This window comes from Halopelagius longus, from assembly GCF_900100875.1.
GTDB lineage: Archaea > Halobacteriota > Halobacteria > Halobacteriales > Haloferacaceae > Halopelagius > Halopelagius longus.
In genome coordinates this window covers 781,433-837,642 of sequence record NZ_FNKQ01000002.1, presented here as the reverse complement: position 1 = coordinate 837,642, position 56,210 = coordinate 781,433, and the positions used below count along the sequence as shown (strand labels likewise).

Sequence of the window (56,210 nt, the reverse complement as noted above, 5' to 3'; positions counted from 1 at the left end):
TGAGGCGGTCGGTTCGCTCTCCCAACTCGCCCACGTCTAACACGCGGAGGTTGTCCTTCTGGGTCAGAACGTCGAGTGCGGCGTCGGTGTACCCCGGCGCGACGACGACTTCCTTGAACGAGTCGACTATCTGTTCGGCCGTCTCGGCGTCGCACTCGCGGTTGAGGGCGACGATGCCGCCGAACGCGCTCATCGGGTCAGTCGAGAGGGCGCGGTCGTACGCCTCCGCGAGGGTGTCGGCGGTGGCGCACCCGGCGGGGTTGGTGTGCTTGATGACCGCCGCGGCGGGGTCGTCGAACTCCTTTATCAGGTTCAACGCGCCGTCGGCGTCGTTGTAGTTGTTGTACGAGAGGGCCTTCGCGCCCTCGTTGAGTTGCTCCGCGCGGACGACGCTGGCCTCCTCGCAGGCGTCGTCGGCGTAGACGGCGGCGTCCTGATGGGGGTTCTCGCCGTAGCGCAGTTCGGAGGCGCGGTCGTTCGAGACGACGCGGCGTTCGGGGAAGTCGCCGCCGTCGTCGCCCTCCACGACGACGCCGTCGTCCGTGACTTCGGCCCGGCCCTCGGCGAACCACCGCACCGCGCGCGGGTAGGCGACGAACTCGCCCTCGCGGAGCACTCGCCGTTTCAGCGACGCCTCGTCGTCGTCCTGATAGACGGGGACGGCCTCTTGGGTGACGATCGGCCCCCCGTCCACCTCCTCGGTGACGACGTGGACCGTACACCCCGTCGTGCGGACGCCCGCCTCCAACACCTGTTCGTGGGCGTCCATCCCGGGGAACGACGGGAGGAGCGAGGGGTGGACGTTCAGCGTCGTCGGCGCGTTGTCGATGAACTCGTCGGTGAGGACGCGCATGTAGCCGTCGAGACAGACCAAATCGAAGTCGTACGCGGACAGGCGGCCGAGGATGCGCTTCTCGTGGGACTCGCGGGACTCGCCGTCCTCGCGCGCGACGACTTCGGTCGGAATGCCGCGTTCGGAGGCGGCGTCGAGAACCGGCGCGCCCTCCTCGTTCGAGAGGACGACGGCCAGTTCCGCGCCGCCCGGCGCGCGTTCGTCGATGTGAAGCAGGTTCCGTCCGCGGTTGCTCGCCAAGCCCGCAATCTTGGTCATGGTGGTACGCCCACCCGCCGGGAGAAAAACAGTTGCGATGTTCGAGGGAGAAGTATGCTCGTCCGTGGATACATTTCGCGATCACAGGGTGTTCGGCGCGGGTATTTATACACGGTAGTGGAGAGATCCATCGACACGCTTTAGGTCGGGCCGGGGGCATCCTCGCCCATGGACGACCTTCCGCGGGCGGACCCCCTCTCGGCCGTCTCCCCACTCGACGGTCGCTACGCGGGCCGAACAGAACCGCTCGTCCCGTACGCCAGCGAAGCGGCGCTCATCCGGGCGCGCGTCAGAGTCGAAGCCGAGTATCTGCTCGCCCTCGCCGAGTTGGACGCCACGCCGTTGTCGCTCTCTCCGGCCGAACGCGAGACGCTCCGGTCGCTGTACGAGGAGTTCGACGCCGAGGACGCCCGCCTCGTGAAGCGACTGGAGACGGAGGGCGCGGCGGGGTACTCGGCGACGAACCACGACGTGAAGGCGGTCGAGTACTTCCTGCGGACGGAGACGCCCGAACGCGTCCACCCGTGGATTCACTTCGGCCTCACGAGCGAGGACGTGAACAACCTCGCGCACCGCCTGTTGGCGAAACCGGCCGCCGAGGAGGTCCTCGTCCCCGCCGCGACGGAGGTGCGCGACGAACTCGTCGAACTCGCGCGGGAGTACCGCGACACGCCGATGCTCGCGCGAACGCACGGCCAACCCGCGACGCCGACGACGTTCGGCAAGGAGATGGCCGTCTACGCCGCCCGACTCGGCCGGCAACTCGGACGCGTCCGAGAGGCGGCGGCGAGCCTCTCGGGGAAACTCGCGGGGGCGTCGGGTACCTACGCGGCACACGTCGCCGCCTACCCCGACGTGGACTGGCGGGCGTTCTCCCGGGAGTTCGTGACGGGACTCGGCCTCGAACACACCGCGTTGACGACGCAGGTGAACCCCTGCGACGACCTCGCGGCCCTGTTCGACGCCCTCCGCGGCGTCAACAACGTCCTCCTGGATTTGGACCTCGACGTGTGGCTCTACGTCTCCGACCGCTACCTCGGACAGGAGGCGGCGGCGGGCGAAACCGGCTCCTCGACGATGCCGCACAAGGTCAATCCGATAGACTTCGAGAACAGCGAGGGGAACCTCTCGAAGGCGAACTCCGACCTCACGTTCCTCGCGGACTACGTGACGAACTCCCGCCTCCAACGGGACCTGTCCGATTCGACGGTCAAACGGAACGTCGGCGCGGCGTTCGGTCACTGTCTCATCGGCTACGGGAAGGCCGCGACGGGCCTCCGAAAGGTCGTCCCGAACGAGCAGGTGATGCGCGAGGAACTCGACGCCCACCCCGAACTCGTCGGCGAGGCGGTCCAGACCATCCTCCGACGCGAGGGCGACACCGAGGCGTACGAACGCGTCAAGGACCTCACCCGCGGGCGCGACGTGACTATCGAGGACTTCCGCGACCTGTTCGAGGAGTTGGACGTGAGCGAGTCCGTCCGCGAGGAACTCCGCGCCCTGTCGCCTTCGACGTACGTCGGCCTCGGCGACGAACTCGTGGACGAACTCGACGACGCCTGAGGGCGCACCCGGTTCGGGGTTCGCCGCCGCGGGCGTCGGCCGGATTCCAGTCTCTCAGAAGTACTATCACAATTTAGATACTATCGGGATATTTTACTAGACGGCGACTCACGCGTTCGATTCACCGCCTAACGCGAGTTATCGTGTTTGTTGGCGAGATTAATCACTCGCTGACGCCCCGATGTTTAATATCTTCATCGGTGTGGTGTAGGATAGTGTCGCGAATCAGCCAGAAGCGCGTCGGGCAGGCGTTGTTCGTCACGAGCGTCGTCGCAGTCGCCCTCTTCTTCGCGGTCACCGCGTTGACGACCCCGTCGGTGTCCACTGAGACCGACAGCGAGTTCCGGACCATCGTCGGGGTGCAGGGGTCGCCCGACGGCCGCGTCGCCGTCATCGACAGTTCCGGCGACGTCCTTTGGGAGGACCGGAACGCCACGAATTACCACGACGTGACGGTCCTCGACAACGGGAACATACTCACGGCGTTCCTCGTGAAGGAAGAGACGGAGTGTGGGCGGTTCGAGAGCCCGTGTCCGCGGACCGGCGTTCGAATCATCGACCCCGACACCCGGGAGGTGACGTGGAACTACACGTTCCCGGTCCGGTCGCACCTCAACAGCGAAGTCCACGACGCGGAGGTCCTCCCGTCGAACGAAGTCGTCGTCGCCGACATGGAGTACGAACGGGTGTTCACCGTCGACCGCAACGGCACGATAACGTGGCAGTGGAACGCGAGTTCGTACTACGAGGCGCCCGCCGATCCTACAGAGACGGACTGGCTCCACATCAACGACGTCGACCACCTCGGCGACGGTCGATTCCTCGTTAGCGTCCGGAACGCGCACCAACTCCTGATAATCGAACGAGGGGAGGGCGTGGTGGACGTGATAAACGAGGACCGCGACCCCTCTATGCTGTACTACCAGCACAATCCGCAGTGGTTGGGCGACGGCGCGGTCCTCGTCGCCGACTCCGAGAACGACCGAATCGTCGAACTCCACGAGAACCAATCGACGGGCGAGTGGGAGGCGGCATGGTCCGTCTCGTCCGCGGGCGGCGTCGCCTTCGACTGGCCGCGGGACGCAGACCGGCTCCCGAACGGCAACACGCTCGTCACGGACAGTCGGAACAACCGCGTCGTTGAGGTGAACGAGTCAGGCGGCGTCGTCTGGAGCCAACGGGTCGCCGGAATGCCGTACGAAGCCGACCGACTGCCCGTCGGCGAACAGGTCGGCGCACAACGGTACGGCGACAACGGTGCCGTCTCTGCCTCGACGGCGACGCCCGCCGCCGAGACCAGCGAGCCGAGTAATGCGTCCATCCCGATGTTCAGCCGGGCCTATGCCGCCCTGACCCACGTGTACGTCACTCCCTACTGGGTGACGCCGTGGCACCTCGTGGTCGCCACCGTCGGTCTGGTCGGCGCCCTCGTCGGCGCCGTCCTCTGGTGGCGAGGGTAACGGACCGTCCGACGACGCGGCGAGTCTCTCTCCAATCGAATTACCGTTCGACGCCGTCGGTCCAACCCCTCGAATCTACTGACTGTCTCCGATTCGGCATGAACCATTTTTCCGCCGGGCGAGAAAACGCCGTCCCATGGCAGTCGGAGTCGAGGCCGAGTTGCTCGACCTCATCGGCGTTCTCCTGTTGGGCGGCGTCGTCGGCGTCGTCGTCGCACGAATCGGCCGCTTTCCCTACACCATCGCGCTCCTACTCGCGGGGTTGGCGGCGTCGGTTCTCGGTATCGAGTTCGGCATCGAACTCTCTCACGACATCATCCTCTTGGTCCTGCTTCCGCCGTTGCTGTTCGAGGGCGCGGCGACGACGGACTTAGAGGAGTTCCGGACGAACCTGCCGGTCATCCTCACCTTGGCCGTCCCGGGACTCATCCTCTCGGTGACGGTGTTGGGCTTTCTCGGCAGCTACGCGTTCGGCTTTCCGCTCCTCGTCGCCATGCTGTTCGCGGCGATGATTCTCCCCACCGACCCCGTCTCCGTGCTGGCGCTGTTCGACGAGGTGGGCGCGCCGGAGCGACTCTCGACGCTCGTGGAGGGCGAGAGCCTCATCAACGACGGCGTGGGCGTCGTCGTCTTCTCGTCGCTTCTCGGACTCGTCACCTCCGGCGTCGACTCGAACGCGCTGTTCGACCCCGCGACGCTGGGGGACGTCGTCTTGGAGTTCCTCGTCTCCAGCGCCGGAGGCGTCCTCGTCGGACTCGCGGCGGGGTACGCCGTCTACCGCGTGATGGTCAACTTAGACGAGCACATGACCGAAATCGTCCTGACCGCCATCCTCGCGTACGGGAGCTTCCTGCTCGCGGAACACTACCTCCACGTCAGCGGCGTCATCGCCACCGTCGTCGCGGGGTTGTTCATCGGGAACCGCGGCGCGGAGTACGCGATGAGCCCACAGACGAAGATTTCCATCTTCAACACGTGGGAGACGGCCGCGTTCATCGTCAACACGTTCATCTTCGTCGCCATCGGCGTCCAGACGCCCGTGGACCGGCTGCTCGCGCACGGCCGCCTCATCCTCATCGCCATCGTCCTCGTCATCCTCGCGCGGGCCGTCGCCGTCTACCCGATGTCGGCGCTGGCGAACCGGTTCATCCACACGGAGGTGTCGTTCGACTACCAGCACGTGATGGTGTGGGGCGGCCTCCACGCCTCGATACCCATCGCGCTCGTCCTCGGGTTGCCGCAGACGGTGCAGGGCGGCGCACCGTTCCCGTTCCGCGAGGAACTGCGCGCGATGGTGTTCGGCGTCGCCGCGTTCAGCCTCGTCGTGCAGGGCTTCTCCATCGGGTGGTTGCTCGACAAACTCGACGTGGTGACCCGCTCGCACGCCGGCGAACTGTACGAACTGCTCGTCGGACGCGTCCGGGCCGTGGACGCGGGCCTCGAAGCGGCCGACGAACTCCGCGAAAAGCGACAGATTTCGCCGTCCGTTTACGAGGATTTCACGGAAGAGTACGAACGCGAACGGGAGGACCTCAACGAGGCGATACAAGAACTGCACGCGACGCACCCCGAGATACGCCGGAAGGAACTGCTCACGGGCGAACGGCAACTGCTCCAACGGGAGAAGAGCGCCGTCATGGACGCGGTGCGAACCGGAACCGTCTCCGACGAAGTCGGCGAGCAACTGCTGGAGGAGGTGAACATCAAACTCGACCGGGTGTCCTCCGGCGAGAGCACCGTCGGCGGGCGCGAGGAGGAGGCCTACGAGGAGTTCTGGCGGCACCGCGCCGCGGAGTTCGACGTCCACTCCGCCGAACTCGACGAGACGAAGCAGGACTAGCGTCGCGGACGGACCGTCCCGGCTACCGGTCGAGTTCGATGAACCGGCGGACGATGTGCACGTACTTCTCGTCGCGTTCGAGGTTGCAGGCGTGGCCGGCGCCCTCGACGACGGCGATGCTCGCGTCCCCGGCGGCGGCGTGGGCTTTCTCCCCACTACGCATCAGCACGTCCCACTGGCCGTTGAGGACGAGTTTCGGCCCGTCGTAGTCGGCGAACGACGAGCGGAAGTCCGTCCCGGCGATTTCGCGCCCCGCCTCCCCGAACGGCCGGAGGTCGAACCCGGCGTCGACGATTTCGGACTTCTGTTCCGACGGCAGGTCGCGGCTCCGAACCCACTGGGCGGCGAGGCGGTCCACCGCCTTCTCGACCAGTTCGATTTCGGAGAGGCGGAGCGTCACGCGACCCGCCGCGTCGCTCATCGTTCCGAGCAGTCCGACGGGGTTGGCGCTACTCCCCGAGATTACGAGGTCCGCCACGCTCTCGGGGTGCCGGTGCGCGAACTCCGTCGCCACGTACCCGCCGAGCGAGAGCCCCACGAGGTGGACGGGGTCGTCGCTGAACTGCTCGACCGCCTGCCTGACCGTCTCGACGCCCGCCTCCAGCGTGAACGACTCGTCCCTGCGGCCGCCGTGTCCCGGCAGGTCGGGCACGATGACGCGGTACTCCTCGGAGAGCGCCTCCCGTTGGGGGGCCCACATCGTCCGGTTGAACACCGTTCCGTGAACGAACACGATGGGCGGCGCGTCCGGCGGGCCGACCACGTCGACGTGATCGAGTTTACTCTCGGCTACTGGTTGGCTCATATCGAAGTAACTCGCGCGGGAATTCCTTAAACAGACTCCCTGTGCGTCGGTTTTCCGGTGTTTCAGGGGAACGAACGTGAGCCGCCGGTGGAGAGACGAGAGAGCGCAGCCACCGAGAAGCCGGTGACCGAAAAGTGGCACAGATCCGGTGAGCGAGACACGGGTGGGCTGGACGGATACCGCGTCTGCGACGCGTCCGGGCTGAGGTGACGCGGAACGCTCACCGTAGAAAATGCTTTACTCGAAATAGAATAAATCTTTTGGTGGGGTAGATAGTAAGGGACGTACATGAGAGCTATCGCAGTCAAGCGGGGGGAGAACAAGCCGTCGCTCGTAGAGAAACCGCGGCCGTCGCCGGGGCCGGGCGAGGCGCTCGTTCGGACGCTCCGAGTCGGGGTGGACGGGACGGACCACGAAGTCATCTCGGGCGGCCACGGCGGCCACCCGGAGGGGGAGGACCACCTCGTGTTGGGCCACGAAGCCGTCGGCGTCGTCGAGGACCCGAACGGGACGGCGTTCGAACGCGGCGATATCGTCGTTCCGACGGTCCGACGGCCGCCCGACGGCGACAACGAGTACTTCGAGCGAGGCGAACCCGACATGGCCCCGTCCGGCGAGTACCACGAACGCGGCATCGTCGGCGCGCACGGGTTCATGGTCGAGTACTTCACGAGTCCCGAGGAGTACCTCGTCGAAATCCCCGACTCCTTGGCGTCGCTCGGCTTCCTCGTGGAACCGCTCTCCATCTCCGAGAAGGCCGTCGAACTCGCCTACGCCTCCCGGTCGAGTTTCACCTGGGAGCCCGAATCGACCATCGTGCTGGGGAACGGCAGTCTCGGCCTGCTTACGGTCGCGCTCCTCCGCGAAGACTTCGACCGCCTCTACTGTCTCGGGCGGCGCGAACGCCCGGACCCGACCATCGAGATAATCGAGGAACTGGGCGCGACGTACGTCAACTCCCGGAAGACGCCCGTCTCGGAGGTGGCGGAGGTGCACGAACCGATGGACTTCGTCTACGAGGCGACGGGGTACGCGAAACACGCCTTCGAGAGCGTCGACGCCCTCGCGCCGAACGGCGTCGCCGCCCTCCTCGGCGTCCCCGGTCCGTGGGAGTTCGAGGTTGACGGCGGGTCGCTCCACCGGGAGATGGTCCTCCACAACAAGGCGTTGGTCGGCAGCGTCAACTCCCACGTCAAGCACTTCGAGGCGGCGACGGACACGCTGGCGGAACTGCCGTCGTGGTTCGTCGACTCGTTGGTCACCGGGATTCACGGACTCGACGATTTCGAGGCGGCGTTCGTCGACGACGATACCACTATAAAAACCGCCGTCCAATTCAGCGAACATGAAGAACGTTGACGACCTAATTTCGAGCGCAGCGGAACTCGCAGACCGGGGCCTCTCGAAGGGCGAAATCGCCGACGAACTCAACGTCTCCCGGGAGACGGCGAGTTGGCTCGTGGAGCGAAGCGGCGTTTCGAGCCCCGAGACGACGCCCGCGGAGGAACCGCAGGCCGGCGGCCCGCAGGACATCCACGTCGATTGGAGCGCCATCGGCCGGGACTCCCGCCGCATGACGAACGTCGCGCGGGCGATGGCGGACCTCCTCGCGTCGGAGGGCGACGAGGTAGACCTCACCATCGGCATCGAGAAGGCGGGCGCGCCCCTCGCTACCGTCGTCGCGCAGGAACTCGACACCGACCTCGGGTCGTACGCGCCCGCGAAGCACCAGTGGGAGGAGGGCGACATCGAGGACCTCGGCGGGTCGTTCTCGCGGAACTTCGCGCAGATTCGCAACCGCGAGTGCTACGTGGTAGACGACACCGTCACCTCGGGGACGACGATGCGCGAGACCATCGACGCCATCCGCGACGAGGGCGGCCGCCCGGTGGCCTGCGTCGTCATCGTGGACAAGCAGGGCATCGACTACGTGGACGACGTTCCGGTGTACTCGCTCATCGACGTGGTCGGCGTCGGACACGAGTAACCCTCGTCGCCGCGTATTCGGCCGACGCAACTCCTTTCACCTCCCGTCGCGTACCGTCAGGCATGACTTTCGAACCCGGAAGCGAACTGTCCGACGAGGACGTGAAGGCGCGCGTCGACGACACCATCGAGAACAACGACGTGGTGCTGTTCATGAAGGGGAACCGCCTCATGCCGCAGTGCGGCTACTCCGCGAAGGCGCTCGAACTCATCTCCCAACACGTCGAGGAGTTCGAGACGGTGGACGTCCTCCCCGCCTTAGACGAGTACCGGGTGGCGCTCTCCTCGCACAGCGACTGGGAGACGATTCCGCAGACGTTCGTCGACGGGGAGTTCGTGGGCGGGAGCGACATCCTCGCGGAACTCGACGAGCGCGGCGAACTCGAAGAGACGCTGAAAGCGTAAGTTGTCAGTCAGCGGAGAGTCCGACTTCGTGTCACGCTTCGAGACGCGAACCAAAGAGTAGGCCATATAAGCCCGCAACCCGTAGTTTCACGTAGGTATCGACGTCGCGCCGATCGCGCTCCGAACCCAAACCACTCATCCAACAATGTCAGGCCGCGTATATCGACTCCATTCGACACTTGAACTGCCCTTGGAAGACGTCGAGGAATACTTCGACAACTCCCCAGACCTTCCGCCGGAAATCGAGAACGTCGAAGTCACTCGGCGGAACAACACGCTCATCCTCAAAGCTGTCGCCGCCGACGACAATCTGAGCAAGTACACGCCGACCGCGCAGTTGAAAGCAAGCGTCACCGAGAACCGCGTCTACGAGGAGGAACCGCCGCGCGCCGGCGGTCCGCGGTGGGGCGACGAGGAGGAAGAGGAGATTCCCTCCGAACTCGTCGAGTTCGCCTGCTTCAAGGGCGACCGAGAGACGGTCCTCCAGAACACCGCGTTGCAGTACCCCATGTTCCTCGTCCTGCGCGAAATCGCGCTCATCGCCGAGAAGGGGACGCTCACGGCCATCACGGAGACGGACGGCGACCTCGACGCGACGCGCATCGTCGAGGGCGAAAAGCGCCCCGCCTCCATCGAAGTCGTCGAGAACCCCAGCCAGAACAGCCAGAACGGCGGCGGCGTCAACTGGCGGGACAACAAGTTCATCTCGTAAGTTCGGAGCATCCTCCGGGCACCGCTCGAAAACTAGTATCCGGCGCTCTTCGTCTCGCTTTTCGACTCGACGCGCCGGGCTCTCGTCTCCTCTCTTCGCGTTCCTCCCCTCACTTGCTCTCCCGTCTCATCCACCCGAGGACGGCACTTTCCAGTCCGTCGAGCGCCACCGCCGCGTCGAGCGCTTCGGTGTCTATCTCCAAATCCGCCCTCGGCGGTTCGAACCGCGCGTGAATCGCCCGCAGTCCCTCCTCGGGAATCGAGTCCGCGCGGTTGCGGTTCCGCTCCAGACACGTCGAGAGCGACGCCCGCACCCACACTTCGTAGGTGGTGCCGAGTCGGTAGAACCGGTTCCGCCACCGTCGCTCGAAGAAGGTGCCGTCCAAAAGTACGTCGACCGTCGCGTCCGCCCCGGCGCGTTCGTATCGCTCTGCGACGTCACCGGACTGCGTCCGGTTTGCGGACGCGACGCCGAGCGTCGCGGCCACCTCCTCGTACATGCGCTCGTACGTCCGACGGTCGTAGTCGTCGGAGTGAAACGACTCGACCGCGTGGCCCCGGTCCGAGAGGCGGCGTCGAAGTCCCCTCACAAGCGTCGTCTTTCCGGACGCCGGGAGGCCGCAGACGATGACAATCACGGCGGACGTACGGGCGACGGACGGAAATCCGTTCGCGTCGCCTCTCTCCGCCGTTCGACTCCCGACGCGCCCCGACCAGTCTCCGCCGAACACTGTGTCTATTTCCGACTCGTTGGCATCCGTTCTCACCGTTTGCGGAGGTCAAAAGACACTTTACGGTGGTAATTATATCTCATTACACGATGCCGGAAGGCTTCCCCGACTACCTCGACGTCGACTACACAGACGGCGAAGGCGAATCGCCCGAAGACTATCCGACCATCCAGGACAAGATAGAGAAGGCTATCGAAGTCACGAAGACGGGTCTCGAAGAGTACGAGAACCCGGCCGTGATGTGGACCGGCGGCAAGGACTCCACGCTCACGCTCTACTTCATCAAAGAGGTCGCCGAGAGGTACGACCTCGAAACGCCGCCCGCGGTGTTCATCGACCACTACCAGCACTTCGACGAGATTCACGACTTCGTCGACCACTGGGCCGAGAAGTGGGACCTCGACGTCATCTACGCCCGCAACGAGGACGTCGGGCAGTACGTCGAGGAGAACGACCTCGAACCCGGCGACGACATCCCCGTCTCGGAACTCTCCGAGCACAACCAGCACCACGTCCGCGACCTGCTGGAGTACGAGGAGGACACGTTCCCGTTCCTGCTCGACACGTACGTCGGCAACCACCTCCTGAAGACGGTGGCGCTGAACGACACCCTCGAAGAGCACGACGTCGACGGCGTCATCTCCGGCGTCCGCTGGGACGAACAGGAGGCGCGCGCCGACGAGACGTTCTTCTCGCCGCGTCACGACCCGGACATCTACCCGCCCCACGACCGCATTCAACCCATCCTCCAGTTCGACGAGGCGGCCGTCTGGGAGGCCTTCTGGAACTTCGTCGTTCCGGACACCGTCGAAGGGTTCCCCGAGGAGGGCTACGTCCCCGAGTCGGGCGACGACCTGCCGAACGGTCTCACGCAGGACGACATCCCCGTCTCGCCGAAGTACTTCGCGGGCTTCCGCTCTCTCGGCAGCGAAGTCTCGACGGACAAGACCACGGACGAACCGGCGTGGCTGCAGGACATGGAGAACACGACCGAACGCGCGGGTCGCGCCCAGGACAAAGAGGACCTGATGGAGCGTCTGCGCGATCTCGGTTACATGTAGACGCGGTCGGACGACACTCACTCTGACGGTCGGTTTCGACGGGTCGGTCGCCGACCCGCGTTTTCTCTTTCGGAAGTCCGTAAACAGCGCCGCGTCCGCGCAGAAAAGTAGATACGGGTCTCGCGCGTACGACGCTCGTGTCTCAGACGTTCCCGTCGTACCTCTCGGTCGACTACGACGACGGCCGCGGGCGGTCCGCCGCCGACTACCCCTCCCTCGACGACAAGATGGCGAAGGCGGCGGCCGTCGTCGCCGAGGCTCTGACCCAGTACCGCCGCCCCGCCGTGACGTGGACCGGCGGCAAAGACTCCACGCTCGTCCTCGCCGTCGCGATGGACGTCGCCGCGGACCTCGGCGACGAGACGCCGCCCGTCGTCTTCATCGACCACTACCAACATTTCTCCGAGACGGTCGCGTTCGTCGAACGCTGGGCCGAGACGTGGAACCTCGAACTCGTCGTCGCCCGGAACGAAGGCGCGGCCCGACTCGGCGCGACCCCCGGCGACGAGATTCCGGTCGCGGAACTCGGCGACCGGAACCGGCGCGAACTCGAACGCCTCGGCTACGACGACGAGACGTTCGTCCTCGATGCGGACTCCTTCGAGGGGAACCACCTCCTGAAGACCGTCGCCCTCAGCGAGGTCATCGAGGAACGCGGGTTCGACGGCGTCCTCTCGGGCGTCCGGTGGGACGAACAGGAGTCGCGGGCGGCGGAGACGTTCTTCTCGCCGCGGCACGACGCCGAGACGTACCCGCCGCACGACCGGGTTCACCCCGTCCTCCAGTTCGCGGAGGCCGACGTGTGGGCGGCGTTCTGGAACGTCGTCGTGCCGGACGCCGTCCCCGGATACCCCGCGGGTCACGTTCCCGACTCCGCCGAAGACCTGCCCGACGGCGTCTCGCCCGCCGACCTCCCCGTCTCGCCGAAGTACTTCGAGGGGTTCCGCTCTCTCGGCACCGAATCGGGGTCCGCGAAGGCCGACGACCGACCGGCGTGGGCGCAGGACATGGAGAACACGACCGAACGGTCCGGACGCGCGCAGGACAAAGAGAACCTCATGGGCCGACTCCGCGATTTGGGCTACATGTGAACTACCGGCTTCGGGAGTCGGCGGGGTCCGGCGCGAAGAAGTAGAAGAACGCAAAGAGGAGGACCGCCCCGGCGACGACTGCGACGAGGGGATTGTCGAGGTTGAAGGCGACCAACGCGAGGACGGCCAGCGCGTTTCCGAGGACGAACCAGAACTTGAGCCACCCGCCGAGCGCACTCATCGGCCGTACGTCTCAGTTGACACGTATGTCCTTTCGGAGGTGCGACGGCGACCGCGTACGGCCGAGGACCCGCCGAACCGCAGGGGGTTAGTACCCCTCCGACCTACCGCCACCAATGACCGCATCCGGCGACTGGGTGAGCCTCTTCTCCGGCGGCAAGGACTCCGCGTGGGCCCTGTACCGCGCCCTCGAAGAGGGACTGAACGTGACGCGCCTGCTGACGGTCCACCCGAGCGAGGACTCCTTCATGTACCACGTCCCGGCGACGCACCTCACCTCCTTGGCCGCCGAGAGCGTCGGCATCGAACACGTCGAGGTGTACCCCGACGACTTCGACGCGCCGAACGCCGAGGACGCCACCGCGCAGGGCGACGCCGAACTCGAACCCCTCGAAGCCGCCCTCGAAGAACTCGCGTCGGACCTCGATTTGGCGGGCGTCACCGCGGGCGCGATAGAGAGCGAGTACCAGACGAGCCGGATACAGGGGATGTGCGACAGGCTCGGTATCGACCTCTTTGCGCCCCTCTGGCGGGAGGACCCCCGCGAACTCGGCGAGGCGATGCTCGACGCCGGGTTCGAGATAACGATCCTGCAGGTGGCCGCCGGCGGACTCGACGAGTCGTGGCTCGGCCGGACGCTCGACGCGGCGGCGCTCGACGAACTGGCCGAACTCAACGAGGAGTACGGCGTCCACGTCCTCGGCGAGGGCGGCGAGTTCGAGACGTTCGTCACCGACGGCCCGCACATGTCCCGCCCGGTCGAACTGGAGTACGAGACGGTGTGGGAGGGGACGCGCGGCTACCTCGAAATCACGGACGCGTCCCTCGGGTGACCGGGGTCGGGGCCTCGAAAAGAGCCGCTCACGTTCGGCGGTTCGGGACGGGCGAGACGGCGCGTCAGTGCTGCAGTCGCGAGTGCGCGCCGATGAGGGCGTTCGACAGGTCGAGATTCTCGATGTGAGTGTCCTCGTCGACGATGGTGTTTCGGATGTCGGCGTCGCGGATGTCGGAGTCGCTGAACACCACCGTGCGGTCGAGCGAGGAGTTTTCGACCGTGGTTCCGGCCATCACGTGAACGTTCTCTCCGAGGTCGGAGTTCTCGACCGTCGCGGAGTCGTGGATGTAGTTCTCGCCGTTGAGGTACCACGACACCGCGTCGAGGTAGCTCTCGGCGGTTCCGATGTCGAACCACGCGCCGTCGAAGGTGAACGCGTGGACGTCGCCCCGTTCCTGTAGCCACTGGAGGAACCAGCCGGGTTCGTCGGGGTTGTTGCCGCCGGTGAGGTACTCGTCGAACTTCGGGAGCGTCTCCGCCGGGAAGGCGTAGCAGGCGATGGAGACGAGCGTGCTGTTGGGGTCGTCGGGCTTCTCTTGGAAGTTCGTCACCCGGTCGCCGTCGAGTTCGACCAGCCCGTACGACTTGGCGCGTTCCCTCGAACCCACGTCGTACGCCGCGAGGCAGGGCGTCTCCTTCTCCTCGAAGAAGTCCACGAACTCGGCGACGTCGAACGACAGGAGGTTGTCGCCCGCGATGACGACGAGGTCCTCCTCGACGTTCTCGCGGTCGATGAGTTGTTCGAGTGCGCCGACGACGCCGAACTTCTCGTCCTCCTCGACCGTCTCCTCGACGGAGAGCGTCGGCTTCTCGTAGCCGGTGTCGTCGAGGTACTCCTCGAACGTCTCGGCGAACCGTTCGTTCGTACTGACGAACACCTCGGAGATGCGGTCGTCGTCCTCCAAGTCGTCGAAGATGATGTCGATGACCGTCCCGTCACCCACCGGGAGGAACATCTTCGGCCGGTGTTTCGTGATTGGCCACAGTCGCGTCGCGTACCCGCCGGCAAGAACCACGGCTTTCATGCTCGTTCAGACTGTCGCTGCTATCAAGTTCTTTTCTCATATTTACGGATACGTTCGGAATGAAATCGAAAGACGCCGCCGATGCCGACTCGCCGCCGCGGAACGACGGGGAAGGCATACGTCCCTCCGGAACGAACCGGACCGTATGCCCGAGTCGGACGGCGACGAGACGACCAGAACGAAGATAGCCGACGCCCTTCGGTCGGAGCCTCACACCGCGACGGACATCTCAGAGGAGATAGGCATCCCGCGGTCGGCGGCGTACGACCACCTCGAACACGTCTCCCGGTCCGTCGATTCCAACGACGCCGACGAGCAGTTCCTCGTCGCGCCGCCGGAGTGCCGCGAGTGCGGCTTCTCGGCGTTCGACGACCTGATAAACTACCCCTCGCGCTGTCCGGAGTGCCGGAGCGAACGCATCGAGGAACCGGCGTTCGTGATACAGTAACGAGCCGAAACCGTCGAATCGATATCGAGAACGTCGCCGAAGTACGTTACTCGGCGACCGCTCCGAGTTCCAGTTCCTCCAGCAACGCCTCGGCGGCGGCGGTGGAGGACTCGGGGCCGCGAGCCGTCACCAAGTCGCCGTCGACGGTGACGCTCGCGTCCGCGTCGAGTTCGGCGTCCCACTCGCCTCCGGCGGCCTTCACCTCGTCTTCGACCCAGTAGGGGAGTTTCCGACCGTCGGGCATCAGGTCGTTGTCGTCGACGATGCCCTCCTCCCACTCGTTCGGGAAGCCCGTCACCTCGCGGCCCTCGACGAGGAAACTCCCGTCGGCTTCGCGAGTGAACGCGAGGATGCCGACGGCGTGGCAGACGACGAGCGCTTTGCCCTCGTCGCCGGCGACGGCGTTCAGGAGGGCCTGCCGCGCGTGGCGGTCCTGATTTACGTCCCACGCGGTACCGTGACCGCCGGGGAACACCACCGCGTCGTACTCCTCGGCGTCGACGGTGGCGAGGGGTTCGGGGTTCGCCAGTCGGTCGTCGCTCTCGATGACCTCCTTGACGTACTCGGCCGTCTCCTCGCCCACGTTCTCGGGGTCGGTCGAGCGTTCGTCCACCACCGGTTCCGACCCCGACGGCGTCGCGACGGTGATATCGACGCCCGCGTCGGTGAGCGTCGTCAGCGGTTCGATGCACTCCTCGGCCCAGTACCCCTCTTCGCTCACGATGAATAACGCAGTGGCTTCGTCGGTCATACGGCGAACCGTACGGGCGGGAGCCGAAAAAGGGACGCGGACTCGGAAACTTGCGGTGGGTAGCGTCAGTCGGCGTCCGAGTGCGACGACGACGCCCCGTCCGTCCCAGAATCCGTCTCTCCGTCGGCGGACTCGACGAGGTGACACGCCGCCCGGCCTCCCGCGGGCGTGCGGCGGAGTTCCGGCGCGTCCGTCTCGCACACCGTCTCGAACGCCTCGGCGAGAGTGTCGCGCGCCGCCGCACCGTCCCCCGCCGCGAGCGTTTCCAGCGCGTTCGAGAGGACGCGTTCGGCCCGGTCGTCCGAGAGTCGGTCCGGGATGTCGAACTCGCGGCGAACCGCCGCGGCCACCGCCTCCGAATCGTCCGCCGGCGTTTCGTCGCCGCCGAGTTCGCGGACGCCGTCCGCGTCGAACTCGGACCGCTCGAGGCGCACGCGGAGGTCCATCACCGCGCGCCACGCCGACGCTTCGACGTCGTACTCGTCGGGCGGAATCACCTCCGGACACCGAGTGTGGAAGCGACACCCGTCGGGCGGGTTCTCCGGACTGGGCACGCCGCCGGTGAGTTCGACGCCGCCGCCGCGTTTCGTCGGGTCGGGCGTCGGAATCGAGGAGAGCAACGCCCGCGTGTAGGGGTGCCGGGGGTTCTCGAACAGTTCGTCCGTCTCCGCGAGTTCGACTATCTCGCCGAGGTACATCACCGCGACTCGGTCGCACACCTCCCGGACCACGGCGAGATCGTGGCTGATGAACAGCATCCCGAGGCCGAACTCGTCCTGTAGGTCGCCCATCAGCGACAGAATCTCGGCCTGAATCGACACGTCCAGCGCGGAGACCGGTTCGTCGGCGACGAGGAGGCTCGGGTTCAACACGAGGGCGCGGGCGAGTGCGAGACGCTGTTTCTGCCCGCCGGAGAACTCGTGGGGGTAGCGGTCCGCGTCGGCGGCGGAGAGTCCGACCCGTTCGAGGAGGTCGGCGACGATTCGCCGCCGTCGCGTCCGGTCGCGCATGCCGTGGATGCGCAACGGTTCGGCCACCGACTCGCCGACGGACATCCGCGGGTCGAAACTGGAGGTGGGGTCCTGAAACACCATCTGCGCCTCCCGACGGAACCGCTTCAGTTCCCGGTCGTCGAACGCCGTGACGTCCCGCCCCTCGAACAGCACTCGCCCGTCGGTCGGTTCGTCGAGGCGGAGGAGCGTCGTCGCCGCGGTGGACTTTCCGCACCCCGACTCGCCGACGAGGCCGACCGTCTCGCCGCGTTCGACGGTGAAGCTGATGCCGTCGACCGCCCGGATTCGGCCGACTTCGCGCTTGAGGATCCCCTCCGTGACGGGGTAGTGTTTGGTGAGGTTCCGAACGTCGAGGAGGGGGGCGTCGTCGCTCACCGCGTCTCACCTCCGCAGTTCACGTCGTTCGCGTCGCCTCTCGTCTCCCCGTCGCCGTTGCTCCCGCGGACGACCGACGGGTCGCCGCCGGGGCCGAAGTGGACGCAGGAGACGCGGTGGCCTCCCTCTCCCTCGCTCTCGCCCTCGCCGACCGGGTTCATCGGCGGTTGGTCGCCCGCGCGACACTCGGCGACGGCGTGGGGACACCGAGGGTGGAATCGGCACCCCGCCGGCGGGTCCGTCGGCGAGGGCGACGACCCGCCGATGGTCGTCGCCCCGTCGCCGCGTCCGGGGAGGCAGTCCAAGAGCGCGCGGGTGTAGGGGTGAGCGGGGTCGTCGAACATCTCGAACACGTCGCCCGCCTCCATGACCTTCCCGGCGTACACGACGACCACGCGGTCCGCGACTTCCGCGACGACCCCGAGGTCGTGCGTGATGAGGAGGATTCCCGTCCCGAACTCCTCTTGCACCCGATCGAGGAGGCGGAGTATCTGCGCTTGGATGGTCACGTCGAGGGCCGTGGTCGGTTCGTCGGCGACGATGAGGTCCGGGTTGGGGGCCAACGCCATCGCCACGACGACTCGCTGTTTCATCCCGCCGGAGAACTCGTGGGGGTAGTCGTCGACGCGCCGCGCCGCGTCCGGGATGCCGACGCGGTCCAACAGGTCGACGGCCCGTTCGCGCGCCGCCGCGTCGCTCACGTCCTCGTGGAGTTGAATCGCCTCCCGAATCTGCCACCCCACGGTGTACACCGGGTTGAGCGCGCTCTGGGGGTTCTGGAAGACGTGTCCCACGCGGCCGCCCCGGAGCGACCGGAGTTCGCGGTCGCTCATCTCCGAGACGTCCCGCCCGTCGAACCGCACCTCGCCGCCGACGATTTCCCCCGGCGGTTCGGAGACGAGTCGCGTGATGGACTCGGCGGCGACCGTCTTGCCCGACCCGCTCTCGCCGACCACGCAGACCGTCTCGCCGCGGTTCACGTCGAAGCTGACGCCGTCCACCGCGCGGACGGTCCCCTCGTCGGTTCGGAAGTGGGTCTTCAGGTCCCGCACGGATAGCAACGGGTCGCTCATCGCTCACCCTCCGTTCGCGGGTCTAACGCGTCCCGCAACGCGTCGCCGACGAAGTTCAAAGCCAGGACGGTGGTAAAGAGGAAGACGCCGGGAACGGTGGACACCCACCACGCCGTGTCGATGTCGCTCCGCCCCGCGGCGATGACCTGCCCCCACGAGGGGACCGTCGGGTCGCCCAGTCCGAGGAAGGAGAACGCCGCCTCGAACAGGATGAAACTCGGCACGAGAAGCGTGGCGTTCGTGACGACGGTGGTGGAGACGTTCGGGACGATGTGCTCGCGGATTATCCACCACTCGTCCGCGCCGGCGTTCTCCGCCGCGCGGACGTACCCCTCCTCACGGCGTTGGAGTGCTTCCGACCGGACGATTCGGGCGGTCGAACCCCAACTCGTGAGGCCGAAGATGACGACGAGCAGAAACAGCGTCCCGCCGTACAGGTACAACAGGAGCAGGTAGAGGAAGAACGTCGGGAACGTCATCTGGATATCGACGTACCGCATCAGAAGTTCGTCCGTGACGCCGCCGGAGTACGCCGCGACGGTGCCGACGGCGGTGCCGACGGCGACGACGAGGAGGGGCGTCACGAGTCCGACGGCGAGGCTCACCCGCATGCCGTAGACGACGCTGGCGAGGATGCCCTTCCCCTGACCGGTCGTCCCGAGGGGGTAGCGCCACGTCCCGCGGCACGCCCCGTCTACCACCGGCCCGACGCAGGCTCCGACGGTCGATTCCGTCGCCGAGAGGAACACCGGGGGCTGGTACTGCGCCAGCACGTTCAGTTCCGGTTTCGCGACGAACGCCGGGCCGACGAGTCCCAGTCCGAAGACGACGGCGAGGTAGGCGGCGCCGACGACGGCCGCGCGGTTCGTCCGGAACTCGCGCCAGTAGCGCCGACTCCGCCGGGGGTTCGAGAGCAGGGGGGCGACGCCGTAGCACGCGACGGCCGACAGCGCAACCAAAAGCAGCCAGTCGAGTTGGCTCGCCTCCCAGACGAACGGCGTCGAGAGCGTCGGGTCGCCGTCGGGGACGAGGGCGAAGTCGTACGCGAACGCCGCCGCGACGGCGGCGACGCAGAGTCCGAAGCCGACCGTCCGCCGGGAGAGGGCGGCGACGCCCGCGCGTTCGAGCGTCTCCCACTCGACGTCCTCGAACCGGCCTTCGGCGTCGGCGTCGGGGACGGCGCTCTCTTTCCCCGTCATCGCCGCTCACCGTAGTCGATTCGAGGGTCCAGCGCCGTGTACGCGATATCCTGACAGAGGTTTCCGACGATGGCGACGAACGTCGGGACGAGAACCGTGCCGAGGACGAGGGCCACGTCCTGTTGCAGTATCGCCCGATAGCTCAACTGCCCAAGCCCCGGGATGCCGAAGACGACTTCCACGAGGTAAGAACTCACGAGGACGATGTTCAAGATATCGCCGACGAGGATGGTCGAGAGGGGGACGAGCGCCGGGCGGAAGACGTGCCGGGTGACGCGGCGCCACCCGCCCGCGCCCTTCGCCTTCGCCGCCTTCACGAACTCCGCGTTGACGTATTCGAGCGCCGTCGCGCGGGAGAACCGCATCTCGCCGGCCAGAGAGGAGAGCGCGACGACGAGCGTCGGTGCGACGAGTTGCCGCGCGTTTTCGAGCGAGAACCACGGCACGTCGGCGCGGAAGTAGACGGGTATCCACCCCAACCACGACCCGAAGACGAGTATCAGGAGAATCCCGAACCAGAAGTCCGGGATGCTGACGCCGAAGAAGGCGAACGACGACGCCGCGTAGTCCCGCAGGGAGTTGCGGTTGACCGCCGAGTAGAGGCCGAGTGCGACGCCGAACACCGTCGCGAACAGCACCGCTGGCGTCGCGTACATCACGGAGTACGGTAACGCCTCCGCGATGGCGGCCGTCACCGGTTGCGAACGCGTCTCCGACCACCCCCAATCGAGCGTGAGCATCCCAACCATGTACTCTCTGTACTGCACCCACAGCGGTCTGTCCCGCCCGCGCGCCGTCTCGTAGGTGTCGCGCGCGTCCTGAAAGTCGCCGCCGGACTGCACCTGTTGGGCGACGTACGCCGACGCCTGCGGGTCGGGCGACGCCGCCATCAGACCGAACGTGAGCGACAGGACGAGAAACGTCGCGACGACTGCCCACGCGAGTCGGCGGGCGACGTACCACTTCATCGGTTCGCTCCGTGAGTCATGGGGGCTAAATTGCAGGTCGTTCGGGGGTGTCGTTCGGACGGGCGGACGCTACCGGTCGGAGCGGTGCCACGTGACTTCGTCCCACTCGTCGAGGTAGCCGTACTCGCCCTTCTCGGGCATGCCGACGTACTCTTTCAGGTACGCGTTCTTGTACGCGTCGAAGTGCAGGAAGTTGGCGGGCTGTTCCGCGTTGAGCGCGCCGAATATCTCGGCGAACGTCTCCGCGCGGGCGGCGTCGTCCGTCTCCCGCCGGGCGTCGGCGTACAGGTCCGCGAGCGGTGCCTCGGGTTCGTACCCGGAGAAGTTGAACTCCCCGTCCGCGTTCCAGATGACGCTCGTCGCGTCCGGGTTGATGGGGTAGGTGTTTATCGTGACGCCGTAGAGGAGGTCCCACGGCCGTTCGGAGGTGGCGTCCGGCCCCGCGTTGAAGCTCGTCGCCCCGTCGCCCGCCTCGTTCAGCATGTACTTACCTTGGAGGGTGTTGAACGGGCCGCCGTTCGTCGGCGCGACGGCGATGCCCACCTTCGAAAGCTCCTGTGCGACGAACTCCGCCGTCGTCCGGTACGCCTCCCGCCCGTCGCGGTAGACGAGCGTGAGTTCGACCTGTTCGCCCCGCCCGTCCACGAGTTCGTCGCCGTCGTACCCGTACTCGGTGTCGGAGAGCGCCTCCGAGAGCATCCGTCTGGCCGTCTCCGTGCCGTACCCCTCGCCGACGCCGAACGGTTCGATTCTGTCCGCGGAGTACCACGGCGACCACTCGGGTTGGAACGTCTGGGCGACGGACGGATAGCCCCGATAGACGTTCTCCGCGACGACTCGCTTCGAGACGGCCGTCGATAGCGCGCGGCGGACGGCCGTCCGTCGGAGCATCTCCCACCCGTTCGAACGCTGGTTGTAGTACACCGAAGAGCAGAGCGGGTTCGGCGGGAAGCGGAACTTCAGGTGCTCCATCTTCCGGTACCGCTCGACTTTCTGGGCGGGGACGTTGTCGTAGAAGGTGAGTTCGCCCTCTCGAAGCGCCGAGAGTCGGGTAGACTCCTCGGGGAGAATGCGGAGTTCGTACCGCTCGAAGTACGGCGCGTCGGCGAATCGCTCGGGGATGTCGCCGGTTCCCGCCACGTCGCGGACGTAGTACTCCTCCGCGCGCGTGGCGACGAACCGGGACTCGCGCTTCCACTCCTCGAAGTCGTAGGGGCCGAGGTTGCCCGTGTACGAGAGGGTGTTGAGTTCCTCGTCGCGTTTCAATCCCTCGGCGTCTCTATCCTCGACGTACCCCTCGATGAGACCCTTCGGGAGGCACCGCCCGCCCCAGAACGCGGTGGAGGCGAGGAACGCGGGTTCCGGCGACGGGAGGGTGACTCTCAGCGTCCGCTTGCCGAGTTTCTCCACGGTGAGGTCCTTCCAGTCTGCGTACTGCACCGCGCCCGCCCAGTTCTCCTTCGTCTCGGATTCGCCCGGCGCCTTCGCCCCGTAGACGTTCTGTGCCGTGTAGACCCAGTCTTCGGCGGTCAGGTCGCCGTAGGGGTCGCTCCAGCGGAGTCCGTCCCGGAGGGTGAACGTCCACTCGCGCTTCTCCGTCTCCGAGTAGGATTCGACCCACAGGGGGACGATTTCGTCCGCGCTTCTGAAGTCGTACGCGGTGTCCATCGTCGCCTCGACGAACTTCGCGGACGCGCCGTCGCTCTGAAAGAGGACGTTGAGCGACTTCGCGTCCGTCGAGAGGGCTTCGCGGTACGTCCCGCCGACGGAACGCCCGGCGGACGCGTCGGGGTCCGTCCCCGTCCCGTCGGGGGCGTCGCCCCCCTCCTCACCGGCGCAACCGGCCAGACTCGCGATGCCGCCGACGCCCAGCATCTTGAGCCAGTGTCTCCGGTTGCTCGTCGCGTCCGCGTTGCCGGGTGGCATAGCACGGCAAAGTGACTATCTCCACAAATACTCTTCGATTAGCAAAACCCGTTAACGGACGGAACAACGGTCCGAAATCCGGTTTCTCGCCGACGGGGCCGCGCGTCGAGACGGCGAGGCGAGTCCCTCAGTCGTCGCCTTCGTCGTCCACGATGACGACTTCGCCGTCCTCGACGCGGACGTTGATGAGCGTCTTGACGTGGTGGTCCGTGTCGTCGAGTTTGTTCGGCCCGGCCTTCTTGATGACGGCGACGGTGTCTACCACGTCCGCGCCGATGCCTTCGAGGGCGTCGAGGACGGCGCACATCGTCCCGCCCGTCGAGAGGACGTCGTCGAGGACGAGCACCCGGTCGCCCTCGGTCACGTCGTTGATGAACATCTCGCTCTCGGAGTAGCCGGTCTCCTGACTGAGTTCGACTTCGCCGGCGAGTCCGTACTGCCGCTTTCGGATGACGACGAGGGGGATGTCGGTCATCAGAGAGACCGCAGTCGAGATGTGGATGCCCATCGCGGCGGGCGTGACTATCTTGTCGACGTCTTCCAGATCGACCTTCCGGATGATCTTGATGACGATTTCGCGGAGGAGTTCGGGTTTGAGCATCGGAACCCCGTCGCTGATGGGGTGGACGAAGTACTCGTAGTCTCCCTTCTCGATTATCGGCGCTTCGAGGAGCGACTGCCGCAACTGGTCCATGTCGTCGGTTCACCGGTTCGGAAATAAAAGGTGGCGGTTCGCCGGTTCCGTACGGGTGCTCCTCACGGTTCGTGGGAGCGTGTGTCTCACCGAGGGCGGTCGAACGGACCGGCCTCGCCTCGACGCGTCCGCCTCAGACGCTCAACAGTCCCATCGCCGTTCTGACGAGGGGTTCCTCGGGTTCGTCGGGACTGACGAACAGGAGCATTCCGCGGCCGCCACAGTACACCTGCAGCAGTTTTCTTCCGTCCACCTCTCGGGTCTTGTACTCGACGCGTTCGTGCGTCGGTCGAAGCCCCGAGAAGAGGCCGTGCTGTACGAAGTCTCGTCGCGTCTCTTCGGCGAGACTCGTGAGGCGACCGATCAGGTCTTCGCGGTCGTCGAACGAGTCCGATAACTCGTCTCCGACGTGAAAGAGGTCGAACGACGTCGCACCGTAGACGGCGACGAGGTCGAGTGACCCTTCCACCGCGTCCCCCAACGACTGGAGGACGACGCCCCTATCCGGACCCGGCCAGTTCGCGCTGTTCATTCGTGCGGGGTTGTGAATCATCTACAACCCTCCGTGTTCCGACGCGGGAGTGTCCCGTCCCCCGAATCCACGTCTGGAACTGTCATGCAACTCCCGATTGTCAGAGTATTATATAAATCCTAAGGTGAGATTTCAAATATAGAAAAAGTGCGGCAGACAGTCACGAATATCGGCGCGAGAGCGCTCGAATCCTCTCTTCGCGTTCTACCCCGAGTAGAATACCGTCGCGGCGTGTGCGAGCGGCGAAACTGCGCGTTCGCGCGCGTACCCCGGTTCGAGGGCCGTTTCAGCCGTCTCCCGAATCTGCGTCCACCGGTTCGGCGCACGTCCCGTCCCCGCCGAGGTGAACCCCGTACTCGCCGTCGTCCAAATCGACGACCGCCCGCCGAAACGACGCCTCGTACACCTTGTAGTGGGCGCCGTCATCCGTGACGAACATCTGCGAGGAGACGAGTCCGTTGTCTATCAGAAGATCGAGACGACGGTAGACCGTCGGCAACGACAGGTCGTGTTCCGTCGCGAGGTCCTTGGCGGACCGCGGCCGTTCGTTCACCGATGCGAGTAGTCGTCTCGCCTCTTCGTCACCCAACGCGTCGAGGATTCCCACGTCCCCGCTCTCCTCACCCATGAGTGTACGGGGAGACGGGGGGCATAAATCAATTTCTCTGACTGTCAAAGAAGAGACTGGTACGCGCGCCGAGCGATGGCAGTTCGCCGAGGTATCGGGCCGGCGTCGCGACTCGGAGGGCGCGGAGACGCCCGCCACCCGCGACGTCGTGTCGCCCGGTAACCGCAAACGAGTTACGCGGGCGTACCCACGCACCGACAAGCGGCGATGTTCGACGACGACGCGTCCGACGACCCGGACAATCCGTACCCGCCCGGAACCGAGGGGCCGAGAGTCGAGATTCCGTCCGTGGAGGCGCCCTCCGTGGACGCGCCGTCTCTGGACTCCGCCGCCGGCGACGCGACCGACTCGGAGCTCGCGTCGCTGTTTCTCTTGCACGTGATTCTGTGGAACGCGGTCCTGTTGCTTCTCAGCCTCGGTGCCATGTTGATATACTTCCGCACGAACTGGGGGACCGGCGGCAAGTTGGTCGCCGCCGGTGTCATGTTGGCGGTGTACGGCGTCTACCGTCTTCCCGACGGAGAGTCCGAGTGAACGACCGCCGAACGCGTCGATTCGAGGCGGTGCGCGGCGACTCTCGGCCCCGACGCGGCGGACGCGTTCGACGGACGACGGAGGAGCGTCGAACGGGGCGTACATCGCTTTAAAACGGCAGATATCGGTTCTCCGGAGTCTCACCGAATAGCGGAAAACGTTTTGCTCGGCCTCGGTAACCTCAACGTAATCATGAGGAGAGAGGACGACCGAAGAGTGGCGGTACCGAGGGGGGGTGGGGGCGGCTGATGTCCGACGCCAGTCCCCGAATCCTCGTTCCGGCCGGCGAGTCGATGACGTTCCGCAACACCGTCGCCTACGCCGTCCGCGAGGCTCGTTCCGTCGCGGAGGAGACCGGGGAGCAGGCGACCGTTCACTTCGTCTACCCGGCGCGCTGGCAACTCATCGACCAAGAGGAGCCGTCGGCCGCGAGAGCCGAGGAGCTCCTCGACCGCGCCCGCGTGTGGGCCGAGACGGACCTCGACTACGACGAGGACGGCCGACCGGACGAGGACGTGCCCGTCCTCGTCGAGACGGCCGTCGTCGGGCAGGACCGCTACCTGTTCAGCCCCGGCGACTTCGCGGACGTACTCGTCGAGTACGCTCACGAGAACGGCCTCGACCGCGTCATCGTCGACCCCGAGTACCAACCGGGCGGGAGCGCGCCGATGCTTCAGCCGTTCGAGACCGAACTCGCGCGGACCGACCTCGCCGTCGAAGAGGCGCCGGTCGAACGCCGGACCCGGCGCGGACGGCTTCTCGCACGCGCATCGCTGTCGAAGGCCGCCGCCACGTTCGGCGCGGCGTACGTCTTCTACCTCCTCGTCGGGGGGACGTTCGCGTCGTTCGACCTCCTGACGGGGGCGCTGACGGCCGCCCTCGCCGCCCTGTTCTTCTCTCGCGTCGCGCTCGTGGAGTCGCCGACGCTCCGCAAGACGCCGGTGAGACTGGCTCGAGCGTGCCTCTACGTTCCGTACCTGTTGTGGGAGATAGCGAAGGCGAACCTGTCGGTCGCGTACCTCATCCTCCACCCGAGTCTCCCCATCGACCCCGGGATGTCCCGCTTCCGGGCGGCCGTCTCGGGGGACCTCCCGGTGACGACGCTGGCCAACAGCATCACCCTCACGCCGGGGACGCTCACCGTGGACGTCGGCCGCGACGGTCTCCTCGTCCACTCGCTCGACGCCGGGTCCCGAGACGACCTCGCGGAGGGGGCGTTAGAGCGCGCCGTGCGCTTCCTCTTCTACGGGCGAGGCGCCGCGCGCATCCCGACGCCGACGGAGCGCGGAAGCATCGCAGACGAGGACGAACGGGGTGAGTCGTCCGACTGATGGTGCAGTCTCTCCCGGTCGACGCCGTGTTGCTCGGCGTCGCCGCCGCCTTCGTCGCGCTGGCGTTGGTGCTTCTGTACCGCGTGGTTCGCGGCCCGACGATGCAGGACCGCGTCATCGCGGTCAACGCCATCGGCACGAACACGGTGGTCGTGTTGGCCCTCGTCGCCGCCGCGCTCGACCGACCCGGCTACCTCGACATCGCGCTCGTCTACGCGCTGTTGAACTTCCTGATGAGCATCGCCATCTCGAAGTTCACCGTCGAACGCGGGGGTGTCATCTGAGATGGCGCTCGTCGATTACGCCGTCGTGGCCTTCGTCGCCGCGGGGCTGTTCTTCGGGTTCGTCGCCGCGGTGGGCATCATCCGACTGCCCGACCTCTACACCCGCGCGCACGCGACATCGAAGAGCGACACGCTCGGGTCGATGCTCACCCTCGGCGGAGTCGCGCTCGTCTTCGGAGCCGACTTCACCGCGGTCAAGACCGTGTTCCTGCTGCTTTTCATGTTCATCACGAACCCGACGGCCGCCCACGCCATCGCTCGGGCGGCCCACGACCAAGGTATCGAACCGTGGACGCCCGAGGAGGGGGAGAACTGACCGTGCAACTCCCTATCTACGCCGCGTTGCTCACGTTCGTCGTCGCCGCCGCGCTCGCGGCGACGTTCCTCCGCGACGTGCTCGGGGCCATCATCGTCTTCGCCGGATTCAGCCTCGGCGTCGCCATCGTCTGGGCGCTCCTGAGCGCGCCGGACGTGGCGCTGACCGAAGCCGCGGTCGGCGCGGGCGTGACGACGGTGCTTTTCCTCCTCACCATCGCGCGGACGGTTCGACCCGGCGGCGACAGGCTCTTCGAGCGCATCGGATGGCGCTCGGCGGCCCTCGTCACCGCGCTGATGGCCGTCCTGTTCAGTACGGTCGGTTCGCTCCCGCGCATCGGCGACCCCGAGTCGCCGGTCGCCACCTCCGAAATCACGGCGTACTACCTCGAAAACGCCTACCCCGAAACCGGGGTCGAGAACGTCGTCACGGCGGTGTTGGCGGCCTACCGCGGGTTCGACACCCTCGGCGAGGCGACGGTCGTCATCGCCGCGGGCGTCGCCGTTCTCGTCGTGCTTCGACAGGAGGCGTTCGTATGAGCGACGCAGAGCTACAACGCGGAACGTACGTCGAGAGTACAGTCATCATGACCACCGTCCGCGTCATCGTCCCGTTCGTCTTCACGTTCGGGCTGTACGTCATGTTCCACGGCGCGGAGTCGGCGGGCGGCGGGTTCCAAGGCGGCGCGATAGTCGCGTCGGGAATCCTCATGCTCGCGTTCGCGTTCGGCATCGAACCGACTCGCGGGTGGCTCAGCGACGGGTTCATGCGGTCCATCGTCGCGGGCGGCGGCGGCGCGTTCGCCCTCATCGGCATCGGCGCCGTCGTCTCCGGCGGCGCGTTCCTCGATTACGCCGCCTACGAAATCCACCACGGCGTCAAGTACGGCATCGAACTGGTGGAACTCGGCATCGGAGCCGTCGTCTCGGGCGTCATCGTGGCGCTGTTCTTGAGCCTCGCGGCGGGGTTCGACGCCTCCGGGTTCGACGACGAGGCCGCCGAAACCGACGGGGGTGAGGAGGCGTGAGCGTGCTCGACGTCTTCGTCACCCACTACAACTACCTGGCGTTCGTCGCCTTGGTCGGTATCGGCCTGTACGGCGTCATCGAGAGCACCAACCTCGTGAAGAAGGTCATCGGAATGAACATCTTCCAAGTCGGCATCTTCCTGTTTTTCGTCACGACGGGCTACGTGGACGGGGCGGCCCCGCCGGTCGTTCACGGCGGCGGTCACGGCCCCTACGCGAGTCCGCTCCCGCACGTCCTCATCCTCACCGCCATCGTCGTCGGCGTGAGCCTGACGGCGGTTGCGCTCGCGCTCATCGTGCGAATCTACGAGGAGTACGGCACGCTGGACGAAGAGGTCATCAAGGAGGTGCGGCTGAATGACTGACGCGCTCGTCTTCCTCGTCGTCGCGCCGATAGTCGCGGCCCTGCTGCCGATAGCGTTCGGCGCGTTCTCCGAGCGCGCGGGGTGGGCCGTCGCCGCCGTCACCGCCGTCGTCCAACTCGGCCTGTCGCTCGTCGTCGCGCGGCGCGTCCTGACGGGCGGGCGGTTCAGCTACGAAGTCGGCAACTTCCAGCCGCCGATGGGTATCGAACTAATCGGGGACGGCGTCTCCGCGACGCTCTTAGTCCTCATCGCGGCGGTGACCCTCGGCGTCGTCGCCTACGCGCGCCGCGCCGGGCCGCACTCGAACGCGTTCTACAGCGAACTGCTGTTGCTCACGGCGGGCGTCTCCGGCGTCGTCGCCACCGGCGACGTGTTCAACCTGTACGTCTTCATCGAAATCACGGGGCTGGCCACCTACGCCCTCGTCGCCAGCGGTCGGTCGGCGCGGGCGGCGGTGGCGAGCCTGAAGTACCTGTTCGTCGGCACCATCGGCGCGTCGCTGTACCTGCTCGGCGTCGGCTACCTGTACGTCGCCACGGGGACGCTGAACATGGCCGACTTGGCCGAGACGCTCCCGACAGTCGGGTACGCGTCGCCGCTCGTGTTGACCGGGTTCGGCCTGATAGTGACCGGGCTGTTGGTGAAGGTGGCGCTGTTCCCCCTTCACACGTGGCAGCCGGGGGCGTACGCGGAGTCGCCCGACACGGTCAGCGCGTACATCTCGGCGCTCGTCTCCACCGTCGCCGCGTACGCGCTGTTCCGCATCGTCTACGCGGTGTTCACGCTGGAGTTCTTCGCGGCGGTCCCCGCCGCGCGCGACATCCTCGTCCTCCTCGCGGCGATCAGCGTCGTCGCGGGGTCGGCGCTCGCGGTGATGCAGTCCGAGCCCAAGCGGATGCTGGCGTACTCGTCGGTGTCGCAGTTCGGCCTCGTCGTCGCCGGTATCGCCATCGCGAACGAAACCGCCGTCTTCGGCGCGCTCATCCACCTCGTCGGACACGCCGTCATGAAGGGCGGCCTGTTCCTCACGGTGGGCGTCATCGCGGCGGGCACGGGCGCGCGAACGCTCGACGACTTCGCCGGACTCGCGGACCGCGCGCCGGTCGCAAGCGCCGCGTTCGCCGTCCTCGCGTTCTCGATGGTCGGCATCCCGCCGGCCGTCGGCTTCGCGGGCAAGTGGAACATCGTCCTCGGCGCGGTGACGGCGGGCGAGTGGATAGTCGCCGCCGTCGTCGTCGTGAGCACGCTCATGACGCTCGCGTACTTCGCGCGGTTCATCGAGCGAATCTACTTCGCCGACGTGTCCGAGCACGCGGCGGACGCCGACGCGGCCCAGACGGTCGCGGACGGTGGACCCGGAGCAGTCGGTCGTCCGCCCGTCTCCCTCGGGATGCGCGTCGTCGTCGTCGCGGCGGCCGTGACCGCCGTTCTGCTCGGGTTCGTCGCCTCGGACCTCGTCGATATCTTCCGACCGGTGTTGGAGGTGTACTTCGCATGACTGAGTCACTGAGACCGATGGCCGCGGTGTTGGCCGCCGCCGTCGGCATCGTCGCAATCGTCGCATCGCGCCGCAGACCGAACGTCCGCGAGGGCTTCACCGTCGCCTCGGCGCTCTCGACGTTCGCCCTCGTCGCCAGCATGGTGCCGGGCGTCCTCGACGGCACGGTGTACGTCACCGACCTCGGGACGTTCGTCCCCGGCGTGGAGTTCGTCCTCCGGGCGGACCCGCTGGGAACTATCTTCGCGCTGCTTGCGAGTTTCCTCTGGATAATCACCAGTTTCTACAGCGTCGGCTACATGCGCGGACTGGACGAACACGCCCAGACGCGCTACTTCGCCGCCTTCGCCGGCAGCGTCAGCGCCGCCGTCGGCATCGCGTTCGCGTCGAACCTCGTCGTCCTCTACGTGTTCTACGAACTGCTGACGGTGGCGACGTACCCGCTCGTCACCCACGACCAGACCGAGGAGGCGCGCCGCGCCGGCCGGAAGTACCTCCTGTACACGTTCGGCGGCGGCGTCGCCGTCCTCGCGGGGACGGCGCTCGTCTTCTGGTCCACCGGCACGGTGGACTTCGCGTCGGGCGGCATCGCCGCGCTCGCGAACGCCGACCCGGTGGTCGCCCGCACCGCGTTCGCGCTTCTGACGGCCGGGTTCGGCGTGAAAGCCGCGCTCATGCCCGTCCACTCGTGGCTCCCGGACGCGATGGTCGCGCCGACGCCCGTCTCGGGCCTGCTCCACGCGGTGGCCGTCGTCAAGAGCGGCGTCTTCGGCATCTCTCGGGTCGTCCTCGACGTGTACGGCCCGCAGACGGTGTCTGACCTCGGCGTCGGCCTGCCCCTTGCGGCCGTCGCGGCGTTCACCATCCTGACCGCGAGTATCATGGCGCTCCGACAGGACAACCTGAAGCGCCGCCTCGCGTACTCGACGGTGAGTCAACTGTCGTACATCGTCCTCGGGTTGGGACTGCTCAAGCCCGCGGCGCTTATCGGCGGACTGCTCCACATCCCCGCCCACGCGTTCATGAAGCTCACCCTGTTCTTCTGTGCGGGAGCCATCCACGTCGAGACGCACACCGACGACATCAGCGACATGGCGGGCATCGGACGGCGCATGCCGGTGACGATGGCCGCCTTCGCGGTGGCCAGCCTCGGGATGGCCGGCCTGCCGCTGGTTTCGGGGTTCGTCAGCAAGTGGTACCTCCTCATCGGAAGCATCGACGCCGGACACGTCGTGTTCGCGTTCGTGCTCCTGCTGTCGGGCCTACTGAACATCGCGTACTTCTGGCCCATCGTCTATCAGGCGTTCTTCCAGACGCCCGACGACGCCGACGCCAAACCCGTGATAGAGTCGCCGTTCGGCGGGCACTCGCACGCGGGGTCGCCGTCGGCCGCCAAGGCGGACGGCGGTGAGCCGAGCGACGCGAGGCGAGCCTCGTCGGAGCGTCGCTCCGACGGCGGGAAGCCGAAGGGGACGACGGACGACGCTGACGACTCGCAGTACGCCGTCGACCGCTACCCGAGCGACCACGTCCGCGACGACGCCGACGACCCGGACGTACACGGTCAGGGCGCGACCGAGGAGGCCCACGGCGCACACGACGACCACCACCACGGCGGCCCGCCGGAAGGCGGGTGGGAGCGCCGCGGACTCGGGAAGGAGAGCACGTGGTTCATGCTCGGGCCGATAACCACCGCCGCGGCGGGCGCGATTGCGCTCGGCATCGCGCCGTACGCGATGGTGTTCCTCGCGCTCATCGAACGCGTCGTCGCCGGCGCAACGGGGGTGACGTTCTGATGCTGGTCGAATCCGCATCGGCGTCCCCGTCCGTGTCCTGGCCCGTGTTGAGGATGCTTCCGCCGGCGTTCGTCGTGCTCGCGGTTGCGCTCCTGATGCCGGTGCTCTCGCGGCGACTCGGCCACGGACTCGGCGTCGTCGCCACCGGCAGCGTCGCCGTCTGGTCGTACGTCGTCCCGGCGGGGACGTACCTGCCGGTGACGTTCCTCGGCTTCGACGCCGTGCTGTTCAACGTGGACGCGTTCTCCCGGCTGATGGGCATCATCTTCGGCCTCATCGCCTGCGCCGCCGTCCTCTACTCGTACTCCTCTGCGGCGAGTAACACCCAGACCGCGTACGCCCTCGGCTACGTCGGCACGAGTCTCGGAGCCGTCTTCGCGGGCGACTGGCTGACGATGATATTCTTCTGGGAACTGATGGCCGTCACCAGCACCCTGTTGGTGTGGGACTACGGCGGCGAAGCGGTCCGCGCGGGCTTCCGCTACGCCATCTACCACGCCCTCGGCGGCAGCCTGTTCATGGCCGCCATCGTCTGGCAGTACGTCGAAGTCGGGTCGTTCCTCTTCTCGGCGGCGGAGGGCATCGTCCCCGGCATCCCCGCGGCACTCGCGGCGGTCGGTATCGGCGTCAACGTCGGCTTCGTCGGCCTGCACACGTGGCTCCCCGACACCTACCCGCGACCGCACGTCGCCGCCAGCGTCTTCCTCTCCGTCTACACGACGAAGACGGGCGTCTACGGGATGGCGCGGGCGTTCCCCGACGGCCACCTGCTCATCGCCTACATGGGCGCGGCGATGGCGATGGTCGGCGTCATCTACGCCCTGCTTCAGAACGACATGCGGCGACTCCTCGCGTACCACATCCAATCGCAGGTGGGGTACATGGTCGCCGGCGTCGGCATCGGCACCGCACTCGCCACCGCCGGCGCGTTCGCCCACGTATTCAACCACATCCTCTACAAGGCGCTTCTGTTCATGACGGCGGGCGTCGTCGTCGCGCGCGTAGACGAGGAGAACCTGAAGTACCTCGGCGGCCTCCGCAGTGCGCTTCCGCTGACCGCACTCGCGTTCACCATCGCCGCCCTCTCCATCAGCGGCTTCCCCGGCTTCAACGGCTTCGTCAGCAAGGGGATGATAACCGCCGCCGCCCACGACGAGCACTTAGACGGCGTCTACTACATCCTGCTCGCGGCGGGCGTCGGCACGTTCATGTCGTTCATCAAGTTCGGCTACTACGCGTTCTTCCGCGGCACCGAGCGCAACTGGACCACCGTCGAACGCGCCGCGAACGGACAGGTCGTCGCGATGCTGGGCGTCGCGGGCCTCTGCGTCCTCTTCGGGCTCTACCCCGACGCCCTGTTCACCATCCTCCCCGGCGACGCCCACGATGCGCACCCGTTCACGCCGGGTCACATCGGCGAGGGCCTCGTCCTCGCCCTCCTCGGCGTCGTCGGCTTCGCCCTCCTGAAGAAGCCGCTCTCGAAGATAGGCGGCGCGGTGCCGGACGTGGACTCGCTTCTGAACCCGGCGGCGTTCTACGGCACGCGGACGCTCGTCCGCGGCGTCACCGACCTCTTCGCCGCCGTGGACCGCGTCGTCGCGGGCGGGTCCTACGCCGTCGCCGGCGCGGTGTCGAACCCCTACCCGGTGCTCCGGCGCACCGCCTCGGCGTTCTCCCGCGACGGCGCCGACGACATCGGCCCCGGTTCCCTCCGGGCGACCATCGCCACGAGCATCCTGCTCGTCGTGTTGGTGTTGGCCGCGGCGCTCGTCGGCCTCCTCGGCTGAACCGCACCGCGTAGAATCTCTTTCTTCGATCTAGGCCAGTTCACCGGCCAACTCCTCGGCGACGCGAGCGCCGAGTTCGTCCTTCGAGCCCGCGAACTCGCTCGTCGAGTCAGACCGGACGAACAGCGTCCGCGTCTCTTCTTTCCCCATCACGCTGGCGTCGTTGGCGACGACGAACGAAAGGCCCGCACGCTCCGCCGTCTCGCGCGCCGCCTCGACCATCGACTCGTCGTCGCCCGACGTTTCGGCCTTGAAGCCGGCGATGGGCATCTCGGGGCGTTCCTCCCGCACCGCGTCGATGAGTTTCGGCGTCGGTTCCAGGTCCAGCGTCCGGGGTTCGCCGGAGCGGAGTTTCTGCTCCGACGCCTCGACGGTGTAGTCGGAGATGGCCGCCGCGGAGACGAGGGCGTCTGCGTCCTCGGCGGCGTCCAGAACCGCATCTAACATATCGGCGCTCGTCTCGACGGAGACGGCGTCGGCGTAGTGGACGTCGCCGCCGTCGTGGACGAGAGTCACGTCCGCGCCGCGAATCGCGCAGGCGCGCGCGACGGCGCGTCCGGTCCGCCCCGAGGCGCGGTTCGTCAGGACTCGCACTGGGTCGATGGGTTCGGCCGTCGCGCCGGAGGTGACGACGACGTCTTTCCCGTCGAGGGTCGGCTCCGTCGTCGCGCGGGCGACGCCGGTGACGATGGCCTCCTCGGCGGCTATCTTCGCCTTCCCCTCCTCGATTCTCGGGTCGACGAACTCGACGCCCCACGACTCGACGCGGCCGATGGCCTGCAGGACGCCGGGGTGGTCGTACATCGGTTCGTGCATCGCGGGGGCGACGACGACGGGGACGCCCGCGCCGAGTGCCGTCGTCGCGCAGGTGGTCACCGGCGTGTCGTCCACCGCCGCGGCTATCTTGCCGACGGTGTTCGCCGTCGCCGGGGCTAACAAGAGGACGTCCGCCCACCCCTCGCGCCCGCAGAGTTCGACGTGTTCGACGCGGCCGGTGAGTTCGGTGACAACGTCGTCGTCGGTGGCGAACTCGACGGCCCACGGGTGGATTATCCCCTGCGCGCTCTCGGTCATCACGCCCCGGACGGACGCCCCGCGCCGCCGCAGTTCGTGGGCCAGTTCGACCACCTTCACGGCGGCGATGCTTCCCGACACCCCCAACGCGACGTTGACGCCTTCGAGCATGGTCGTGCGGTTCGCCGCGCGGGGGTAAAAGGACTCGTCATCCCCCCCGACGGAGACGGGAAGACTGATACCGAACCGTCCGTCAGACTGACTCGATGCCCTCCAGACGCGACGTACTCCGCGCCGGCGGCGCACTCTGTCTCGGCGCGCTATCCGGCTGTGTCGCCCGCGCGTTCGACGCCCCGGAGACGCCGCCCGGCGAGTGGCGGACCGCCCGCCGCGACGCCCGAAACGCGGCGTATGCGCCCGACGCGACACCCCCGACCGACCCCGCCGTCGCGTGGACGCGGTCGTTCGGTTCGGACGGGCGCGTCGAATCGGTACTCGTCGCCCGCGGAAACGTCTACGCGGTCAGACCGACGGAGACGACGATTCTCGACTCGGAGACCGGCGAGACGAGACGAACGACCGGCGGCGCGGGACAGACGCCGGGCGATGGAGCCACCCGCGTCGCGGCGGTCGGCGAGGATTCGCTGTACACCGCCGACGGCGCCGCGGTTCGGGCGTTCGACCCGGACGGAAGTCTGCGCTGGGAGACGCGCCGCCCCGGCGTTCCGGACGGCGCCGCCGGCAGGGTGTACGGCCTCGTCGTCACCGACGACGGAGTGCTCTGCGGCACCCACGACGGCGTCGCCGCCTTCGATGCCGGCGGCGGGACGCACCGCTGGACGTTCGGCCGTGGTGGCATGGGCGGGTTCTACCCCGCCGTGGCCGGCGAACGGGTGTACGTCTGCTCTCCCGGGCCGACGTACGCCCTCTCGCGCCCCTCCCCGTTCGGCGCACTGTTCGGCGGCGGACCGTCGCCGGCGTGGGAACAGTCCTCGCCCGGGCCGGGGACGTGGCCCGTCGTGACCGACGGCCCGATTCTCGTCGGCGATGGGGACCGGCGGGGCGACTCGGGCCGTACGCGACCGCTTCTGGCCATCGCCCGCGACGGGAGCGTCGAGTGGCGCGCGTCGGCGTCCGGGGCAGTCGTCGGACTCGCCGTCGCCGAGGAGGAGTCGCTGGCCGTCTCGGTTCGGTTCGACGCCGCGAGCGAGGAGGGGCGCGTCGTCGCCGTCGAGACGGCCACCGGCGAGACGGCGTGGGAACGCGACGACATCGGCATCACAGACGATTTCAGCGGGTCCGTCGTCGTCGCGGGAGATACCTGCCTCGTGGCGGGGTTCTCGAAGGCGTCGGCGAACCCGATTCGCGCCCTCGATGCCGCTACGGGCGAGACGCAGTGGCGCAGAACCGTCGACGGGGACGTTACGTCCGTCGTCCCGGCGGGAGAGCGCGTCTACGCCGCCACGACGCTCGGGAACCTCGTCGCGTTCGAGTGAGCCGTCCGCGTTCGGTCGCCGCGCTCAGTCGTCCGCGCTCTCGTCCAGTCGCCCGAGTTCGTCCTCGACGAGACTCGGATGCGTTCGTTGGGGTTCGGGGTGCGGGTCCGCGAAGTACTCGCGCATCACCTCGCGGGACTCCGTCTCGCGGCGGGCGCGTTCCTCGGCGTCTATCTCCTCGCACCCGGGCGGCACCTCCCGCCCGCGGTCGGTGAAGTACCCTTCCGGCGTCACCCAGTCGTGGTAGTACGCGGCGTCGGAGTCGTGGACGAGGGTCAGACCCACCTCCGCGCCGTTGCCGGCGGCGACGACGGTCTGGTGGTACGTCTCCGAGAGGCGGCCGGCGGCGTAGACGCCCTCGACGTTCGTCCGGCCGTCGTCGTCCGTCTCCACGTAGCGTTTGCTCCCCGCGTCGCGTATCTCCACGCCGAGTCCGTCGAGGTAGTCGGCGTCCGACCACGAGGCGGCGACGACGAAGCGCGCGCCGAGACGAACGTCCTCGTCGCCCGCCTCGGCGCGGACGCGGAAGCGAACAGCCTCCTCGCCGTCGGCGAATTCGACCGCGGTCACTCGCCCTCGCCGAATCTCGACGCCGTTGCGTTCGGCTTGGTCGGTCAGCATCTCCAAGAAGAGCCGGGAGTTGACGCCCGCGGGAAAGCCCGGGACGTTCTCCAAGTGCGCGTTCCGCGCGAGGATGCTCTCGCCCGTCGTGACGACGAGCGTCTCCAGTCCCGCCCGGGCGGTGAACGTCGCCGCGGTCAGTCCCGCGACGCCGCCGCCGACGACGATGACGTCCGTTCCGTCGCCTCCGTGTTCGTCCATGGGTCGTGTACCTCAGAAGACAGCATCAGTTCGTCGGTCGGCGTCCGGCGGCGCGCGGCGACCGGCGGGACGGCGGGTCGGACGGGGTGTCGGCGGACGGCCGGCCGTTACAGGCGGTAGTCGGGGTCGTTGAGGGACCCGTCGTCGGAGGCGGTGAGGCTGGTGAGGCCCTCGGGACCGCGGTCCATCTCGACGCGGACGCGCCACCGGCAGTCGGAGAGTGCCGTCGCGTCGGTGAAGCGGACGGTGCGGTCGGGGACGCGGCGAACGAGGTCGACCGCGAGCGGCAACGTGGGGAGTCGCCCGGTTCGCTCCGCGAGCGCGTAGTCGCCGAACGAAACCTCCCACGCGTCGTCGTCGGGGCAGGCGACGACGCGGTAGTCACCGACGAACGACGACGAGGAGAGGCGGCGCATCGTGGCTTCGACGGGGGAGTTCGCCGCCGACTCGACGGCGGGCGACTCGACCGCCTCGGGAGCGTCGCCGGACCGGGGCCCGTGGGCCGCCGAGAGGTTCTCGGCGGCGGCGCGGACCACCGTCGCCTGTCGGCGCGGGCCGAGGCGCACGTCGAGTTCGCTCATCATGCTCCACAGCATTGTGAGACAGAAATCGTCGCGGTCCGACACGACCTCCGCGAGGGTGAGATACGTCTCCATCGTCGCGGACTCCACCTCGCGGTGGCCCGTCGTCGATAGCGCCTCGAACACCGCTCCGGCGACGTCGTGACAGAACGAGAGGTAGCGCACGCGCACGTCTTCGGGTTCCGAGGCGAGGGGGCCGACCGGCCCGTCGGACACCTCGTGAACCAACGGTTCGAGATACTGCACCTGCGGGTCGTACCGCCGGAGAACCGACCGGTACTCGGACGCCGCCTCCGCCGCTTCCGCGGCGCTCTCTCTGTCGTCGAAGCGTACGCCCGCCGCCGGCACCGGCTCTCGCCCTGTTCGACCGCATACAACCGCGTACGGACCGTCTTCGACGGATAACGTCTCGACGTGCTCGCGAATGTCTTGGAGCGTTCCGCCGACCATATGCCGCCACCTCTGTACGTCTCTGCCAAATACTTTCGTATCTTCGGATACGTCAGACGATAGAACTGTCTGCCCCACAGGTCTTTGGTTTCGTGGGCCGAACGGCGGGTCGTGGACGAAATTGTCGTCAGCACCGTCGTCTACGTACCCCCCGAGGAGGCGTACGAGTTCGTCGTCGATTTCCCGCGGTACGCGAACTACTCGGAACACCTCGAACGCGTGGAGACGCGGCGCGGGGACGGGTCGGCGGGAACCCGGTACGCCCTGACGTTCTCGTGGTGGAAGCTCGACTACACCGTCGTCTCGGAGGTGACGGAGCTCGACCCGCCCGAACGGGTCGAGTGGAAGATAGTGAAGAACTTCCGCGCGCGGGGTCGGTGGCGCGTCGAACCGTTGGACGAACTGCCGGCCGACGCCCCGGAGGACGCGGAGACGGCCTGCCGGGTCTACTTCGAGGTGAGCTACGACCCCCGGAGCGCCGAGGGGAACGTCGACCTGCCGCGATTCGTCTCCCTCGGGTGGGTCATAGACAAGGTGTCGCCGAAGATAGAGTCCGAGGCCGAGGAGATACTCGAACGCGTCGTCGAGGACCTCGAAGGCCGACGGCGACCGGTCCAGTTGACGGTCGAACGACAGGACGTATGAGCCGCGAACGACCGCTCAGCGAACAGAAACGCACATCAGTCACCCTCTCGGAACCATGAACCGTATGCACGACCTGAGGTGTCTCTCGTGCGGGTAGTCATCGTCGGTGCCGGCCAAGTCGGGTCGAGTATCGCCGCGGACCTCGACGAGACGCACGAGGTGGTCGTCGTCGACAGCGACCCCGACAGAACGGAGGATCTGAACTACACGCTGGACGTCCTCGCCGTGACCGGCGACGGGACGGCCGTCTCGACGCTCGAAGATGCGGGCGTCGAGAACGCGGACATGGTCATCGCGTCGACCGACGACGACGAGACGAACATCGTCGTCTGTTCGACCGTGAAGGCCATCAGCGACGCGTTCACCATCGCTCGGGTGAAGAACACGGAGTACCTGCGGACGTGGCAACGCTCGAAGAAGGCGTTCGGCATCGACTTCATGGTGTGTACGAACCTGCTGGCCGCCGAGTCCATCGTCCGCGTCGTCGGCCTCCCCGCCGCGCGCGACGTCGACCCCTTCGCGGGCGGGCGCGTCCAGATGGCCGAGTTCGAGGTGGACGAGGACAGCCCCGTCTCGAACGTCACCATCCGCGAGGCCGACCGCTTCGACGAACTCACGTTCGCCGCCATCCTCCGGGAGGGGAGCGTCGAGATTCCGCACGGCGAGACGGTCATCCGGGCCGGCGACCGCGTCGTCGTCATCGGGACGCCGCCGAGCGTACAGGAGTTCGCCCGGTCGGTCGCGCCGGACGAGTCGCCCGGCACCGCCGAGGAGGTGGTCATCGTCGGCGGGTCCGAAATCGGCTACCACGTCGCCCGCCTCCTCGAAGAGCGCGGCTTCAACCCCCGCCTCATCGAACGCGACGACCTGCGCGCGCGCAAACTCGCCGAGGACCTCCCCGGGACCGTCGTCATGGAGAGCGACGCGACGGACATGGACTTCCTCGAACGGGAGCACGTCGGCGACGCCGACCTACTCGTGGCGGCGTTGGACTCCGACGAGAAGAACCTCCTCGTGTCGCTTCTGGCCGGTCGCCTCGGCGTCGAACGGACCGTCGCCGTCATCGACACCACCGAGTACGTGGACCTCTTCGAGGCCGTCGGCGTCGATATCGGCGTCAGTCCGCGCGAAGTCGTCGCCGAGGAGATAACGCGGTTCACCCGCGAGGGCGGCGCGGAGAACGTCGCGCTCATCGAGTCGAACAAGGCCGAGGTGCTCGAAATCGAGGTGGACGAACAGAGCATCCTCGCGGGGCGAGCGATCAAGGAGTCGGTCGCGGAACTCCCCGACAGCGTCGTCATCGGCGCGATAACCCGACGCGGCGAGTTCATCACCCCGCGCGGGGACACCGTCGTCGAACCCGGCGACCACGTCGTCCTCTTCGCCGCCACCGAAGTGGTGGACGCCATCGCGCCGAAACTGTAACCATTCGCCGCCCGGAATTCCGTACACTAAAGCCGCAGGCGGTGCGAGTAACCCGAAGGCACCTTCGGTGACTATCTGATGAAACTACGTGTCGATTACAGAGCCAGTCTCAGCCTCGTCGGGACCGTTCTCAAGTATCTCGCCGTCCCGCTCTGTCTCCCCCTCGTCGTCGCTCTCGTCTACGAGGAGACGGTGCTCCCGTTCGTCGTGACCATCGCGGTCACCGTCGCGGTGGGCGCGGGACTGGAACGACTCGACCCCGACCCGGACCTCAGGGCGCGGGAGGGGTTCCTGATGGTCGCGGTGACGTGGTTGGCGGTGACGCTCGTCGGCTCCGTCCCGTACCTCGTGGAGGCCCACGGCCTGCCGCCGGTGTTCCCGCCCATCAACCCCGAATCGACGCTCGGCAACCCCGTGAACGCGCTGTTCGAGACGATGAGCGGGTTCACCACCACCGGAGCGACGGTCCTCGGCGAGATCTCCTTCGACGCGCACACCCGCGGCGTGATGATGTGGCGACAGCTGACCCAGTGGCTCGGCGGGATGGGTATCGTCGTCCTCGCCGTCGCCATCCTACCGGAACTGTCCGTCGGCGGCGCGCAGTTGATGGACGCCGAAGCCCCCGGCCCGGGTATCGAGAAGCTCTCGCCGCGCATCGCCGAGACGGCCCGCGCCCTCTGGGGAGCGTACCTCGGCTTCACCGTCCTCGAGATCATCTTGCTGTACTCGCTGTATCTCCTCGGCATCGACCCGCAGTTGACGTTCTACAACAGCGTCGCCCACGCGTTCACGACGATGCCGACGGGCGGGTTCTCGCCGGAGGCCCGCAGCATCGAAGCGCTCTCGGCGGCGGCCCAGTGGATAATCATCCCCTTCATGATCGCCGCCGGCACCAACTTCGCGCTGTTCTGGCACGCGCTCACCGGCAATCCGGGGCGAATCGGCGAGGACTCGGAGTTTCGCTTCTACGTCGGCATCATGGCCGCCTTCACGGCGGTCGTCTCGATCCTCCTTTTCACCGGGAGCATCGTCTCCGTCGTGCCCGCGGGCGAGACGTTCGACGCGGCGTACCTGGAGGGCGTTCGGCAGACGATCATCGGGAACGTCGAACCTGCGGTCCGGCACGCGGCCTTTCAGGTCGTCTCCATCGTGACGACGACGGGGTACGCGAGCACGGACTTCAACACGTGGGGACCGGCCGCGCAGTACCTCCTCCTCTTTGCGATGTTCATCGGCGGGTCGGCGGGTTCGACCGGCGGGTCGGTGAAAATCGTCCGCTGGTACGTCATCGTCAAGTCCGTCCGCCGGGAACTGTTCACCACGGCGCACCCCGAGGCGGTTCGCCCCGTCCGTCTGGCCGGGCAGGTGCTGGACGAACGCACCATCCGCGGCATCTACGCGTTCACCCTGCTGTACTTCGTCATATTCTTCGTCTCCGTCGGACTGCTGTTCTTGGAGGCGACACGGTACGGCCAACCGCTCTCGGTCCTCGAGACGATGAGCGCCGTCGCGGCGACGCTCGGAAACGTCGGTCCGGGCTTCGGCGTCGTCGGCCCGATGGGGAGTTACCTCGGCTTCTCGAACGCCGCGAAACTGTTCATGGTCGCCTTGATGTGGATCGGACGGTTGGAGATCCTGCCGGTCCTCGTCCTCCTGACGCCGGAGTACTGGCGGCGGTAGCCGCAAAAGCGGGGATTTCGAAGTTCGCTACGGTTCGAGGCCGTACAGCGCCGAGCGCAGGAACACGAGGACCGGGATAATCTCCAGCCGGCCGATCCACATGTTGAGCAGGAACATCGCCTCGCCGAGGGGATGCATCCCGGGACCGGTGATACCCGAGGAGAGGCCGACGTTTCCTTGCGCCGACGCCACCTCGAACAGCACGTCGGCGTACGTGAAGTCAGAGGGGGTGAGATTGACGAGGACGAGACTGGAGACGATCAGCAGGCCGATCCAAAGCAGCGAGACGATGGCCGCCTCGCTGAACTCGCGATCCATATCCGAGCGGTCGAGTCGCCGGCCGTTCATCCTGATGCTGACGACGGCGCTCTCGGGGAGGAACACACGGGAGAACTGCCACTTGATGCCGCGGCCGATGGTGTACGCGCGGACTATCTTGATGCCGCCGACGGTCGAACCGGCCGCACCGCCGATGACCATCGCGACCGAGACGATGAGTTTCCCGCCCGGGGCCCACCGTCCGATGGGCGCGGACTGGAAGCCGGTGCAGGTGAGCGCGCTGATGAACTGGAACACCGAGTCCCGGAGGGCGTCGGCCGTCGGGAACCCAAGCAGGGGCGCGACCCCGAACCAGTTCTTCGTGCCGGTGAACGCGTCTACTTGTTCGCCGACCGAGGTGACGTTCTGCAACGAGAGGATGACGACGCCGAGTGCGAAGCCGACGAACAGCCACCGCGTCTGTAAGTCCGAGACGAGTTGGCCGTAGTCGTGGTCCCGGAGAACCGCGTAGTGGATGGGGAACGCGATAGCGCCGAGCGTCATGATGGGCAGGAGGACGGTTTCGATGAGCGGGGAGTCGTAGGTTGCGATGGAGTTGTCCGTAACCGAGAACCCGCCCGTCGAGAGGCCCGTCATGGCGTGGTTGAGCGCCTGCCACGCCGCCTCCCAGAGGGGGAGCGTCGCGCCGTACTCCGAGAGGCGGATGGCGACGAACAGCGCCGCGATGGAGAGCAGCGTGTAGAGGAGGAATATCTTCCACACCTCGCGGACGGTGGAGATGATGCTCGGGTGAATCCGCTCCTCGCGGGCCTCCGAGCGATAGAGCGTGTAACTCCCGCTCCCGGGCCGCGCGAGGATGGCCGTCGTGAGGACGATGACGCCCACGCCGCCGACCCACTGGATGAACGACCGCCACCACTGGATGGTCCGCGGCAGCGACGGTTCGTGGACCGCCATCGTCAGTCCGCTCCCGGTCCACCCGCTCATGCTCTCGAAGAGGGCGTGAAGCGGGTTCGTGAAGTAGACGATACTCGACTCCGCGTACTCGACGCCCGAGGGCACGTACGTCGAAGCCACCTCCGGCGGCGTGAGGTGCGCCGTCAGCAGGAACGGCAGCGACCCGAACAGCGCCGTCATCAGCCATCCGCTGGCGGCGATTATCATGCCGTGTTTCATCCGCGGGTTGGGGGCCTCCGCGAACGCCCGGCGCGCCCCGAGTCCGACGACGGCGGTGACGGCCGCCGAGATGAGGAACGAAACGGCCGGGTACCACTCGCGGAAGGCGAGCGCTACGATAACCGTCGCCGCCATCATCGTCGCCTGCATCGCCAACAGCGACCCGACGTCGCGGGCGATGGTGGCGAGGTCCGCCGGCCACCCCGCGACGGTGCGGCGTCGGGACTGCGACATCAGTGGTCCTCGAAGTGGCCGAACACGTCCGTCACCTCGGCCGTCGCGCCGGTGGCGGAGTAGACGGTGAGAAGGTCACCGCCCTCGATAACGGTCTCGCCGCGGGGGGTGATGGGGTCGCCCGTGCCGTCGCGTTCGATGGCGACGATGAGAACGTCGCCGCCGAGCAGACCGTTGGAGGCGGCCTCTTCGAGCGTCCGTCCGGCGATGGGCGCGTCCTCGTTGACGCGAATCTCGAACACCTCCGCCTCCTCGCCGATGCGCATGTAATCGACGATGGAGGGGCGCTTGACCGCCCGGTAGAGATACTCGGCGATGAGGCGCTGGGGGTTCTCCATCGTGTTCACGCCGATGCGACTGTAGATGTCCATGTGCTCGGCGTTGTGGACGACCGACACCACGTCGGGAATCTCCAACTCCCGCGAGAGGAGACAGACCATGATGTTCGTCGCGTCTTTGTCCGTCGTCGTGATGAGGGCGTCGGCCCGGTCGGCCCCCGCGTCGACGAGCGTCTCCTTCTCCGTCGCGTCGTCGTTGAGAACGAGACAGTCGTACTCCGAGGCGGCTTCCTCGGCTTTCTCCTCGTCGTTCTCCACGACGACGACTTCGTTACCGCCCTGCGTGGCGATTTCGATGAGCGGAGAGCCGATGTTGCCCGCTCCGACGATGATGAGATACATAGCGACTCGTACGATTCGCTCGGGGCGGCGCGTTGAAAACGTACCGTTCCGCCGACGTGAGTGCGACGCGTCGGACGGGCGCGGGAACCGAGAATCGAGAACGAGAGCGGCGACCGAACTACTGCGCGTCCTCGACGGCCGAGGCGGCCCGGAGGATGGTCTCCTCGCCGAACTTCGGGCCGACGAGTTGCAGGCCGACCGGCAGGCCCTCCGATTCGCCCGCGGGCACGGAGACGGCGGGGAGGTTCGCGAGGTTCACCGGGACGGTGTTCGCGTCCATCAGGTACAACTGAAGCGGGTCCGAGAGGCTCTCGCCGAGTCGCGGCGGCACCACCGGCATCGTCGGCGTCGCCAGCACGTCCGCCTCCTCGAACGCGGCGTCGAAGTCCCGCTTTATCCACGCGCGGGCGTCTTGGGCCTTCTTGTAGTACTTGTCGTGGTAGCCCGCAGACAGCGCGTACGTCCCGAGCAGGATGCGGCGCTTGACCTCCTCGCCGAAGCCCTCCTCGCGGGCGCGGGCGAAGGCGTCGTTCCAGTTGCCCTCGTACCCGCCGGAGACGCCGTAGCGGACGCCGTCGAAGCGCGCGAGGTTCGAGGACGCCTCGGACATCGCGATGACGTAGTACGCCTGCACCGCGTGTTCGAGCGATTCGAGGCTCACGTCCACGAGTTCCGCGCCGCGCGATTCGAGGTCCGAGAGCGACGCCTCGAACGTCTCGACGACTCCCTCGTCCGCGCCTTCGAGCAGGTCCGTGATGACGCCGACGGTCATCCCCTCGACGTCGCCGTCCGCGGCGGCGGCGTACTCGGAGTTCTCGGCGGGGTGGCCGCCGTTCTCGTCGTACCGCGTCGTCCCGTCCCGCGGGTCGGGCCCGGAGATGACGTCGAGCAGTCTCGCGGCGTCCTCGACGTTCGAGGCGATGGGGCCGATCTGCTCTAAGGAGTTCGCGTACGCGACGAGGCCGTACCGCGAGACGAGGCCGTACGTCGGCTTGAGGCCGACGACGCCGCAGAAGGCGGCGGGGTTGCGGACCGACCCGCCGGTGTCGGATCCGAGCGCCACGTCCGCCTCGCCGGCGGCGACGGCGGCGGCGGACCCTCCGGAGGACCCGCCGGGGACGCGTTCCTCGTCGACCGGGTTCTTCGTCGGGCCGTAGGCGGACGTCTCCGTCGTCCCGCCCATCCCGAACTCGTCCATATTGGCCTTCCCGACGATGGTCGCGCCGGCCTCCTTCAGGCGTTCGACGACCGTCGCGTCGTACGGCGGGACGTACTCCTCGAGCATCGCCGACCCGCACGTCGTCCGGACGCCCTCGGTGCTGATGTTGTCTTTGACGGCGACGGTGAGGTCAGAAAGGGGGCCGTCGTCGGCTCCCTCGATAGTCTCTTCGGTGATGAAGATGTTCGCGCTCATCTACGACACCCGCGGTCCTTTGAAGAAGCCGTCTTCCGTCTCGGGGGCGTTTTCCAGCGCCTCCTCCTGGTCGAGGCTGTCCTGCACTTCGTCGGGCCGCATCACGTTCACGAGGTCCGAGTCGGCGTCGACTTCGGGAACCTCGTCGAGAGCGTCGAAGTATTCGAGGATGTCGGCGAACTGCGCGGAGAACTCCTCGACTTCCTCCTCGTCGAGGTTCACCCGCGCCAGTTCGGCGACGTGCCGCACTTCCTCGGCGTCGACGGGCGTATCGCTCATGTATCTGCGAAACCGGGGGCCGGGAGTAAGGGTTTCGGTGTGCGGGAGTCGGGGTCCGACCCCGACCGGTCGGCGTCCCCATCGAAGCGAGGGGTCGGCCGTGACACCCAAGTTAGATGCCTCCGGTGTTACTACGACGGCGGTGACGGCGACTGCGACGGAGATGCGAGAGGCGCGAATCGACGGAACTGGTAAATATTTCCTTCGTTCACCCGAGTGAAACACTGGTTGTTCTGTATCCAAACCGACTGATTCCCGCCGTCGTACCGACGCCATGTAATTTTCGGCCGAGTCGCGAACGGATTCTGCCGACACATATAAGTAAAACCCGCGGGTAGTCGTAACCGGAGAACGCTCCAGCCCGTTTCTCTGCCCAACTATGACTGACAGCGTCCGAAGCTTCACGTCTGAGCGCGCACGCGCGCGCGAGCGTGACAACGAGACGGAGGAGACGCAAGAGGGCGACGACGAGCAACTGCGCTGCCCCGAGTGCGGTTCGGAGAACCTCGTCACGGACAACGAACACGGAGAGACTGTCTGTGACGAGTGCGGCCTCGTCGTCGAAGAAGACGAGATAGACCACGGCCCCGAGTGGCGCGCCTTCGATTCCCGGGAGAAAGACGAGAAGTCCCGCGTCGGCGCGCCGACGACGAACATGATGCACGACAAGGGGCTCTCGACCAACATCGGGTGGCAGAACAAAGACGCCTACGGGAAGTCGCTGTCCTCGCGCCAGCGCGAGAAGATGCAGCGCCTCCGGACGTGGAACGAGCGGTTCCGCACCCGCGACTCCAAGGAGCGCAACCTGAAGCAGGCGCTCGGCGAGATAGACCGCATGGCCTCGGCGCTCGGCCTGCCCGAGAACGTCCGCGAGACCGCCTCGGTCATCTACCGCCGCGCGCTCAACGACGACCTGCTACCGGGACGTTCCATCGAGGGCGTCGCGACGGCGGCGCTGTACGCCGCGGCGCGGCAGGCGGGCACCCCGCGCTCGCTCGACGAGATTACCAACGTCTCCCGCGTCGGCAAAGACGAAATCGCGCGGACGTACCGCTACGTCGTCCGCGAACTGAAGTTGCAGATAAAGCCCGCCGACCCGGAGCAGTACGTCCCGCGGTTCGCCTCGGAACTCGACCTCTCGGACGAGTCCGAACGCCGCGCGCGGCAGTTGCTGAAGAACGCAAAGCAGAAGGGCGTCCACTCGGGCAAGTCGCCGGTCGGCCTCGCGGCCGCCGCCGTCTACGCCGCGTCGCTTCTGACGAACGAGAAGGTGACGCAGAGTCAGGTCAGCGACGTGGCGAGCATCTCGGAGGTCACCATCCGCAACCGCTACCACGAGCTTCTCGAAGCCGAAGAACAGCTCTCGATGCCGTAGACCGTCGGCTGTTCTTTTCCGCTCGTCGCGCCCCGAGCGACTGCGCCGTTCGGCGCAGTCGTCGCTCCGCCGTCCCCCGGAGCGACGACGTTCCGCAAGACCCACTTTCCGGCGGGCGAACGGACGGGCATGGAGACGACTCGACACTTCACCGCGACGGTGTACGTCGTCGCGGACGGCGCTACCGCCCTCCACCGCCACGACAGGCTGGGCATCCGCGTCCCGCCGGGCGGGCACGTCGACAGGGACGAACTCCCCCACGAGGCGGGTCTCCGCGAAGTCAGAGAGGAGACGGGACTGGACGCGACGCTCGTCGCGGAGACGCCCGAAATCGACGCCCCCGGCGGTCGGGCGCTCCCCGAACCGGCGTACACGATGCTGTACGACGTGAACGTCCACGAGGACGGCCGCGTCGGCCACCAGCACATCGACCACGTCTACTTCGCGCGCGCCGACTCCCGGGAGATAGCTCCCGCCGACGGCGAGGCACCCCCGGAGCGGTGGGACTGGTACACCGCCTCGGACCTCAAAGAGAGCGACCTCGACGCCGACACGGTACAGATAGGGCTCGAAGCCATCGAAACGGTCGACGCGGCGGAGAAACCGTAGCTACCGTTCGTCGTCGCCGTCGCCGACGAGCGACGTCACGTACTTCTCGACGTGGTCGTCCATCCGCCGCTTGAACCCCGCCCGCCGCGCGAGGCGGTCGAGTTCCCGCGCGGCGTACGTCCCGTACTGGACGGCCTTCTTGTCGGCCGCGGCGACGGACGCCGGAACTAGCGTCCGCGCCGTCTCGCGGAGCGCGACTTTCCGCGTCTCGCCGTCGACCAGTAACTCGCCCGGGAGCGGAAGCGCCGCCTCGATCACCCGGTCGTGGAGGAGGGGCGCGACGGGTTCGACGCCCGCGGCCCGGAGGGCCAGAACGTCGCGTTCCAACTGCTCGGGGAGCGTCAGCACCATCTCGCGGGCCGCGCCGCGGACGGTGTCGGCCTCGACCCGCGGGTCTTCGGGGGCCTTCTGCACCTTCGCGTACCCGCCGAACAGTTCGTCCGCGCCCTGACCGACCGCGAGTCGGTCGAAGCCGTCCTCGGCGGCGCGCCGCGCGACGAGGTAGAGGGGCAGGACGATTTGGAGGTCCATCGGGTTCGTCCGCCCGAGGACGGAGACGAGTTCGGGCACCGCCTCCCGCAGGTCGTCGTGGGTCAGTTCGACGACGCGCAGGTCGCGGTCCATCGCCGCGGCCGCCTCGCGGGCGGCGGTCACGTCGTGACTCCCCTCGAACCCGGCGACGTAACACGGCGCGTCGGGGACGCCCGCGGCGACGACGGCGGAGTCGACGCCGCCGGAGAAGGCGACGGCCAGTCCCGCCGAATCGACTGACTCGACGGACTCGGTGACGGCCGCCCGAACCGCGTCGAGTCCCGCCTCGCGGTCCTCGTAGGGGTCCGGGTTCGGGAGCGTCCACGTCGGTTCGTCTCCGCCGTTTTCCGGCGAGTCGGCGTCGGCGCCCGCGTCTACCGGACGGACGACGCCCGCCGGGAGGGAGACGGGGTCCGTCAGGTCCCGGCGGTCGAAACTCCACGTCGCGGGCTCGGAGGCCTCGTAGAAGAGCGGTTGGCGGCCCAGAACGTCCCGAACGAGGCGGCCGTCCACCTCGCCCGCGAACCCGGCGGTTCCGGGGAGGGGGTCGCCCGTCGCTATCGCGTCTCCGACGGTCCGTTCGTCCGCGCCGCGGAGTCGGGACATCAGAGGAAGTCGGCGACGCCGCGGACGATGCGCCGCTTGACGCCGCCGCCGAACTGTTGGAGCGAGATGCGCCACGGCGTCTTCTTGCCGATGACGCTCGTCCGTCCGGCTTCGATGGCGTCCAAGATGGCGTCGGCGGTGCGCGTGTCGGTCCCCACTTCGGTCACCGCTTGCCCGACCATCTCGCTTATGTGCGCGTCGCTCCCGGCGGTCATCGGCAGTCCGCGGGCCGTGGCGAACCGTTCGGCCTGCCGGTTCGCCAGCCCGGTGAACAGCCGCGAGTTGTATATCTCGATGGCGTCCGCCGAGGCCAGTTGCGCGCGGGTGACGTGCGGCGCGACGCCGTGCCGCGAGGACTGAAACGGGTGCGGAACGACGGCGGTGCCGCCCTGCTGTCGGATTCGGTCGAGCGTCTCGTCGAAGGAGAGACCGGCGGGAATCAACTCCTCGATGCCCAACGCGAGGACGTGCCCGGCCGCGGAGGTTATCTCCGCGCCGGGGATGCCGACGAGGCCGTACTCCTCGGCGACGTCGGCGGCTTTCAGACTCGCGTCTATCTCGTCGTGGTCGGTGACGGCGAGAGCGTCCAACCCGACCGCCCTCGCTTGCTCTAAGAGGAGTTCGACGGGGTCGCGCCCGTCGTACGAGAGCGACGAATGCGCGTGCAACTCGACCCGTAACACGCCCGGTCGTACTCCCCCGGTCTAAAAAAGCCACCCGGTCCGCGCCGGTCGCGGCCGCCCTCCGCGGTGTGATGCACGTCCGTGCACACAGAAAAGCATTAACCCGGTCAATTTAAACAGGGAAGTGAATGAGCCTGCCGGATTCGGACTACGACCGCATCACGTCGGAACTCGGGCGCGACCCGACGGCGGCGGAAGCGGAACTCTTCGAGAACCTCTGGAGCGAGCACTGCGCGTACCGTTCGTCGCGGCCCCTGCTCTCGGCCTTCTCGTCGGACGGCGAGCGAGTCGTCGTCGGCCCCGGCGACGACGCCGCCGTGGTATCCCTCCCCGTCCACGGCGAGGACGGCGAGGAGATGTACATCACGATGGGCATCGAGAGCCACAACCACCCCTCGTACGTGGACCCCTACGACGGCGCGGCGACGGGCGTCGGCGGCATCGTCCGCGACACCCTCTCGATGGGCGCGTACCCAATCGCCCTCGCGGACAGCCTCTACTTCGGCGCGTTCGACCGCGAGCACTCCCAGTACCTGTTGGAGGGCGTCGTCGAGGGCATCTCCGACTACGGCAACGCGATCGGCGTCCCCACCGTCGCCGGGAGCGTGGAGTTCCACGAGAACTACGAGGGCAACCCCCTCGTGAACGTCGCCTGCGTCGGCCTGTTGGACCCCGACCGCCTCGTCACCGCCGAAGCGCAGGCGGCGGGGAACAAACTCGTCCTCGTCGGCAACTCGACGGGCCGAGACGGCCTCGGCGGCGCGTCGTTCGCCAGCGAGGACCTCGCGGAGGACGCCGAAACCGAGGACCGCCCCGCGGTGCAGGTCGGCGACCCCTACACGGAGAAACTCCTCATCGAGGCCAACGAGGAACTCGTCGAGGCGAACCTCGTCCAGTCGGCCCGCGACTTGGGCGCGGCGGGACTCGGCGGCGCGTCCTCCGAACTCGTCGCGAAGGGCGGGTTCGGCGCGCGAATCGACCTGAACCGGGTCCACCAGCGCGAACCGAACATGAGCGCGCTCGAAATCCTGCTCGCGGAGTCCCAAGAGCGCATGGTGTACGAGGTGCGCCCCGAGGACGTCGAGGGCGTCGAGGAGGTAGCCGAGAAGTACGACCTCGGCTGTTCGGTCATCGGCGAAGTCGCGGAGGGCAACTACGTCTGCACGTTCGACGAGAGCGAGGCGCGTAGCGACTCGGACGACCCGAGCGGTGAGCGGAGCGAACCGCGGGGGCGAGAGACCGTCGTGGACGTGCCGCCGGAGTTCCTCGCTGAGGGCGCGCCGATGAACGACTTGGACTCGGTCGAACCGGAGACGCCCGAACGGAACCTGCCGGACGCCGACCTGCGGGAGGCGTTCGAGTCCGTCGTCGCCAGTCCGAACACGGCGTCGAAGCGGTGGGTGTACCGCCAGTACGACCACGAGGTCGGTCTGCGGACGACCGTCCGACCGGGCGACGACGCCGCCGTCGTCGCCGTCCGCGAGTCCGGCACGGGCGTCGCCGTCTCCTCGGGCGCGAACCCCAACTGGACGACGTGTGCGCCGTACGAGGGCGCGCGCGCCGTCGCGTTGGAGAACGCCGCGAACCTCGCCGCGAAGGGGGCGACCCCCCTCGCCGCGGTGGACTGCCTGAACGGCGGGAACCCCGAGAAGCCCGACGTGTACGGCGGGTTCAAAGGTATCGTGGACGGCCTCGCCGACATGTGCCGGGACCTCTCGGTGCCGGTCGTCGGCGGCAACGTCTCGCTGTACAACGACTCCGTCTCCGGCCCGATTCCGCCGACGCCGACGCTGGCGATGGTCGGGACGAAGGCGGGGTACGACGCCCCGCCCCTCTCGCTTTCCGGCGAGGGCGAACTCCTCGTCGTCGGCGAGGCGGGCGGCGCACTCGGCGGGTCGGAGTACCTCGCGCAACTGGGAGGCTCGGACGCCTTCCCGTCGCTTCCGGAGAACGGCTTCGACGCCGTCGCCGCACTCGCCACCGTCGCCGACTTCGACTCGACGCTCGCGGTCCACGACGTGAGCCACGGGGGTCTCGCCGTCTCCGTGGCCGAGATGGTCACCGCGGAAGCGGGCGCGGACGTGTCCGTCGATTCCCTCCTCGCACTGTTCGACGAGACGCCCGGCCGCGCCGTGGTAGAGACGACCGACGGAGAGGCCGTCCGCGAGGCGTTCGACGGCGTCGCGCCGGTCGAAACGCTGGGCGAGGCGACCGACGACGGCCGCCTCTCCCTGACCGTCGGCGACGAGACGCTGACGTACGACGCCGGAGAGATAGCCGACCTGCGGGACGTTCTGGCCCGCGAACTCGACTGAGTTACTTCGGGTTCGCGTTTCGGCGGTCCATCCTGTCGAACGTCTCCGCGTTCGACGACCCCTCGCCCGCGAGGTCCATCGACTCCTCGGGGTCGTACGCGCCCATCGGAAGCGACCGTTCGACGTTCTCGCTCTCCCCGTCGCCGTCCGGGTCGTCGCCGGTGCCCGGTGCTCTCGCGGACGTCTCGACGGAGACGAAGTACAGCGTCCGCGTCGTTCCCGTTCCGCTCGTGTACCCGTAGTGGAGGTACGGCGGCGTCCCCGCCTCTAAGACGTGCACCACGTCCTCGTAGTCCTCGGCGTCGAAGTACGCCCAGACTGCGGCACCGCGGTCCTCCTCGTCTACGTGGTACGCGACGCCCGTCTCCGACCGGTCGGCGGCGAACAGTAGCGTCGCCTCGTCGCGTCCGCCCCCCTCCCGTTCCGGGCCGCGAACGACGACGCGGCGCTTTATCGGACCCCACGGTTCGACCGCGAGGTCGTACTCTCCGACCTCGAAGGTGGTCGTCGGCATGTACTAACAGTGGCCGACTGCGCCAATAACTCTCTGGAGCCGTCGGGACGCGCGTTTCTCGCCGCTCGCGGACTTTCGACGCGGGCGGAAAATCGGCGGACGGCAGAGGTCCGCCGCCGTCGTCGCCTACAGGAGAAGGGGGAGGCCGAAGACGACCGCGAGGCCGACGGCGAGGACGAGGAAGCCGGTGGTGACCTGTCCCATCGAGAACGCCTGCATCGGCGCGGTCGTACGTCCCGGTTCCTCTCCCTCGTCGTGTTCGGCGGGCGCGTGGCCGTGGTCGGTCATACTCGGGGGCACGAACCCCCCGTACAAAAGCCCACCTAACGCCGACGGCGCGCCGGGAGGGCGCAGGTGGACGACGCCGACGCAAACACCCACCGGGGCTAAGTGTCGTCCGGCCTGAACACTAGACGTGACCGACGCCAACCACGCCCGCGAGGGGGGCGACGGCGTCCTCCCGAACGGCGAACAGAGGCGGTGGTGGAAGGAGGCGGTCGTCTACCAGATTTATCCGCGGAGTTTCAACGATTCGAACGGGGACGGCGTCGGGGACATCCCCGGTATCGTCGAGAAACTCGACTACCTCGAGGAACTCGGGGTGGACGTAATCTGGCTCAACCCCGTCTACGAGTCGCCGCACGCCGACAACGGGTACGACATCGCCGACTACCGCTCCATCAACGAACAGTACGGCACGATGGCCGACTGGGAGGAACTCCTTTCGGGACTCCACGAACGCGACATGCGTCTCATCATGGACCTCGTGGTGAACCACACCTCCGACGAACACGAGTGGTTCGAACGCTCCCGGTCTTCGAAGGATTCGGAGTACCGCGACTACTACATCTGGCGCGAAGGGCGAAACGCGGAGGACGTAGACGGCCCCGTCCCCGCAATCGGCCCCGAGGGCGAAGCGCCGCCGAACGACTGGCGGTCGCTGTTCGGCGGCCCCGCGTGGGCGTACGACGAGAAGACCGGCGAGTGGTACCTCCACCTGTTCGACCCCAAGCAACCGGACCTCAACTGGCGCAACGAGGCGGTGCGCGAGGACATCTACGAGATGATGGAGTGGTGGTTGCGGAAGGGTATCGACGGCTTCCGGATGGACGTCATCAACCTCATCTCCAAGCCCGAGGGCCTCCCGAACGTCGGGTCGGAGACGACGACGGTCGAACTGGTGGCGAACGGGCCGAACGTCCACGAGTACATCTCGGAGATGCGCGACGCCGTCTTGGACCGCGACCACCTCACCGTCGGCGAGATGGTCGGCCCGGAGATGCCGATGGAGGAGGCGCGGCGGTACGTCACCCCCGGCCCCGAGGGCGACGGCCTCTCGATGCTGTTTCACTTCGAGCACGTCGTCCTCGATAGGGGCGAGTTGATGTGGGACGTAGAAGAGTGGAGCCTCACCGACCTGAAACGCGTCTTCGACCGGTGGCAGGAGGGGCTCGAATCGGAGGGGTGGAACGCGCTGTACCTCAACAACCACGACCAACCGCGGATGGTGTCGCGGTTCGGAAACGACGGGGAGTACCGCCGCGAGTCGGCGAAACTCCTCGGGACGCTCCTGCACACGCTTCAGGGGACGCCGTACGTCTATCAGGGCGAGGAGTTGGGGATGACCAACTACCCGTTCTCCTCGTTCGACGAGTTCCGCGACGTGGCGACGCTCAACCGCGTCCGCCGCGCCCAGAAGACGGGCGAGATAGCGTCCTTCGAGGAGGTGAAACGCGGCCTGCGGAACAACAGTCGCGACAACGCCCGGACGCCGATGCAGTGGAGCGACGACCGCCACGCGGGGTTCACCGACGGCGACCCGTGGATAGCCGTGAACTCTAACTACTCGCACGTCAACGTGGAAGACGAACAGCGCGACTCGGAGTCGGTGTGGCACTACTACCGGCGACTGTTCGAACTCAGGGACGAACACGACGTCGTCGCCTACGGGGATTACGAACCGTACTTGCGGGACCACGAACGACTGTGGCTCTACACCCGGTCGCTCGGGGCGGAGACGCTGTTCGTGACGCTCAACTTCGCCAGCGAACCGACCGCGTTCGAGGTACCCGACGCCGTCGCCGACGCAGTCGGACGCGCCGGGATGGGGGAGGCGGAGGCGACGGGGGCGAACCCGGACGTGCTCTTGGCCAACTACGACGTTTCGGAGGCGCAGGCCGACTCCATCACCGAGGGGTCGGTCGAACTCCGTCCGTGGGAGGCGCGTGTGTACCGGCTCTGAGTCCCCTCCCCGGACCGACGGAACGTATCGCATCGCACGAACGAGGGACCGAACCGATGGAGTGAACATGAGACAGTTAGGAATTTCGACTATGCCGCAGTACGACCGCGCGTGGTGGAAGGAGGCGGTCGTCTACCAGATATACCCGCGGAGTTTCAACGATTCGAACGGGGACGGCGTCGGGGACATCCCCGGCATCGTCGAGAAACTCGACTACCTCGAGGAGTTGGGCGTCGACGTAATCTGGCTCAACCCCGTCTATGAGTCCCCCGGCGTCGATAACGGGTACGACATCGCCGACTATCGCTCCATCAACGAACGGTACGGCACGATGGCCGACTGGGAGGAACTGCTGGCCGGCCTCCACGAACGCGGCATGCGCCTCATCATGGACCTCGTGGTGAACCACACCTCCGACGAACACGAGTGGTTCCAGCGCTCCCGGTCCTCGACGGATTCCGAGTACCGCGACTACTACATCTGGCGGGAGGGGCGGTCGCTCGAAGAGGCGGGCGTCTCCGCCGCCGAGTTCGACCCCGCCGACTACCACCTCCCGCGGGGGGTGTACGAACTGCCGCCGAACGACTGGGAGTCGTTCTTCGGCGGGTCGGCGTGGACGTACGACGAGGAGACGGGCGAGTGGTACCTCCACCTGTTCGACGAGAAGCAACCGGACCTCAACTGGCAGAACGAGGCGGTGCGCGAGACGATCTACGAGATGATGGAGTGGTGGTTGCAGAAGGGTATCGACGGCTTCCGGATGGACGTCATCAACCTCATCTCCAAGCCCGAGGGCCTCCCGAACGGCGAGGACTCGGACGCCATCGTCCGCGGCGCGGATCAGTTCGTCAACGGACCGAACGTCCACGACTACGTCGCGGAGATGCACGACCGGGTCATCTCGAACTACGACGCGATGACCGTCGGCGAGATGGCCGAAGTCTCCGTCGAGGAGGCCAAGAAGTTCAACGAGGACGGCATGAGCATGGTGTTCAACTTCGACCACCTCCGACTCGACTTCGGCCCCGAGGGCGACCGGTGGTCGAGGGGCGAGTGGACCGTAGACGGCCTCCGCGAGACGCTGACGGAGTGGCAGGAGGGACTCGAAGGCGACGGGTGGAACTCGCTTCACTTCAACAACCACGACGAACCGCGGATGGTCTCTCGGTTCGGCGACGACGAGGAGTACCGCCGCGAGTCGGCGAAGCTCCTCGCGACCCTCCTTCTGACGCTGAAGGGGACCCCGTTCATGTACCAAGGCGAAGAGATCGGGATGCAGAACTACCCCTTCGAGTCGCTGACGGAGGTGCGCGACGTCGACACCCTGAACAACGTCCGGGTGGCCCGCCAGCGCGGCCGCCTCGAATCCGAGGAGGAGATTCTGGACCTCGTCCAGTACCGCTCCCGCGACAACGCGCGGACGCCGATGCAGTGGCACGACGACGAACACGCGGGGTTCACCGACGGCGACCCGTGGATGCCGGTGAACCCGAACTACACGGAGGTCAACGTCGCCGCGGCGCGACGCGACGAGGAGTCGGTCCGGCGGTACTACCGACATCTCCTCTCCGTGCGCGACGAACACGACGTGTTCGTCTACGGCGACTACGTCCTCCACCCGACGGACCACGACCGAGTGTGGGCGTACTCTCGGGTCGCGCCCGACGCGGAACTGTTCGTCGTCCTCAACTTTTCGAGCGCGGCGACGACGTACGTCCCGCCAGCCAACGTGGTCGGCGAGGCGGAACTGCTCGTCGGCAACTACGACAACCCCATCGGACGGATAAACGACACGCTCGACATGCGTCCGT

55 protein-coding genes (2 of these 55 running past the window's edge) are annotated in these 56,210 nt (G+C 67.3%); 30 read left to right on the top strand and 25 right to left on the bottom strand.

The features are described from left to right. Window positions 1-1,111 carry the 5' portion of a bifunctional phosphoribosylaminoimidazolecarboxamide formyltransferase/IMP cyclohydrolase gene (gene purH, locus BLS11_RS10000; protein WP_092536774.1) on the bottom strand. It extends 467 nt beyond the left edge of the window, so the window shows 1,111 of its 1,578 coding nt (coding positions 1-1,111); its start codon is at window positions 1,109-1,111; the stop codon falls past the left edge of the window. 168 nt (window positions 1,112-1,279) lie between these two features. Between purH and purB the strand changes: the two genes are divergently transcribed. The 3 genes from purB (at window position 1,280) to BLS11_RS09985 (ending at window position 5,974) form a co-directional block, all read left to right on the top strand. Beyond that, window positions 1,280-2,674 carry an adenylosuccinate lyase gene (purB, locus tag BLS11_RS09995; protein ID WP_092536771.1) on the top strand — a complete coding sequence of 465 codons (1,395 nt, stop codon included), beginning with the start codon at window positions 1,280-1,282 and terminating at the stop codon, window positions 2,672-2,674. Window positions 2,675-2,889: 215 nt separating this feature from the next. Beyond that, window positions 2,890-4,134 (top strand): aryl-sulfate sulfotransferase, encoded by a 1,245-nt coding sequence (locus BLS11_RS09990; protein ID WP_092536768.1) that lies wholly within the window; start codon window positions 2,890-2,892, stop codon window positions 4,132-4,134. Window positions 4,135-4,270: 136 nt separating this feature from the next. After that, a complete protein-coding gene (locus tag BLS11_RS09985) occupies window positions 4,271-5,974 on the top strand; it encodes a Na+/H+ antiporter (RefSeq protein WP_092536765.1) in 1,704 nt (567 codons plus the stop codon). 22 nt (window positions 5,975-5,996) lie between these two features. Here BLS11_RS09985 and BLS11_RS09980 read toward each other — a convergent pair whose 3' ends face one another. Next, window positions 5,997-6,779 carry an alpha/beta fold hydrolase gene (locus BLS11_RS09980; protein ID WP_092536761.1) on the bottom strand — a complete coding sequence of 261 codons (783 nt, stop codon included), beginning with the start codon at window positions 6,777-6,779 and terminating at the stop codon, window positions 5,997-5,999. A gap of 288 nt (window positions 6,780-7,067) precedes the next feature. Between BLS11_RS09980 and BLS11_RS09975 the strand changes: the two genes are divergently transcribed. The 4 genes from BLS11_RS09975 to BLS11_RS09960 all read left to right on the top strand — a co-directional run bounded on the left by BLS11_RS09975 (window position 7,068) and on the right by BLS11_RS09960 (window position 9,882). After that, window positions 7,068-8,138 carry a glucose 1-dehydrogenase gene (locus BLS11_RS09975; protein ID WP_092536758.1) on the top strand — a complete coding sequence of 357 codons (1,071 nt, stop codon included), beginning with the start codon at window positions 7,068-7,070 and terminating at the stop codon, window positions 8,136-8,138. Next, complete coding sequence (gene gfcR, locus BLS11_RS09970; protein WP_092536755.1) at window positions 8,125-8,766, top strand: transcriptional regulator GfcR; 642 nt, start codon at window positions 8,125-8,127, stop codon at window positions 8,764-8,766. Before BLS11_RS09975 ends, gfcR begins: the two co-directional genes overlap by 14 nt. Before the next feature lie 62 nt (window positions 8,767-8,828). After that, window positions 8,829-9,170: a glutaredoxin family protein gene (locus tag BLS11_RS09965; RefSeq protein WP_092536752.1), complete on the top strand. Its 342-nt coding sequence runs from the start codon at window positions 8,829-8,831 to the stop codon at window positions 9,168-9,170. Window positions 9,171-9,315: 145 nt separating this feature from the next. Beyond that, window positions 9,316-9,882, top strand: a complete 567-nt coding sequence (locus tag BLS11_RS09960; protein ID WP_092536749.1) for a DUF7110 family protein — start codon at window positions 9,316-9,318, stop codon at window positions 9,880-9,882. Window positions 9,883-9,991: 109 nt separating this feature from the next. Here BLS11_RS09960 and BLS11_RS09955 read toward each other — a convergent pair whose 3' ends face one another. Beyond that, a complete protein-coding gene (locus tag BLS11_RS09955; protein ID WP_175454424.1) occupies window positions 9,992-10,519 on the bottom strand; it encodes an AAA family ATPase in 528 nt (175 codons plus the stop codon). A gap of 182 nt (window positions 10,520-10,701) precedes the next feature. Here BLS11_RS09955 and BLS11_RS09950 point away from each other — a divergent pair, with 182 nt between their 5' ends. Beyond that, entirely contained in the window at window positions 10,702-11,673 is a 972-nt protein-coding gene (locus tag BLS11_RS09950; RefSeq protein ID WP_092536743.1) for a phosphoadenosine phosphosulfate reductase family protein, read from the top strand. 137 nt (window positions 11,674-11,810) lie between these two features. Then, entirely contained in the window at window positions 11,811-12,764 is a 954-nt protein-coding gene (locus tag BLS11_RS09945) for a phosphoadenosine phosphosulfate reductase family protein (RefSeq protein ID WP_092536740.1), read from the top strand. Between the two features lies 1 nt (window position 12,765). Here the strand turns inward: BLS11_RS09945 and BLS11_RS09940 are convergent, their stop codons facing one another. Then, window positions 12,766-12,945, bottom strand: coding sequence for a hypothetical protein (locus BLS11_RS09940; RefSeq protein WP_092536737.1), 180 nt, complete (start codon window positions 12,943-12,945; stop codon window positions 12,766-12,768). A gap of 115 nt (window positions 12,946-13,060) precedes the next feature. On the opposite strand from BLS11_RS09940, the gene BLS11_RS09935 reads away from it, so the two are divergent. After that, window positions 13,061-13,777 carry a diphthine--ammonia ligase gene (locus BLS11_RS09935; RefSeq protein ID WP_092536734.1) on the top strand — a complete coding sequence of 239 codons (717 nt, stop codon included), beginning with the start codon at window positions 13,061-13,063 and terminating at the stop codon, window positions 13,775-13,777. A 64-nt stretch (window positions 13,778-13,841) separates the two neighbouring features. Here the strand turns inward: BLS11_RS09935 and BLS11_RS09930 are convergent, their stop codons facing one another. After that, window positions 13,842-14,804, bottom strand: coding sequence for a nucleotidyltransferase family protein (locus tag BLS11_RS09930; protein WP_092536731.1), 963 nt, complete (start codon window positions 14,802-14,804; stop codon window positions 13,842-13,844). Between the two features lie 145 nt (window positions 14,805-14,949). Between BLS11_RS09930 and BLS11_RS09925 the strand changes: the two genes are divergently transcribed. Continuing rightward, window positions 14,950-15,252 (top strand): transcriptional regulator, encoded by a 303-nt coding sequence (locus BLS11_RS09925; protein WP_092536728.1) that lies wholly within the window; start codon window positions 14,950-14,952, stop codon window positions 15,250-15,252. A gap of 46 nt (window positions 15,253-15,298) precedes the next feature. On the opposite strand, the gene BLS11_RS09920 is transcribed toward BLS11_RS09925, so the two are convergent. The 9 genes from BLS11_RS09920 to BLS11_RS09880 form a co-directional block, all read right to left on the bottom strand. Continuing rightward, window positions 15,299-16,003 (bottom strand): type 1 glutamine amidotransferase domain-containing protein, encoded by a 705-nt coding sequence (locus tag BLS11_RS09920; protein WP_092536725.1) that lies wholly within the window; start codon window positions 16,001-16,003, stop codon window positions 15,299-15,301. Window positions 16,004-16,068: 65 nt separating this feature from the next. Further along, window positions 16,069-17,391 (bottom strand): ABC transporter ATP-binding protein, encoded by a 1,323-nt coding sequence (locus BLS11_RS09915; protein WP_092536722.1) that lies wholly within the window; start codon window positions 17,389-17,391, stop codon window positions 16,069-16,071. Beyond that, window positions 17,388-18,464, bottom strand: coding sequence for an ABC transporter ATP-binding protein (locus BLS11_RS09910; protein WP_092536719.1), 1,077 nt, complete (start codon window positions 18,462-18,464; stop codon window positions 17,388-17,390). Before BLS11_RS09910 ends, BLS11_RS09915 begins: the two co-directional genes overlap by 4 nt. Beyond that, window positions 18,461-19,663 carry an ABC transporter permease gene (locus tag BLS11_RS09905; RefSeq protein WP_092536716.1) on the bottom strand — a complete coding sequence of 401 codons (1,203 nt, stop codon included), beginning with the start codon at window positions 19,661-19,663 and terminating at the stop codon, window positions 18,461-18,463. Before BLS11_RS09905 ends, BLS11_RS09910 begins: the two co-directional genes overlap by 4 nt. Beyond that, window positions 19,660-20,631 carry an ABC transporter permease gene (locus BLS11_RS09900; RefSeq protein WP_092536713.1) on the bottom strand — a complete coding sequence of 324 codons (972 nt, stop codon included), beginning with the start codon at window positions 20,629-20,631 and terminating at the stop codon, window positions 19,660-19,662. Before BLS11_RS09900 ends, BLS11_RS09905 begins: the two co-directional genes overlap by 4 nt. Window positions 20,632-20,700: 69 nt before the next feature. Then, a complete protein-coding gene (locus tag BLS11_RS09895; RefSeq protein WP_092536710.1) occupies window positions 20,701-22,557 on the bottom strand; it encodes an ABC transporter substrate-binding protein in 1,857 nt (618 codons plus the stop codon). 127 nt (window positions 22,558-22,684) lie between these two features. After that, window positions 22,685-23,251, bottom strand: coding sequence for a hypoxanthine/guanine phosphoribosyltransferase (gene hpt, locus BLS11_RS09890; protein WP_092536706.1), 567 nt, complete (start codon window positions 23,249-23,251; stop codon window positions 22,685-22,687). Between the two features lie 133 nt (window positions 23,252-23,384). Continuing rightward, window positions 23,385-23,783, bottom strand: a complete 399-nt coding sequence (locus BLS11_RS09885) for a hypothetical protein (RefSeq protein WP_092536703.1) — start codon at window positions 23,781-23,783, stop codon at window positions 23,385-23,387. A gap of 286 nt (window positions 23,784-24,069) precedes the next feature. After that, window positions 24,070-24,411: an ArsR/SmtB family transcription factor gene (locus BLS11_RS09880; protein WP_092536700.1), complete on the bottom strand. Its 342-nt coding sequence runs from the start codon at window positions 24,409-24,411 to the stop codon at window positions 24,070-24,072. A 207-nt stretch (window positions 24,412-24,618) separates the two neighbouring features. Between BLS11_RS09880 and BLS11_RS09875 the strand changes: the two genes are divergently transcribed. From BLS11_RS09875 to BLS11_RS09830, 10 genes are all read left to right on the top strand, one after another. After that, window positions 24,619-24,945, top strand: coding sequence for a DUF7322 domain-containing protein (locus BLS11_RS09875; protein ID WP_092536697.1), 327 nt, complete (start codon window positions 24,619-24,621; stop codon window positions 24,943-24,945). A 248-nt stretch (window positions 24,946-25,193) separates the two neighbouring features. Further along, entirely contained in the window at window positions 25,194-26,276 is a 1,083-nt protein-coding gene (locus tag BLS11_RS09870) for a monovalent cation/H+ antiporter subunit E (protein ID WP_092536694.1), read from the top strand. Further along, on the top strand, window positions 26,276-26,560 hold the full coding sequence (locus BLS11_RS09865) for a cation:proton antiporter (RefSeq protein WP_092536691.1): 285 nt from the start codon (window positions 26,276-26,278) through the stop codon (window positions 26,558-26,560). The genes BLS11_RS09870 and BLS11_RS09865 overlap by 1 nt, the downstream gene beginning before the upstream one ends. Window position 26,561: 1 nt before the next feature. Next, the gene (gene mnhG, locus BLS11_RS09860; RefSeq protein ID WP_092536688.1) at window positions 26,562-26,876 is read left to right on the top strand and encodes a monovalent cation/H(+) antiporter subunit G; all 315 of its coding nucleotides are present in this window, start codon (window positions 26,562-26,564) and stop codon (window positions 26,874-26,876) included. Then, on the top strand, window positions 26,873-27,415 hold the full coding sequence (locus BLS11_RS09855; RefSeq protein WP_092537254.1) for a DUF4040 domain-containing protein: 543 nt from the start codon (window positions 26,873-26,875) through the stop codon (window positions 27,413-27,415). The genes mnhG and BLS11_RS09855 overlap by 4 nt, the downstream gene beginning before the upstream one ends. After that, window positions 27,412-27,903 (top strand): MnhB domain-containing protein, encoded by a 492-nt coding sequence (locus BLS11_RS09850; RefSeq protein WP_092536685.1) that lies wholly within the window; start codon window positions 27,412-27,414, stop codon window positions 27,901-27,903. Before BLS11_RS09855 ends, BLS11_RS09850 begins: the two co-directional genes overlap by 4 nt. Window positions 27,904-27,905: 2 nt before the next feature. Beyond that, window positions 27,906-28,268 (top strand): cation:proton antiporter subunit C, encoded by a 363-nt coding sequence (locus BLS11_RS09845; protein WP_092536682.1) that lies wholly within the window; start codon window positions 27,906-27,908, stop codon window positions 28,266-28,268. Continuing rightward, window positions 28,261-29,766: a monovalent cation/H+ antiporter subunit D family protein gene (locus tag BLS11_RS09840; protein WP_092536679.1), complete on the top strand. Its 1,506-nt coding sequence runs from the start codon at window positions 28,261-28,263 to the stop codon at window positions 29,764-29,766. The genes BLS11_RS09845 and BLS11_RS09840 overlap by 8 nt, the downstream gene beginning before the upstream one ends. Then, window positions 29,763-31,562, top strand: a complete 1,800-nt coding sequence (locus tag BLS11_RS09835; protein WP_092536676.1) for a cation:proton antiporter — start codon at window positions 29,763-29,765, stop codon at window positions 31,560-31,562. The genes BLS11_RS09840 and BLS11_RS09835 overlap by 4 nt, the downstream gene beginning before the upstream one ends. Further along, entirely contained in the window at window positions 31,562-33,349 is a 1,788-nt protein-coding gene (locus tag BLS11_RS09830; RefSeq protein ID WP_175454423.1) for a Na(+)/H(+) antiporter subunit D, read from the top strand. The genes BLS11_RS09835 and BLS11_RS09830 overlap by 1 nt, the downstream gene beginning before the upstream one ends. Window positions 33,350-33,379: 30 nt before the next feature. Here the strand turns inward: BLS11_RS09830 and coaBC are convergent, their stop codons facing one another. Next, window positions 33,380-34,534 (bottom strand): bifunctional phosphopantothenoylcysteine decarboxylase/phosphopantothenate--cysteine ligase CoaBC, encoded by a 1,155-nt coding sequence (gene coaBC / locus BLS11_RS09825; RefSeq protein ID WP_092536673.1) that lies wholly within the window; start codon window positions 34,532-34,534, stop codon window positions 33,380-33,382. Window positions 34,535-34,629: 95 nt separating this feature from the next. Here coaBC and BLS11_RS09820 point away from each other — a divergent pair, with 95 nt between their 5' ends. Further along, a complete protein-coding gene (locus BLS11_RS09820; RefSeq protein WP_092536670.1) occupies window positions 34,630-35,859 on the top strand; it encodes an outer membrane protein assembly factor BamB family protein in 1,230 nt (409 codons plus the stop codon). Between the two features lie 24 nt (window positions 35,860-35,883). Here BLS11_RS09820 and BLS11_RS09815 read toward each other — a convergent pair whose 3' ends face one another. Both BLS11_RS09815 and BLS11_RS09810 read right to left on the bottom strand, forming a co-directional pair. Beyond that, the gene (locus tag BLS11_RS09815) at window positions 35,884-36,681 is read right to left on the bottom strand and encodes an FAD-dependent oxidoreductase (protein WP_092536667.1); all 798 of its coding nucleotides are present in this window, start codon (window positions 36,679-36,681) and stop codon (window positions 35,884-35,886) included. A 107-nt stretch (window positions 36,682-36,788) separates the two neighbouring features. Further along, the gene (locus BLS11_RS09810) at window positions 36,789-37,712 is read right to left on the bottom strand and encodes a DUF7551 domain-containing protein (RefSeq protein ID WP_092536664.1); all 924 of its coding nucleotides are present in this window, start codon (window positions 37,710-37,712) and stop codon (window positions 36,789-36,791) included. Window positions 37,713-37,823: 111 nt separating this feature from the next. Between BLS11_RS09810 and BLS11_RS09805 the strand changes: the two genes are divergently transcribed. From BLS11_RS09805 to BLS11_RS09795, 3 genes are all read left to right on the top strand, one after another. Then, window positions 37,824-38,357, top strand: coding sequence for a type II toxin-antitoxin system RatA family toxin (locus BLS11_RS09805; protein WP_092536661.1), 534 nt, complete (start codon window positions 37,824-37,826; stop codon window positions 38,355-38,357). An 87-nt stretch (window positions 38,358-38,444) separates the two neighbouring features. Then, on the top strand, window positions 38,445-39,782 hold the full coding sequence (trkA, locus tag BLS11_RS09800) for a Trk system potassium transporter TrkA (protein WP_092537250.1): 1,338 nt from the start codon (window positions 38,445-38,447) through the stop codon (window positions 39,780-39,782). Window positions 39,783-39,860: 78 nt separating this feature from the next. Next, window positions 39,861-41,462 carry a TrkH family potassium uptake protein gene (locus BLS11_RS09795; RefSeq protein ID WP_092536658.1) on the top strand — a complete coding sequence of 534 codons (1,602 nt, stop codon included), beginning with the start codon at window positions 39,861-39,863 and terminating at the stop codon, window positions 41,460-41,462. Between the two features lie 27 nt (window positions 41,463-41,489). Here the strand turns inward: BLS11_RS09795 and BLS11_RS09790 are convergent, their stop codons facing one another. The 4 genes from BLS11_RS09790 to gatC all read right to left on the bottom strand — a co-directional run bounded on the left by BLS11_RS09790 (window position 41,490) and on the right by gatC (window position 45,524). Next, entirely contained in the window at window positions 41,490-43,151 is a 1,662-nt protein-coding gene (locus BLS11_RS09790; protein ID WP_092536655.1) for a TrkH family potassium uptake protein, read from the bottom strand. Next, window positions 43,151-43,831: a potassium channel family protein gene (locus BLS11_RS09785; RefSeq protein WP_092536652.1), complete on the bottom strand. Its 681-nt coding sequence runs from the start codon at window positions 43,829-43,831 to the stop codon at window positions 43,151-43,153. The genes BLS11_RS09790 and BLS11_RS09785 overlap by 1 nt, the downstream gene beginning before the upstream one ends. A 118-nt stretch (window positions 43,832-43,949) precedes the next feature. Next, window positions 43,950-45,245 (bottom strand): Asp-tRNA(Asn)/Glu-tRNA(Gln) amidotransferase subunit GatA, encoded by a 1,296-nt coding sequence (gene gatA, locus BLS11_RS09780; RefSeq protein ID WP_092536650.1) that lies wholly within the window; start codon window positions 45,243-45,245, stop codon window positions 43,950-43,952. Then, complete coding sequence (gene gatC / locus BLS11_RS09775) at window positions 45,246-45,524, bottom strand: Asp-tRNA(Asn)/Glu-tRNA(Gln) amidotransferase subunit GatC (RefSeq protein ID WP_092536647.1); 279 nt, start codon at window positions 45,522-45,524, stop codon at window positions 45,246-45,248. A 379-nt stretch (window positions 45,525-45,903) separates the two neighbouring features. Here gatC and BLS11_RS09770 point away from each other — a divergent pair, with 379 nt between their 5' ends. Then, entirely contained in the window at window positions 45,904-46,899 is a 996-nt protein-coding gene (locus tag BLS11_RS09770; protein WP_092536644.1) for a transcription initiation factor IIB, read from the top strand. 129 nt (window positions 46,900-47,028) lie between these two features. After that, entirely contained in the window at window positions 47,029-47,508 is a 480-nt protein-coding gene (locus BLS11_RS09765) for an NUDIX hydrolase (RefSeq protein ID WP_092536640.1), read from the top strand. On the opposite strand, the gene BLS11_RS09760 is transcribed toward BLS11_RS09765, so the two are convergent. After that, window positions 47,509-48,645 (bottom strand): asparagine synthase C-terminal domain-containing protein, encoded by a 1,137-nt coding sequence (locus BLS11_RS09760; protein WP_092536637.1) that lies wholly within the window; start codon window positions 48,643-48,645, stop codon window positions 47,509-47,511. It lies immediately after the preceding gene. Next, window positions 48,645-49,328, bottom strand: a complete 684-nt coding sequence (locus tag BLS11_RS09755) for a PHP domain-containing protein (protein WP_092536634.1) — start codon at window positions 49,326-49,328, stop codon at window positions 48,645-48,647. Before BLS11_RS09755 ends, BLS11_RS09760 begins: the two co-directional genes overlap by 1 nt. Before the next feature lie 128 nt (window positions 49,329-49,456). On the opposite strand from BLS11_RS09755, the gene purL reads away from it, so the two are divergent. Further along, window positions 49,457-51,643 carry a phosphoribosylformylglycinamidine synthase subunit PurL gene (gene purL, locus BLS11_RS09750; protein WP_092536631.1) on the top strand — a complete coding sequence of 729 codons (2,187 nt, stop codon included), beginning with the start codon at window positions 49,457-49,459 and terminating at the stop codon, window positions 51,641-51,643. Window position 51,644: 1 nt separating this feature from the next. Here purL and BLS11_RS09745 read toward each other — a convergent pair whose 3' ends face one another. Further along, the gene (locus tag BLS11_RS09745) at window positions 51,645-52,157 is read right to left on the bottom strand and encodes a hypothetical protein (RefSeq protein ID WP_092536628.1); all 513 of its coding nucleotides are present in this window, start codon (window positions 52,155-52,157) and stop codon (window positions 51,645-51,647) included. A 126-nt stretch (window positions 52,158-52,283) separates the two neighbouring features. Beyond that, window positions 52,284-52,445 (bottom strand): DUF7550 family protein, encoded by a 162-nt coding sequence (locus BLS11_RS19405; RefSeq protein WP_175454422.1) that lies wholly within the window; start codon window positions 52,443-52,445, stop codon window positions 52,284-52,286. A gap of 127 nt (window positions 52,446-52,572) precedes the next feature. Between BLS11_RS19405 and BLS11_RS09740 the strand changes: the two genes are divergently transcribed. Both BLS11_RS09740 and BLS11_RS09735 read left to right on the top strand, forming a co-directional pair. Continuing rightward, on the top strand, window positions 52,573-54,399 hold the full coding sequence (locus BLS11_RS09740; protein WP_092536626.1) for an alpha-glucosidase: 1,827 nt from the start codon (window positions 52,573-52,575) through the stop codon (window positions 54,397-54,399). 91 nt (window positions 54,400-54,490) lie between these two features. Continuing rightward, window positions 54,491-56,210 carry the 5' portion of a glycoside hydrolase family 13 protein gene (locus BLS11_RS09735; protein ID WP_092536623.1) on the top strand. It continues 44 nt past the right edge of the window, so the window shows 1,720 of its 1,764 coding nt (coding positions 1-1,720); the start codon lies at window positions 54,491-54,493; its stop codon lies beyond the right edge, outside the window.

Excerpts from the sequence above, each read along its gene's own strand:
- BLS11_RS09760 (WP_092536637.1), bottom strand. The coding sequence starts at position 48,645 with ATGTCCCGACTCCGCGGCGCGGACGAACGGACCGTCGGAGACGCGATA.
- BLS11_RS09900 (WP_092536713.1), bottom strand. The coding sequence starts at position 20,631 with ATGAAGTGGTACGTCGCCCGCCGACTCGCGTGGGCAGTCGTCGCGACG.
- BLS11_RS09820 (WP_092536670.1), top strand. The coding sequence starts at position 34,630 with ATGCCCTCCAGACGCGACGTACTCCGCGCCGGCGGCGCACTCTGTCTC.
- BLS11_RS09835 (WP_092536676.1), top strand. The coding sequence starts at position 29,763 with ATGACTGAGTCACTGAGACCGATGGCCGCGGTGTTGGCCGCCGCCGTC.
- BLS11_RS09770 (WP_092536644.1), top strand. The coding sequence starts at position 45,904 with ATGACTGACAGCGTCCGAAGCTTCACGTCTGAGCGCGCACGCGCGCGC.
- BLS11_RS09895 (WP_092536710.1), bottom strand. The coding sequence starts at position 22,557 with ATGCCACCCGGCAACGCGGACGCGACGAGCAACCGGAGACACTGGCTC.
- BLS11_RS09830 (WP_175454423.1), top strand. The coding sequence starts at position 31,562 with ATGCTGGTCGAATCCGCATCGGCGTCCCCGTCCGTGTCCTGGCCCGTG.
- BLS11_RS09865 (WP_092536691.1), top strand. The coding sequence starts at position 26,276 with ATGGTGCAGTCTCTCCCGGTCGACGCCGTGTTGCTCGGCGTCGCCGCC.
- BLS11_RS09940 (WP_092536737.1), bottom strand. The coding sequence starts at position 12,945 with ATGAGTGCGCTCGGCGGGTGGCTCAAGTTCTGGTTCGTCCTCGGAAAC.
- BLS11_RS09870 (WP_092536694.1), top strand. The coding sequence starts at position 25,194 with ATGTCCGACGCCAGTCCCCGAATCCTCGTTCCGGCCGGCGAGTCGATG.
- BLS11_RS09875 (WP_092536697.1), top strand. The coding sequence starts at position 24,619 with ATGTTCGACGACGACGCGTCCGACGACCCGGACAATCCGTACCCGCCC.
- BLS11_RS09960 (WP_092536749.1), top strand. The coding sequence starts at position 9,316 with ATGTCAGGCCGCGTATATCGACTCCATTCGACACTTGAACTGCCCTTG.
- BLS11_RS09885 (WP_092536703.1), bottom strand. The coding sequence starts at position 23,783 with ATGAACAGCGCGAACTGGCCGGGTCCGGATAGGGGCGTCGTCCTCCAG.
- BLS11_RS09880 (WP_092536700.1), bottom strand. The coding sequence starts at position 24,411 with ATGGGTGAGGAGAGCGGGGACGTGGGAATCCTCGACGCGTTGGGTGAC.
- BLS11_RS09950 (WP_092536743.1), top strand. The coding sequence starts at position 10,702 with ATGCCGGAAGGCTTCCCCGACTACCTCGACGTCGACTACACAGACGGC.
- gatC (WP_092536647.1), bottom strand. The coding sequence starts at position 45,524 with ATGAGCGATACGCCCGTCGACGCCGAGGAAGTGCGGCACGTCGCCGAA.
- hpt (WP_092536706.1), bottom strand. The coding sequence starts at position 23,251 with ATGGACCAGTTGCGGCAGTCGCTCCTCGAAGCGCCGATAATCGAGAAG.
- mnhG (WP_092536688.1), top strand. The coding sequence starts at position 26,562 with ATGGCGCTCGTCGATTACGCCGTCGTGGCCTTCGTCGCCGCGGGGCTG.
- BLS11_RS09815 (WP_092536667.1), bottom strand. The coding sequence starts at position 36,681 with ATGGACGAACACGGAGGCGACGGAACGGACGTCATCGTCGTCGGCGGC.
- purB (WP_092536771.1), top strand. The coding sequence starts at position 1,280 with ATGGACGACCTTCCGCGGGCGGACCCCCTCTCGGCCGTCTCCCCACTC.
- BLS11_RS09975 (WP_092536758.1), top strand. The coding sequence starts at position 7,068 with ATGAGAGCTATCGCAGTCAAGCGGGGGGAGAACAAGCCGTCGCTCGTA.
- BLS11_RS09840 (WP_092536679.1), top strand. The coding sequence starts at position 28,261 with ATGACTGACGCGCTCGTCTTCCTCGTCGTCGCGCCGATAGTCGCGGCC.
- BLS11_RS09765 (WP_092536640.1), top strand. The coding sequence starts at position 47,029 with ATGGAGACGACTCGACACTTCACCGCGACGGTGTACGTCGTCGCGGAC.
- BLS11_RS19405 (WP_175454422.1), bottom strand. The coding sequence starts at position 52,445 with ATGACCGACCACGGCCACGCGCCCGCCGAACACGACGAGGGAGAGGAA.
- BLS11_RS09930 (WP_092536731.1), bottom strand. The coding sequence starts at position 14,804 with ATGAAAGCCGTGGTTCTTGCCGGCGGGTACGCGACGCGACTGTGGCCA.
- BLS11_RS09985 (WP_092536765.1), top strand. The coding sequence starts at position 4,271 with ATGGCAGTCGGAGTCGAGGCCGAGTTGCTCGACCTCATCGGCGTTCTC.
- BLS11_RS09925 (WP_092536728.1), top strand. The coding sequence starts at position 14,950 with ATGCCCGAGTCGGACGGCGACGAGACGACCAGAACGAAGATAGCCGAC.
- BLS11_RS09785 (WP_092536652.1), bottom strand. The coding sequence starts at position 43,831 with ATGTATCTCATCATCGTCGGAGCGGGCAACATCGGCTCTCCGCTCATC.
- gatA (WP_092536650.1), bottom strand. The coding sequence starts at position 45,245 with ATGAGCGCGAACATCTTCATCACCGAAGAGACTATCGAGGGAGCCGAC.
- BLS11_RS09935 (WP_092536734.1), top strand. The coding sequence starts at position 13,061 with ATGACCGCATCCGGCGACTGGGTGAGCCTCTTCTCCGGCGGCAAGGAC.
- BLS11_RS09965 (WP_092536752.1), top strand. The coding sequence starts at position 8,829 with ATGACTTTCGAACCCGGAAGCGAACTGTCCGACGAGGACGTGAAGGCG.
- gfcR (WP_092536755.1), top strand. The coding sequence starts at position 8,125 with ATGAAGAACGTTGACGACCTAATTTCGAGCGCAGCGGAACTCGCAGAC.
- BLS11_RS09920 (WP_092536725.1), bottom strand. The coding sequence starts at position 16,003 with ATGACCGACGAAGCCACTGCGTTATTCATCGTGAGCGAAGAGGGGTAC.
- BLS11_RS09850 (WP_092536685.1), top strand. The coding sequence starts at position 27,412 with ATGAGCGACGCAGAGCTACAACGCGGAACGTACGTCGAGAGTACAGTC.
- purL (WP_092536631.1), top strand. The coding sequence starts at position 49,457 with ATGAGCCTGCCGGATTCGGACTACGACCGCATCACGTCGGAACTCGGG.
- BLS11_RS09910 (WP_092536719.1), bottom strand. The coding sequence starts at position 18,464 with ATGAGCGACCCGTTGCTATCCGTGCGGGACCTGAAGACCCACTTCCGA.
- BLS11_RS09810 (WP_092536664.1), bottom strand. The coding sequence starts at position 37,712 with ATGGTCGGCGGAACGCTCCAAGACATTCGCGAGCACGTCGAGACGTTA.
- BLS11_RS09795 (WP_092536658.1), top strand. The coding sequence starts at position 39,861 with ATGAAACTACGTGTCGATTACAGAGCCAGTCTCAGCCTCGTCGGGACC.
- BLS11_RS09905 (WP_092536716.1), bottom strand. The coding sequence starts at position 19,663 with ATGACGGGGAAAGAGAGCGCCGTCCCCGACGCCGACGCCGAAGGCCGG.
- BLS11_RS09980 (WP_092536761.1), bottom strand. The coding sequence starts at position 6,779 with ATGAGCCAACCAGTAGCCGAGAGTAAACTCGATCACGTCGACGTGGTC.
- coaBC (WP_092536673.1), bottom strand. The coding sequence starts at position 34,534 with ATGCTCGAAGGCGTCAACGTCGCGTTGGGGGTGTCGGGAAGCATCGCC.
- BLS11_RS09745 (WP_092536628.1), bottom strand. The coding sequence starts at position 52,157 with ATGCCGACGACCACCTTCGAGGTCGGAGAGTACGACCTCGCGGTCGAA.
- BLS11_RS09790 (WP_092536655.1), bottom strand. The coding sequence starts at position 43,151 with ATGTCGCAGTCCCGACGCCGCACCGTCGCGGGGTGGCCGGCGGACCTC.